Annotated in this window: 54 protein-coding genes and 1 pseudogene (1 of these 55 running past the window's edge); 28 read left to right on the forward strand and 27 right to left on the reverse strand. The window is 72.7% G+C overall.

Translation table 11 applies throughout. From position 1 onward, the window contains the following. From ABEA10_RS44635 to ABEA10_RS44655, 5 genes and pseudogenes are all read left to right on the forward strand, one after another. A pseudogene (locus ABEA10_RS44635) lies at positions 1 to 558 on the forward strand (succinate--CoA ligase subunit alpha); the annotation flags it as partial. 107 nt (positions 559 to 665) lie between these two features. Beyond that, positions 666 to 1,475, forward strand: a complete 810-nt coding sequence (locus ABEA10_RS44640) for a hydroxypyruvate isomerase family protein (protein WP_345474912.1) — start codon at positions 666 to 668, stop codon at positions 1,473 to 1,475. Next, positions 1,472 to 2,356, forward strand: a complete 885-nt coding sequence (locus tag ABEA10_RS44645) for a 2-hydroxy-3-oxopropionate reductase (protein ID WP_425551041.1) — start codon at positions 1,472 to 1,474, stop codon at positions 2,354 to 2,356. The genes ABEA10_RS44640 and ABEA10_RS44645 overlap by 4 nt, the downstream gene beginning before the upstream one ends. 14 nt (positions 2,357 to 2,370) lie before the next feature. Beyond that, complete coding sequence (gene gcl / locus ABEA10_RS44650; protein WP_425551042.1) at positions 2,371 to 4,071, forward strand: glyoxylate carboligase; 1,701 nt, start codon at positions 2,371 to 2,373, stop codon at positions 4,069 to 4,071. A 25-nt stretch (positions 4,072 to 4,096) separates the two neighbouring features. Continuing rightward, positions 4,097 to 5,635, forward strand: coding sequence for an aldehyde dehydrogenase family protein (locus ABEA10_RS44655; RefSeq protein ID WP_345474749.1), 1,539 nt, complete (start codon positions 4,097 to 4,099; stop codon positions 5,633 to 5,635). A gap of 97 nt (positions 5,636 to 5,732) precedes the next feature. Here ABEA10_RS44655 and ABEA10_RS44660 read toward each other — a convergent pair whose 3' ends face one another. The 10 genes from ABEA10_RS44660 to ABEA10_RS44705 form a co-directional block, all read right to left on the reverse strand. Next, on the reverse strand, positions 5,733 to 6,284 hold the full coding sequence (locus ABEA10_RS44660; RefSeq protein ID WP_345474751.1) for a hypothetical protein: 552 nt from the start codon (positions 6,282 to 6,284) through the stop codon (positions 5,733 to 5,735). A 93-nt stretch (positions 6,285 to 6,377) separates the two neighbouring features. After that, positions 6,378 to 8,192, reverse strand: a complete 1,815-nt coding sequence (locus ABEA10_RS44665; RefSeq protein ID WP_345474753.1) for a CHASE3 domain-containing protein — start codon at positions 8,190 to 8,192, stop codon at positions 6,378 to 6,380. A 185-nt stretch (positions 8,193 to 8,377) separates the two neighbouring features. Beyond that, positions 8,378 to 8,656 carry a DUF6295 family protein gene (locus tag ABEA10_RS44670; protein WP_329234297.1) on the reverse strand — a complete coding sequence of 93 codons (279 nt, stop codon included), beginning with the start codon at positions 8,654 to 8,656 and terminating at the stop codon, positions 8,378 to 8,380. A gap of 10 nt (positions 8,657 to 8,666) precedes the next feature. Further along, positions 8,667 to 9,404, reverse strand: a complete 738-nt coding sequence (locus ABEA10_RS44675) for a dienelactone hydrolase family protein (protein ID WP_345474756.1) — start codon at positions 9,402 to 9,404, stop codon at positions 8,667 to 8,669. Continuing rightward, on the reverse strand, positions 9,401 to 11,074 hold the full coding sequence (locus ABEA10_RS44680) for an MFS transporter (RefSeq protein ID WP_345474757.1): 1,674 nt from the start codon (positions 11,072 to 11,074) through the stop codon (positions 9,401 to 9,403). The genes ABEA10_RS44675 and ABEA10_RS44680 overlap by 4 nt, the downstream gene beginning before the upstream one ends. Continuing rightward, positions 11,071 to 11,508, reverse strand: coding sequence for a MarR family winged helix-turn-helix transcriptional regulator (locus ABEA10_RS44685; RefSeq protein WP_329234306.1), 438 nt, complete (start codon positions 11,506 to 11,508; stop codon positions 11,071 to 11,073). The genes ABEA10_RS44680 and ABEA10_RS44685 overlap by 4 nt, the downstream gene beginning before the upstream one ends. A gap of 25 nt (positions 11,509 to 11,533) precedes the next feature. After that, positions 11,534 to 12,673, reverse strand: a complete 1,140-nt coding sequence (locus tag ABEA10_RS44690; RefSeq protein ID WP_345474758.1) for an EAL domain-containing protein — start codon at positions 12,671 to 12,673, stop codon at positions 11,534 to 11,536. 203 nt (positions 12,674 to 12,876) lie between these two features. Next, entirely contained in the window at positions 12,877 to 13,272 is a 396-nt protein-coding gene (locus tag ABEA10_RS44695) for an ABC transporter permease (protein ID WP_329234312.1), read from the reverse strand. A gap of 102 nt (positions 13,273 to 13,374) precedes the next feature. Next, positions 13,375 to 14,505, reverse strand: coding sequence for a DUF2330 domain-containing protein (locus ABEA10_RS44700; RefSeq protein WP_345474761.1), 1,131 nt, complete (start codon positions 14,503 to 14,505; stop codon positions 13,375 to 13,377). Between the two features lie 98 nt (positions 14,506 to 14,603). After that, on the reverse strand, positions 14,604 to 15,407 hold the full coding sequence (locus ABEA10_RS44705) for a universal stress protein (RefSeq protein ID WP_345474763.1): 804 nt from the start codon (positions 15,405 to 15,407) through the stop codon (positions 14,604 to 14,606). 236 nt (positions 15,408 to 15,643) lie between these two features. Between ABEA10_RS44705 and ABEA10_RS44710 the strand changes: the two genes are divergently transcribed. The 8 genes from ABEA10_RS44710 (at position 15,644) to ABEA10_RS44745 (ending at position 23,323) form a co-directional block, all read left to right on the forward strand. Then, a complete protein-coding gene (locus tag ABEA10_RS44710) occupies positions 15,644 to 17,242 on the forward strand; it encodes an ABC-F family ATP-binding cassette domain-containing protein (protein WP_345474765.1) in 1,599 nt (532 codons plus the stop codon). Positions 17,243 to 17,368: 126 nt separating this feature from the next. Continuing rightward, a complete protein-coding gene (locus ABEA10_RS44715; RefSeq protein WP_141961196.1) occupies positions 17,369 to 17,581 on the forward strand; it encodes a helix-turn-helix domain-containing protein in 213 nt (70 codons plus the stop codon). Between the two features lie 162 nt (positions 17,582 to 17,743). Further along, positions 17,744 to 18,526, forward strand: coding sequence for an enoyl-CoA hydratase/isomerase family protein (locus ABEA10_RS44720; RefSeq protein WP_345474767.1), 783 nt, complete (start codon positions 17,744 to 17,746; stop codon positions 18,524 to 18,526). Positions 18,527 to 18,661: 135 nt separating this feature from the next. After that, positions 18,662 to 19,795, forward strand: a complete 1,134-nt coding sequence (locus ABEA10_RS44725; protein WP_345474769.1) for a glutathione-independent formaldehyde dehydrogenase — start codon at positions 18,662 to 18,664, stop codon at positions 19,793 to 19,795. A 13-nt stretch (positions 19,796 to 19,808) separates the two neighbouring features. Continuing rightward, positions 19,809 to 20,177 (forward strand): response regulator, encoded by a 369-nt coding sequence (locus tag ABEA10_RS44730; protein WP_345474771.1) that lies wholly within the window; start codon positions 19,809 to 19,811, stop codon positions 20,175 to 20,177. Between the two features lie 179 nt (positions 20,178 to 20,356). Next, positions 20,357 to 22,336: an ABC transporter ATP-binding protein gene (locus tag ABEA10_RS44735; protein ID WP_345474913.1), complete on the forward strand. Its 1,980-nt coding sequence runs from the start codon at positions 20,357 to 20,359 to the stop codon at positions 22,334 to 22,336. A 60-nt stretch (positions 22,337 to 22,396) separates the two neighbouring features. Continuing rightward, a complete protein-coding gene (locus ABEA10_RS44740; RefSeq protein WP_345474773.1) occupies positions 22,397 to 22,861 on the forward strand; it encodes a hypothetical protein in 465 nt (154 codons plus the stop codon). A gap of 42 nt (positions 22,862 to 22,903) precedes the next feature. Continuing rightward, positions 22,904 to 23,323: a hypothetical protein gene (locus ABEA10_RS44745; RefSeq protein ID WP_345474775.1), complete on the forward strand. Its 420-nt coding sequence runs from the start codon at positions 22,904 to 22,906 to the stop codon at positions 23,321 to 23,323. Positions 23,324 to 23,571: 248 nt separating this feature from the next. Here the strand turns inward: ABEA10_RS44745 and ABEA10_RS44750 are convergent, their stop codons facing one another. Continuing rightward, a complete protein-coding gene (locus ABEA10_RS44750; protein ID WP_329234339.1) occupies positions 23,572 to 24,507 on the reverse strand; it encodes a sulfotransferase family protein in 936 nt (311 codons plus the stop codon). 40 nt (positions 24,508 to 24,547) lie between these two features. After that, positions 24,548 to 24,931: a RidA family protein gene (locus ABEA10_RS44755; protein ID WP_329234343.1), complete on the reverse strand. Its 384-nt coding sequence runs from the start codon at positions 24,929 to 24,931 to the stop codon at positions 24,548 to 24,550. A gap of 357 nt (positions 24,932 to 25,288) precedes the next feature. Between ABEA10_RS44755 and ABEA10_RS44760 the strand changes: the two genes are divergently transcribed. Further along, on the forward strand, positions 25,289 to 26,152 hold the full coding sequence (locus ABEA10_RS44760; protein ID WP_345474779.1) for a thermonuclease family protein: 864 nt from the start codon (positions 25,289 to 25,291) through the stop codon (positions 26,150 to 26,152). A gap of 61 nt (positions 26,153 to 26,213) precedes the next feature. Continuing rightward, a complete protein-coding gene (locus tag ABEA10_RS44765; protein WP_345474781.1) occupies positions 26,214 to 26,471 on the forward strand; it encodes a hypothetical protein in 258 nt (85 codons plus the stop codon). A 96-nt stretch (positions 26,472 to 26,567) separates the two neighbouring features. On the opposite strand, the gene ABEA10_RS44770 is transcribed toward ABEA10_RS44765, so the two are convergent. From ABEA10_RS44770 to ABEA10_RS44780, 3 genes are all read right to left on the reverse strand, one after another. After that, complete coding sequence (locus ABEA10_RS44770; RefSeq protein WP_345474783.1) at positions 26,568 to 27,206, reverse strand: hypothetical protein; 639 nt, start codon at positions 27,204 to 27,206, stop codon at positions 26,568 to 26,570. Positions 27,207 to 27,287: 81 nt separating this feature from the next. Continuing rightward, positions 27,288 to 27,956: a response regulator transcription factor gene (locus ABEA10_RS44775; protein WP_345474785.1), complete on the reverse strand. Its 669-nt coding sequence runs from the start codon at positions 27,954 to 27,956 to the stop codon at positions 27,288 to 27,290. Then, positions 27,928 to 29,316, reverse strand: a complete 1,389-nt coding sequence (locus tag ABEA10_RS44780; RefSeq protein ID WP_345474787.1) for a sensor histidine kinase — start codon at positions 29,314 to 29,316, stop codon at positions 27,928 to 27,930. Before ABEA10_RS44780 ends, ABEA10_RS44775 begins: the two co-directional genes overlap by 29 nt. Positions 29,317 to 29,465: 149 nt before the next feature. Between ABEA10_RS44780 and ABEA10_RS44785 the strand changes: the two genes are divergently transcribed. From ABEA10_RS44785 to trxA, 5 genes are all read left to right on the forward strand, one after another. Further along, positions 29,466 to 30,698, forward strand: a complete 1,233-nt coding sequence (locus tag ABEA10_RS44785) for an amino acid deaminase (RefSeq protein ID WP_345474914.1) — start codon at positions 29,466 to 29,468, stop codon at positions 30,696 to 30,698. A 78-nt stretch (positions 30,699 to 30,776) separates the two neighbouring features. Next, positions 30,777 to 31,517: an SIR2 family NAD-dependent protein deacylase gene (locus tag ABEA10_RS44790; protein WP_345474789.1), complete on the forward strand. Its 741-nt coding sequence runs from the start codon at positions 30,777 to 30,779 to the stop codon at positions 31,515 to 31,517. A gap of 91 nt (positions 31,518 to 31,608) precedes the next feature. Then, on the forward strand, positions 31,609 to 32,553 hold the full coding sequence (locus tag ABEA10_RS44795; protein ID WP_345474791.1) for a S66 peptidase family protein: 945 nt from the start codon (positions 31,609 to 31,611) through the stop codon (positions 32,551 to 32,553). Beyond that, positions 32,550 to 33,410 (forward strand): hypothetical protein, encoded by an 861-nt coding sequence (locus ABEA10_RS44800; RefSeq protein WP_345474793.1) that lies wholly within the window; start codon positions 32,550 to 32,552, stop codon positions 33,408 to 33,410. Before ABEA10_RS44795 ends, ABEA10_RS44800 begins: the two co-directional genes overlap by 4 nt. Before the next feature lie 78 nt (positions 33,411 to 33,488). Next, positions 33,489 to 33,803: a thioredoxin gene (gene trxA, locus ABEA10_RS44805; RefSeq protein ID WP_329234373.1), complete on the forward strand. Its 315-nt coding sequence runs from the start codon at positions 33,489 to 33,491 to the stop codon at positions 33,801 to 33,803. A 90-nt stretch (positions 33,804 to 33,893) separates the two neighbouring features. On the opposite strand, the gene ABEA10_RS44810 is transcribed toward trxA, so the two are convergent. Continuing rightward, entirely contained in the window at positions 33,894 to 35,702 is a 1,809-nt protein-coding gene (locus ABEA10_RS44810; protein ID WP_345474796.1) for a glycoside hydrolase family 15 protein, read from the reverse strand. A 193-nt stretch (positions 35,703 to 35,895) separates the two neighbouring features. On the opposite strand from ABEA10_RS44810, the gene ABEA10_RS44815 reads away from it, so the two are divergent. Beyond that, positions 35,896 to 37,383 carry an MFS transporter gene (locus ABEA10_RS44815; protein ID WP_345474797.1) on the forward strand — a complete coding sequence of 496 codons (1,488 nt, stop codon included), beginning with the start codon at positions 35,896 to 35,898 and terminating at the stop codon, positions 37,381 to 37,383. 69 nt (positions 37,384 to 37,452) lie between these two features. Here ABEA10_RS44815 and yczE read toward each other — a convergent pair whose 3' ends face one another. Further along, positions 37,453 to 38,043 carry a membrane protein YczE gene (yczE, locus tag ABEA10_RS44820; protein ID WP_345474799.1) on the reverse strand — a complete coding sequence of 197 codons (591 nt, stop codon included), beginning with the start codon at positions 38,041 to 38,043 and terminating at the stop codon, positions 37,453 to 37,455. An 87-nt stretch (positions 38,044 to 38,130) separates the two neighbouring features. Between yczE and yczR the strand changes: the two genes are divergently transcribed. Then, a complete protein-coding gene (gene yczR, locus ABEA10_RS44825; RefSeq protein WP_345474801.1) occupies positions 38,131 to 39,549 on the forward strand; it encodes a MocR-like transcription factor YczR in 1,419 nt (472 codons plus the stop codon). A 13-nt stretch (positions 39,550 to 39,562) separates the two neighbouring features. Here the strand turns inward: yczR and ABEA10_RS44830 are convergent, their stop codons facing one another. Continuing rightward, entirely contained in the window at positions 39,563 to 40,693 is a 1,131-nt protein-coding gene (locus ABEA10_RS44830) for a M20/M25/M40 family metallo-hydrolase (protein ID WP_345474803.1), read from the reverse strand. 67 nt (positions 40,694 to 40,760) lie between these two features. On the opposite strand from ABEA10_RS44830, the gene ABEA10_RS44835 reads away from it, so the two are divergent. Both ABEA10_RS44835 and menC read left to right on the forward strand, forming a co-directional pair. Further along, on the forward strand, positions 40,761 to 41,534 hold the full coding sequence (locus tag ABEA10_RS44835; protein WP_345474805.1) for a hypothetical protein: 774 nt from the start codon (positions 40,761 to 40,763) through the stop codon (positions 41,532 to 41,534). Beyond that, positions 41,535 to 42,641, forward strand: a complete 1,107-nt coding sequence (gene menC / locus ABEA10_RS44840) for an o-succinylbenzoate synthase (RefSeq protein ID WP_345474807.1) — start codon at positions 41,535 to 41,537, stop codon at positions 42,639 to 42,641. 48 nt (positions 42,642 to 42,689) lie between these two features. Here the strand turns inward: menC and ABEA10_RS44845 are convergent, their stop codons facing one another. The 4 genes from ABEA10_RS44845 to ABEA10_RS44860 form a co-directional block, all read right to left on the reverse strand. Beyond that, complete coding sequence (locus tag ABEA10_RS44845) at positions 42,690 to 43,154, reverse strand: tannase/feruloyl esterase family alpha/beta hydrolase (protein ID WP_345474809.1); 465 nt, start codon at positions 43,152 to 43,154, stop codon at positions 42,690 to 42,692. Next, the gene (locus ABEA10_RS44850; protein ID WP_345474811.1) at positions 43,130 to 43,348 is read right to left on the reverse strand and encodes a tannase/feruloyl esterase family alpha/beta hydrolase; all 219 of its coding nucleotides are present in this window, start codon (positions 43,346 to 43,348) and stop codon (positions 43,130 to 43,132) included. The genes ABEA10_RS44845 and ABEA10_RS44850 overlap by 25 nt, the downstream gene beginning before the upstream one ends. Beyond that, the gene (locus ABEA10_RS44855) at positions 43,335 to 43,916 is read right to left on the reverse strand and encodes a tannase/feruloyl esterase family alpha/beta hydrolase (RefSeq protein ID WP_345474813.1); all 582 of its coding nucleotides are present in this window, start codon (positions 43,914 to 43,916) and stop codon (positions 43,335 to 43,337) included. The genes ABEA10_RS44850 and ABEA10_RS44855 overlap by 14 nt, the downstream gene beginning before the upstream one ends. A gap of 278 nt (positions 43,917 to 44,194) precedes the next feature. Further along, a complete protein-coding gene (locus tag ABEA10_RS44860) occupies positions 44,195 to 45,097 on the reverse strand; it encodes an aldo/keto reductase (protein WP_345474815.1) in 903 nt (300 codons plus the stop codon). Positions 45,098 to 45,184: 87 nt separating this feature from the next. Here ABEA10_RS44860 and ABEA10_RS44865 point away from each other — a divergent pair, with 87 nt between their 5' ends. After that, positions 45,185 to 45,898, forward strand: coding sequence for a TetR/AcrR family transcriptional regulator (locus ABEA10_RS44865; protein WP_345474817.1), 714 nt, complete (start codon positions 45,185 to 45,187; stop codon positions 45,896 to 45,898). An 89-nt stretch (positions 45,899 to 45,987) separates the two neighbouring features. On the opposite strand, the gene ABEA10_RS44870 is transcribed toward ABEA10_RS44865, so the two are convergent. Both ABEA10_RS44870 and fdhD read right to left on the reverse strand, forming a co-directional pair. Further along, positions 45,988 to 47,025, reverse strand: coding sequence for an alpha/beta fold hydrolase (locus ABEA10_RS44870; RefSeq protein WP_345474818.1), 1,038 nt, complete (start codon positions 47,023 to 47,025; stop codon positions 45,988 to 45,990). A gap of 75 nt (positions 47,026 to 47,100) precedes the next feature. Then, positions 47,101 to 47,916, reverse strand: a complete 816-nt coding sequence (fdhD, locus tag ABEA10_RS44875) for a formate dehydrogenase accessory sulfurtransferase FdhD (RefSeq protein WP_345474819.1) — start codon at positions 47,914 to 47,916, stop codon at positions 47,101 to 47,103. Positions 47,917 to 47,997: 81 nt separating this feature from the next. Between fdhD and fdh the strand changes: the two genes are divergently transcribed. Genes fdh through nrfD form a run of 3 tightly spaced genes read left to right on the forward strand, consistent with a single transcriptional unit; the run spans position 47,998 to position 52,989 of the window. Further along, positions 47,998 to 51,210, forward strand: coding sequence for a formate dehydrogenase (gene fdh, locus ABEA10_RS44880; RefSeq protein WP_345474915.1), 3,213 nt, complete (start codon positions 47,998 to 48,000; stop codon positions 51,208 to 51,210). A 1-nt stretch (position 51,211) separates the two neighbouring features. Continuing rightward, positions 51,212 to 52,051, forward strand: coding sequence for a 4Fe-4S dicluster domain-containing protein (locus ABEA10_RS44885; RefSeq protein WP_345474820.1), 840 nt, complete (start codon positions 51,212 to 51,214; stop codon positions 52,049 to 52,051). Next, complete coding sequence (gene nrfD / locus ABEA10_RS44890) at positions 52,051 to 52,989, forward strand: NrfD/PsrC family molybdoenzyme membrane anchor subunit (protein WP_345474821.1); 939 nt, start codon at positions 52,051 to 52,053, stop codon at positions 52,987 to 52,989. The genes ABEA10_RS44885 and nrfD overlap by 1 nt, the downstream gene beginning before the upstream one ends. On the opposite strand, the gene ABEA10_RS44895 is transcribed toward nrfD, so the two are convergent. The 3 genes from ABEA10_RS44895 to selD all read right to left on the reverse strand — a co-directional run. Then, entirely contained in the window at positions 52,976 to 53,755 is a 780-nt protein-coding gene (locus ABEA10_RS44895) for an LppU/SCO3897 family protein (protein WP_345474822.1), read from the reverse strand. The two genes, nrfD and ABEA10_RS44895, sit on opposite strands and share 14 nt — an antisense overlap. A gap of 185 nt (positions 53,756 to 53,940) precedes the next feature. Next, on the reverse strand, positions 53,941 to 55,428 hold the full coding sequence (locus ABEA10_RS44900; RefSeq protein ID WP_345474823.1) for a peptide MFS transporter: 1,488 nt from the start codon (positions 55,426 to 55,428) through the stop codon (positions 53,941 to 53,943). 62 nt (positions 55,429 to 55,490) lie between these two features. Continuing rightward, positions 55,491 to 56,429, reverse strand: partial view of a selenide, water dikinase SelD gene (gene selD / locus ABEA10_RS44905; RefSeq protein WP_329234417.1) — the 3' portion only. The gene runs 48 nt beyond the window's last position; only the last 939 of its 987 coding nucleotides appear in the window; the start codon falls outside the window, past its right edge — the gene reads right to left on this strand; its stop codon occupies positions 55,491 to 55,493.

Raw genomic sequence — 56,429 nt, forward strand, 5'->3', positions numbered from 1 at the left:
CATGCGGTGGCCAAGGGCAACAAGACCCGGATCATCGGCCCGAACTGCCCGGGTGTGGCTTCGCCGGGCAAGTCCAACGCGGGGATCATTCCGGCGGACATCACCACGCCGGGCCGGATCGGGCTGGTGTCGAAGTCGGGGACTTTGACGTATCAGATGATGTACGAGCTGCGGGACATCGGGTTCTCCACCTGTATCGGGATCGGTGGTGACCCGGTGATCGGCACCACCCACATCGATGCGCTGGAGGCGTTCCAGGCCGATCCGGAGACCGATGCGATCGTGATGATCGGGGAGATCGGCGGGGACGCCGAGGAGCGCGCGGCGGCTTACATCGAGGCGAACGTGACCAAGCCGGTGGTCGGGTATGTCGCCGGGTTCACCGCGCCGGAGGGCAAGACCATGGGTCACGCCGGTGCGATCGTGTCGGGTTCGTCCGGCACCGCCGAGGCCAAGAAGGAAGCGCTGGAGAAGGTCGGTGTCCGGGTCGGTAAGACCCCCAGCGAAACCGCCCGCCTCATGCGCGAGTGCCTCGCCTCGGCCGGCGCGACCAGCTGACCACCGCCGGACCCCACGAGCCGGTCACCGCGGCGTCCGTCGCGGCGGAGGAGATCCGCCGCTTTCGCCGGGCGTCCGTGGCGACCGCGAGCCTCGCGAGGAGCGACATGCGTTTCGACGTCAACCTGTCCATCCTGTTCACCGAACTACCGCTGCTCGAACGGCCGGCGGCGGCACGGGCCGCCGGGTTCGGCGCGGTCGAGCTGTGGTGGCCGTTCCCCGGCCCCGAACCCGCCGACCGCGAGGTCGACGCCCTGCTCCGCGCCCTCGGCGACGCGGGCGTCCACCTCGCCGGGCTGAACTTCGACGCCGGTGACATGGCCGCCGGCGAACGCGGCCTGCTGTCCCGCCCGGACGGCTCCGCCCGGTTCCGCGCGAACATCGACGTGGCCGTCGGGATCGCCGAGGCGACCGGCTGCCGGGTGCTCAACGCCCTGTACGGCAACCGCGTCCCCGGCCTGGACCCGCACGCGCAGGACGACCTGGCCGCCACCAACCTCGGCCTGGCGGCGGAGGCGGCCCGGCGATGCGACGCCACCGTCGTCGTCGAGGCGCTGAACTCATCTGAGAACCCCGGCTATCCGCTGACCTCCACGGACGCCGCACTGTCGGTGATCGACCGCGTCCGCGAGCAGGCGGGCACCGGGAACGTCGCGTTCCTGGCCGACCTCTACCACCTCGCCCGGATGGGCGAGGACCCGATCGCCGTCATCGAACGCCACGCCGCCTACTTCGGGCACGTCCAGATCGCGGACGTGCCGGGGCGCGGCCGGCCCGGCACGGGGGACCTGCCGTTCGGCGACGTGTTCGCCGCGCTCGACGCGTCCGGCTATGCGGGCTTCGTCGGGCTGGAGTACCGGCCCGCCGGGCCGAGCGCGGACAGCTTCGGATGGCTCCCCACCAAGGAGAACGCGTGAAGAACATCGGTTTCATCGGACTCGGCGTCATGGGCGGCCCGATGGCGGCCAACCTGGCGCGGGCCGGTCACTCCGTCGTCGGCCACGACCTGGGCGCCGAGCGCGTCGAGCGGCTGGTGGCGGCGGGCGGACGCGGCGCGGCCGACCTGGCCGACGCCGTGGCCGGCGCGGACGTCGTCATCACCATGCTCCCCGACTCGCCGGACGTCGAGGCCGTCGCGCTCGGCCCGGACGGCGTCCTGCGGCAGGCCCGGCGGGGCACGCTCTACATCGACATGAGCACGGTGCGGCCGGAGACGGCCCGCCGGCTCGCGCGGGCGGGCGCCGCCGCCGGCGTACGGGTGCTGGACGCGCCGGTCAGCGGCGGCGAGCCGGGAGCCGTCGAGGGACGGCTGTCCATCATGGTGGGCGGAGAGAAGGCGGACTTCGCCGCCGCGGCGCCCCTGTTCGAGGTGCTCGGCACCACCGTCGCCCACGTCGGGCCCGCGGGCGCGGGCCAGACCGTCAAGGCCGCCAACCAGCTCGTGGTCGGCGGAGTGTACGCGCTGGTCGCCGAGGCGCTCGTGCTGCTGGAGGCCTCCGGCGTCGACGGCCGGACCGGCCTGGACGTGCTCGCCGGCGGGCTGGCGGGCAGCCGCGTCCTCGACCTCAAACGCGCGTCGATGGTGAACCGGGAGTTCACCCCCGGCTTCCGCATCGACCTGCACCACAAGGACATGGGCATCGCCCTCGCGGCCGCCCGCGAGGCGGACGTGGCCCTGCCGATGACCGGGCTGGTCGCCCAGCTCATCGCCGCCGCCCGCTCCCAGGGCCACGGCTCACTCGACCACTCGGCCCTGCTCAAGGTGGTCGAGAACATCTCCGGGAAGGACCGGGCGTGAACAGAATCCCCTGTATGGAGGCGGCCGTCCGCGTCCTGGAGTCCGAGGGCGTCGACACGGTCTTCGGCATCCCGGGAGCGGCGATCCTGCCGTTCTACGCGGCCCTGCGCACCAGCCGGATCCGCCACGTCACCGTGCGGCACGAGGAGGGCGGCACGCACGCCGCCGACGGGTGGGCCCGCGTCACCGGCAACGTGGGCGTCTGCGTCGGCACGTCCGGCCCGGCGGGTACCAACATGATCACCGGCCTGTACACCGCGCTCGCCGACTCGGTGCCGATCGTCTGCGTCACCGGCCAGGCGCCGCGGGCCAAGCTGCACCAGGAGGCGTTCCAGGCGGTCGACATCGTCGAGGTCGCGCGGCCGGTGTGCAAGTGGGCGGTGCAGCTCAAGGAGCCGGCCCAGGCGCCGTGGGTGTTCCGGGAGGCGTTCCGCGTGGCGCGCTCGGGCCGCCCGGGGCCCGTCCTGATCGACCTGCCCCTCGACGTCCAGCGCGGTGAATGCCGGTACGACCCGGCCCTCGACGGCCCGCTGCCGGTCGAGGCCCCCGCGCCACGGCCCGAGCCGGTGCGCGCGGCGGTGGAGATGCTCCTGGGCGCCGAGCGGCCGCTCATCCTCGCCGGCGGCGGCGTCGTCGTCGCCGGGGCGGACGCCGAGCTGCGGGCGCTGGCCGAGTACCTCCAGATCCCGGTGCAGGTCACGCTGATGGGCAAGGGCGCCTTCCCCGAGGACCATCCGCTGTTCGCCGGGATGGCCGGCATCCAGACCCAGACCCGGTGGGGCAACGCGGCGTTCCTGGAGTCGGACACGGTGCTGGCGGTCGGGGCGCGGTTCGGCGACCGGCACACCGGCGACCTGGAGACGTACCGGCGCGGCCGTCGGTTCATCCACGTCGACATCGAGCCGACGCAGATCGGCAAGGTGTTCGAGCCGGACCTCGGCGTCGTCGCGCACGCCCGGCCCGCGCTCGCGGCGCTGCTGGACCACGCGCGCGCGGCGGGTGGCGCCCGGCAGCCGGGGGAGTGGGCGGGCCGGGTCGCCGAGCTGCGCGCCGCCCTGCCCCGGCGCGACGACTTCGACGACGTCCCGATCAAGCCGCCGCGCGTCTTCCGGGAGATCAACGACTTCTTCGGCCCGGACACCACGTTCGTCACCGCGATCGGGCTGTACCAGATCTGGTCGGGCCAGTTCCAGCGCACGTACCTGCCGCGCCGCTACCTCGTGTGCGGGCAGGCCGGGCCGCTCGGCTGGGAGGTGCCGGCCGCGATGGGCGTCAAGTGCGCGCACCCGGACCGCACGGTCGTGGCCGTCGCGGGCGACTACTCCTTCCAGTTCCTGATGGAGGAGATCGCGGTCGCGGCGCAGTACCGGATTCCCTTCGTCGTCGTCATGATCAACAACGAGTACCTCGGGCTGATCCGTCAGGCGGAGCTCCCGTACGACATGAACTACGCCGTCGACCTCCACTACGGCGAGGGCGGCGTCGACCACGTCAAGCTCATGGACGCGTTCGGCTGCCCGGCACGGCGGGTCGAGCGCCCGGACGACATCCGCGGGGCGCTGGCGTGGGCGACCGAGGAGAGCGAACGCGCCCGCCTGCCGGTGCTCGTGGAGGTCATGGTCGAACGCGAGGCGAACGCGGCGATGGGCGCGTCGCTGGACGCGATCACGGAGTACGAGCCCGTCCCCGAACCGGCGTTTTTTGTCGGCCAGTGATCGCATACAGTATGCGGAGGACAGGATGACGCTGAGCATCAAGCCGGGTACGCGGTGGGCCGACGCGTACGGGCGCTGCCAGGCGGCCGCCCCCGAGGCGTTCGACGACGACCGGGTTCGTAACCACTGGGGCCGCCGGTGGCGCCGTGACGGCGATCCGGGGCCCGCCACGTCGCCGGTGGACGGCACGCCCATCGCCGGGCCGCCGCTGCTGCCGGCCGCGGGCGCCACGGCCGCCGTACGGGCCGCGCTCGACCGGCACCGGGAGTGGCGGCACACGCCGCTCGCGGAGCGCCGGGCCCGGGTCGGCGCGACCCTCGACGCACTGGCCGCGCACCGCGACCTGCTCGCGCTGCTCCTGGTGTGGGAGATCGGCAAGCCGTGGCGGCTCGCCACCGCCGACGTCGACCGCGCCATCGACGGCGTCCGCTGGTACGTCGGGGAGATCGACCGGATGATCGCCGGCCGCCGCCCGCTCGCGGGGCCGGTCAGCAACATCGCGAGCTGGAACTACCCGATGAGCGTGCTCATGCACGCCATGCTCGTGCAGGTGCTGTCGGGCAACGCCGCGATCGCCAAGACGCCCACCGACGGCGGCCTCGCCTGCCTCACCCTCGCGTGCGCCCTGGCGGCGGGGGAGGGATTGCCGGTCACCCTCGTCAGCGGGGCCGGCCGTGAGCTGTCGGCGGCCCTGGTCCGCGCGCCGGAGATCGGCTGCGTCTCCTTCGTCGGCGGTCGCGACACCGGCGCGCACGTGGCCGCGGCCGTCGCCGACCTAGGCAAGCGTCACGTCCTCGAACAGGAGGGGCTCAACTGCTGGGGCGTGTGGGAGTACTCCGACTGGCCGCGGCTGGCCGGGCAGATCCGTAAGACGTTCGACTACGCCAAGCAGCGCTGCACGGCGTACCCGCGGTTCGTGGTGCAGCGCTCCCTGTTCGACCGGTTCCTCGCGGCGTACCTGCCGGCCGTCGGCCAGGTGCGCTTCGGCCATCCGCTGGCCGTGGAGGATCCGGGCGACCCGCTGCCCGAGCTGGACTTCGGGCCGCTCATCAACGACGCCAAGGCCAAGGAGCTGGCCGGCCAGGTCGACGAGGCGATCGCGCGCGGCGGGGTGCCGCTCCACCGCGGTTCGGTGGCGGACGGCCGGTTCCTGCCGGGCCAGGACACCTCGGCCTACTTCGCACCGGTGACGATCCTGGGGCCGCCGCCCTCCTCGCCGCTGCACCACGCCGAGCCGTTCGGCCCGGTCGACACGATCGTGCTGGTCGACACCGAGGCGGAGCTGCTGGCCGCGATGAACGCCTCCAACGGCGCGCTCGTCGCGAGCCTCTCCTGCGACGACGAGGCGACGGCGCGGCGCATCGCCGGCGAGGTCCGCGCCTTCAAGGTCGGCATCGGCGAGCCGCGTTCGCGCGGCGACCGCGACGAGCTGTTCGGCGGGCTGGGCGCCTCGTGGCACGGGGCTTTCGTGGGCGGCGAGCTGCTCGTCCGCGCGGTCACCGAGGGCGCCGCGGACGAGCGCCTGCCCGGCAACTTCCTCACCTACACGCTCCAGCCCGGATAGGAGGGGGACGACGGGTGGTCCGGCCACGGCCGGACCACCGTCTCCGGGGCGCGTCCCGGCGTCGCGGGCGGCGGGACAGGCGGGCGCGAGACGCGTGCTAGGCGAGACCGGACCGGCGTCGCCACCAGTCGGGGCGACGAGAGCCGGCGAGCCACTGGTCGGTGTCGCGCAGCACCGTGGTGAGCGCGTCCAGCGCGGCCGCCGGGGTGCCGGAGCGCCACCGGGTCTCCACGATCGTGTGCCGGTCGTGGGGGCTGTCGCAGCGGCAGGCGACCGTCAGCGATGCCTCGATACGGCAGTGGCCGGGGAAGTAGTCGGCGTTCTCCATCCGGACCGCGATCTCCAGCCAGTCGTCGCCGGTCTCCTCGTACGTGTGGGAGTCGTAGATGCTGTGTGCGGGCGGGTGCCACATCCACTGGCCCGGCCGCGGTCCGCCGCCCGGACCCGGATCGGGCCGGGGCGCGGGGTGTCGCGTGTGCCACTGGCCGACGAGGGTGAGGAAGCGCGCGCGGATCTCCGGATCGTCCCACGCGGCCCCGAAGATCTCCCGGAGCGGCAGCGCCCGCGGCCATATCCACACCGCAAGGGAGTGTTCCTCGGGTGGGTTCCGCACCGTGTCATCATCCCGCGCGACGCGCTCGGTGCGCATCGCTGCGAATGCAACGAAATCACGACATTCCCGGCCGTTTGCGGCCGTCGGCGTCCGGAGCCCTCGCGGTGCGGCAGGCGGCCGGCCGGTCCGTCAGGCGGACGCGGGACCGGCCGGAGGCGAGTCGGCGGGGATGGTCACGCGCACCGACGTCCCGCCGCCGGCCGGGCTGTCGATCGTGAACTCGCCGCCCAGCGCCTCGGCGCGGTCGCGCAGGTGGGCGAGGGCCGAGCCCGGATACGGATGGGCTCCGCCGACGCCGTCGTCGTCGATCCGCAGCCGTACCTCGTCCTCCAGATCGAGCCGGACCCGCACGACGGAGGCGTGCGCGTGCAGCACCGCGTTGGTCAGCGCCTCCGCCACCACGTAGTACACGGTCATCGCGCTGTTCCACGACGGTGGCTGCCGGCCGTGCGCCTCCAGGTCCACGGGCAGGGGCGTGCGCCGGGCGAGCGCGCGCAACGACGGCTCCAGGCCCCGCCTGAGCAGGAACGCCGGATGCAACTGCCGCGCGACGTCCTGCAGGCCCTCGATGACCTCCCTCAGATCGCGCGCCGCGGTGGACACCTGCTCCCTCAGCTCCTCCATTCCCGGCGGCACGGTCCTCTCAACGGCGCTCAACTCCAGGCCGACGGCGACCAGCCGTTGCTGGGTGCTCTCGTGCAGGTGGCGTTCGATCCGGCGGCGGGCCGCGTCGGCGGCCTCGATCAGACGCACCCGGGAGGCGGCCAGCTCCGCGCGGTGCGCGGCGTTCTCCAGCCCGACGCCGGCCAGCGCGGCGAACTGCCGCATGGTCTGCTCCGCCCGCGCCGTCCGGCGCAGGGGCGAGCGGGAGAGCACGGCGGCCATGCCCCAGAGCCGCTCGCCGGTCAGGATCGGGCAGCCGGCGAACCGGCGGATCTCGTTCGCCGCCAGCCAGTCGCCGAGGGCGCCGGCCGCCGCCCGGTCACCGTGCAGGCGCGCCGGGCGACCGGTCCGCCGGACCGCGGCGGTGACGTGGTCGTCCTCCACGGGCCAGCGGCCCTCCGCCGGGGGCATGACCGGGGGCGCGCCGGGCGCGCTCCAGTGCCCGGTCACCCGCACCGTGCCGTCGGGTTCGTACCGGCAGATCATCGTGTGTTCGGCACGCAGGACCCGCCCCATCTGACGGGCGGTCTCGGCGGCGATCTCCTCCGGCGGCGCCTTTCCGGCCGCGAGCGCGGCGAGCCGCCGCAGCCCCTCGCGCTCGCCGGAGGTCCGGCGAAGCCGGTCCAGGTCCAGCCATTCGAGGCCCACGCGCGTGCCGGGCCGGCGTCGCCTGACGAGGCCGGAGGCCAGGAAGACGAGCAGGAGGCAGCCCGAGACGCCGGCGGCGGTCGCGGTCATGCGGCGTACGGCCGGCACGGCGTCCCGCTCCCGCGCCCGGACCAGCCGCTGCTGGACGTCGGCGAAGTGGTCGAACTTCCGCCGGATCGTCTCGATGCGCCGCCGCCCCTCCGCGTGCGTGACAAGGGTCCGGGCGCTGTGGCGGTCACGCCGCGCCATGGTCATGAGGGGTTCCGCGTGCTCGCGGAGGTAGGCCGTCGCGGCACGGACGATCTCCCGCGCCCGCCGGTCCTGCTCCGAGCCGTTCTCGGCGGCGAGCCGTTGCAGCGCCGCGGCCTGCCGGGGGAGGGCGGCGCGGGCGGCCTGCCACGGGCGCAGCGAGCGCGTGTTCCCGGTGGCGAGGTACCTCAGCTGGCTCTGCTCCAGATCGGCCATCAGCCGTTCGAGCCGGTTCGCCGCGAGGAGCACCGCCGCCGAGTCGCGGTTCGCCGGCCCGGCGCCCACGATGAAGCCGGCCAGGCCGCCGAGCATGATCGCCAGGAGCAGCACGGTGAGGCAGGCGCGGCCGGACGGCGCGCCTCGCGTGCGTCCCGCGATTCGCATCCGGCGCTCCCCCGCACTCACTTCCCCTCTGCCGGCGGAGCGGCGGACGGGTGCGCGAGCCGGCGTACGACGCCGGGTGGATACCCCCGTCCGGGTGCGATTACGGCAACGCGCGGGCCAGCGCCGGGTCAGAGACGTCCGGGGCCCCGCTCCACCACTCCGCGAGCGGGGCCCCGGACGGTCCCTCAGGGACGGGTGCCCGCGGCGGCGAGGCCGGGCGGGGCGGCGGCGATCGCCTCGTGGATCGCGTCGGCGAGCGCGAGAGCCGCCTCCTCGGTCAGCTCCACCGCGACCCGGGCGGACGGTCCCCGCGCCGGGTCGGCGAAGTCGATGTTGACCGAGTGGTCCTGTTGCAGGTGGACGGGGTGGTCGACGTAGACGGCGGCCTCTTTGAGGCTGATCCAGCCCATCTTGGCCTTACCGCTGCCGCTGATCTTGATCTTGTGGGTCTGGTAGGTGCACATGGGTTCCGCCTCAGAGGTAGCGGCCGAAGAAGTCGAAGATCTTGCCCCAGCCGTCCACGGCGGCCTCGACCCGGTACGACGGGCGGTCGACCGCGAAGAACGCGTGCCCGGCGTTCTCGTAGGTGTGGAACTCGTGCTCCTTGCCGAGCCGGTCCAGCTCCTCGGACAGCTTCGCGGTCTCCGCGGGGGAGGGGAACTTGTCCTCGGCGCCGAACAGGCCGAGCAGCGGGCAGGACAGCTGCGGCGCCAGGCCCAGGATCGGCTTCATGGTCGGAGGCATGCCGGCCGGCGGGTCGCCCACGACGAACGCGCCGTAGCAGTCCACCGCGGCGTCGATCTGGAGCGAGCACGCGGACAGGAAGGTCTGCCGGCCGCCGGAGCAGTGGCCGATGACCCCGATCTTGCCGTTCGCGCCCTCCAGGGAGTTGAGGTACCGCGCGGCGCCGTCGACGTCGCCGACGAGCCGCTCGTCCGGCACGCCGCCGGCCGCGCGCACGGTCGCCGCGGCGTCGTCCGGGTCCGCCCCCGGCGCCTCACGTGAGTACAGGTTCGGGCACAGCGCGGCGTAGCCGTGCGCGGCGAACCTGCGCACCATCTCCTTGGTCGCCGCGTCGTAGCCGGGCATGTGGTGGATGACGACGACGCCGCCCCGTGGCTCGTCGCCCAGCGGCCGGGCGAGGTACGCCTCGATCTCGTCGTCGTCGTGCCCCTTGATGGTGACGGTCTCGGCCCTGAGCGCGTCGCTCATGCTTTCTCCTCAATGTGGACATATCGGGTGCCGCGCAGGGCGGAACCCAGCGCGGCGATGGCCGCCATGACGGCGGCGGCGGTGAACACGAGCACCAGGCCGTGGTGGAACGGCCCGGAGACCAGTTCGGGAAAGAACGTCTTGCCGGTGAGCGTCGCCCGGTCGCCGGCCGGGAGCGTGTCCAGCAGGCCGTTCGACCCGAGCAGGTGACCGATCGGGTTGTTGCCCAAGAACGCAGCGAACAGCGTACTGACCGGCGGCAGTGTGGCCACGCGTGTGGCGTCGGCCGCGGGCACCGACTGGGCCTGCAGCCCGGCCGACAGCGTGTGCGGCAGCGAGCTCGCCAGGCCCGCGATCATCAGGGAGAAGAACACCCCGATCGACAGCGCGGTCCCGGAGTTCTGGAACGTCGACCGCATTCCGGAGGCCACGCCGCGCTGGCCGGGCGGAACGCTGCTCATGATGGCCGAGGTGTTCGGCGCCGAGAACATGCCCTGCCCCACGCCGCTGGCGAACAGCAGGGCCGCGAACGCCCAGTACGGGAAGTCGACCGGCAGGGACAGCAGCCCGACGAAGGCCGCGCAGACCACCGCGAGGCCGCCGGTGGAGAACAGCCGGGCGCCGAACCGGTCCGACAGGTAGCCCGAGACCGGGCCCGCCACGAGGAAACCGGCGGTCAGCGGAAGCATGTAGATGCCCGCCCACAGCGGCGTGCGCTCGTAGTCATAGCCGTGCAGCGGCAGCCAGATCCCCTGCAGCCAGATGATCAGCATGAACTGCATGCCGCCCCGCGCGACCGCGGTGAGCAGCGCCGCGAGGTTGCCGGCCGCGAACGCCCGGATCCGGAACAGCCCCAGGCGCAGCATCGGCTCGGCGACGCGCGTCTCCACGGCGCAGAACGCCGCCAGGAGGAGCACGCCGCCGCCCATCCCGCCGAGCACCCAGGGGTTGGTCCAGCCGGTGGCGTGACCGCGGTACGGCTGGATCCCGTACGTGATCGAGGCGAGCAGGACCAGCGCGCCGCTCACGAAGGTGAGGTTGCCGAGCCAGTCGATGCGTGCCGCGCTCGGCGAGCCGACCTCGCGCAGGCTGTGGTAGGACCAGATGGTGCCGAAGACGCCGATCGGCACGCTGACCCAGAACACCGCGCGCCAGTCGACCTCGGCGAGCAACCCGCCGGCCAGCAGGCCGAGGAACTGCCCGGCCAGCGCGGTGATCTGGTTGATGCCGAGCGCCATGCCGCGCTGTTCGAGCGGGAACGCGTCGGTGAGGATGGCCGCGGAGTTGGCCGTCAGCATCGCCCCGCCGATGCCCTGGACGACGCGCCACCCGATCAGCCACAGCGCCCCCGACCCGCCGTGGAAGGGGTCGACCGACAGCGCCAGCGAGGCCACCGCGAAGACCATGAAGCCGAGGTTGTAGAGCCGGACGCGGCCGAACATGTCGCCGAGCCGCCCGAGCGCCACCACGAGCACGGCCGCGACGAGCAGGTACCCGAGGATCATCCACAGCAGGTAGCCGATGTTGGAGGGGGAGAGCGGGTCCAGCCCGATGCCCCGGAAGATCGCCGGCATCGAGATGATCACGATGGAGCCGTCCACCGAGGCCATGAGCACGCCGAGCGTGGTGTTGGACAGGGCCGTCCACTTGTACCGGTCGCCGTGCGTCACAGGCTGTCCGCCAGCCGTTCGAGCAGCGGGATGACCTCGATCAGGCGGTGTCGCTCCTCGGGGCTGAACCCGTCCGTGAGCGCCCGGCTCAGGCGGCGCACGCTCGCCGAACGCCGGTCGAGCAGGATCTGGCGGCCCTCTTCGGTGATCGACATCGACACGCGGCGCCCGTCGTCCGGGTCGGGCATCCGCGCCACGAGGCCGCGCTGTTCGAGCGCCGCCAGCGTGGTCCCCATCGCCTGCGGCCGTACGCGTTCGCCGCCGGCCAGCGCGCCGGGCGTCGCGGGGCCGTCCCGGTCGAGGCGCGACAGCGCCGACACCTCCGACAGCGTCAGCTCACCGGGCTCGTGCGCCTGCCGCAGCCGCCGTACGATCCGGCCGAGCGCCACACGGAGATCGGAGGCCGTGCGCTCCTCGCCTGCCTCATCCACCACAATTCGTAAACTAAGACTTATAAAGCTAGATGTACAAATCCGCGAGGCTGCGGATGAGGTCGCCGACCCGGGCGATGCCCAGGCAGCGGCCGACCTCGTCCACGACCACGAGGTCGTCGTACACCCGCGAGGCGTCGTCGCCGGCGGCGCGCAGCGCGGCGACCGCCGGTACGGTGCGCGGCACCGGCCGGGGCGGATCGGCCAGGCGCGCGGCGGCCTTGTGCGCGTGCAGGGCATGGCCGTACGCCCCGGCGAGTTTGAGCAGGAACCGCGTCCGGTCGATGGTGTACCGCGGCCGCTGCGCCGGATCCACCAGGACCACGCTGGTCGTCGTGGGCTCGGCGTTGAAGGCGGAGAAGACCTCGTCCGCGGTCACGGTGTCGGGCATGACGGCCGCGGGCAGCATGAACTCCGTCACCCGCGGGCCGAGCCGGTCGGTCTCGCGCGGTCCCGGCCGCACCGCGACGGGCATGCCCGGCCGCCAGTCCGGTGCGGCGAGCAGCGGCCCCTGGGCCAGCCGGACCCCGAGCCCGCGCAGCCTGACGAGCTGTTCGTCGTCGACGACGCCGGGGGCGAGCACGTGACCGCCCGTGCGCCGGCCCAGCGAGACCAGGGCGTCGACCAGGGCCGCGCGCCAGGGGTCCGCCGGCGCGCGCCGGGTCAGTTCCGGGTCGAGCGTGAGTACGGACGGCGCGACCTCGGCGACGAAACGCACCGGCAGGTCGGCCGCGTGCTCGATCGCGATCAGATAACCCGTGGCCCGGAGCCGGCCGAGCCGCGCGGCGGCCTCCTGCGGGGGCATGCCGCCGAACAGGCCGCTCACCGAGATGACCATGCCGCCCGGCCGGCGCCCGACGCTCATGAACGTCCGGTGCAGGCGGTCCATGCCGCGGTCGTCGGCGAGTGTGGAGGCGCGCAGGGCCACGTGGAGCGGCAGGAGGGTCTCGCGCCGAGCCGTGGCGCGGGCCGCGAGGATCGCCCGGTCGACGTCGGACTCGCCGTCGGTGACCCGGCCGGCGGGCGCGCTCACCGCGACGACGGCGCCGGTCTCCAGGTCGACGACGGGAAGGAGGGCGACGTGTGGCGGCGGCGCGGCCCGGCCGCCGTCGTCGCGTCGCGCGAAAGTGCCCTGCGGGCCGCCCGGATAGGAGGCGTACTCGGTCACGGGCCCTCCCACGCCGGCCCCGCGGTCACGATGCCGTGCCTTCTGTCTCCCCCGCTTCGCCCGGTCACGTGGTGATTCTGCGTGACTTTATGGGTGATTTGTCGGTGTTGGCGGACTGTTCACCGATAATTCGGGTGCCCGCCGCCGACGTCCCGATCACTTGCCGGAGGCCGGGAGCCGGTGACCGTGAGACCGGCAGGACGTCAGTACCAGCTGATGCTGAGGATGGCGATGAGGTAGGTGATGCAGGCGATGGCCGCCAGGCCCGCCAGCACCCAGATCTCCGCGCCGCGCAGCGCCTGCACGATGAGCGCCGCCACGATCACCGCCACCAGCACGTCGCAGGTCGCCGCCGCGGCACGCGTGTGGCCGCCGCTCCGGCCGCCGGCCGCGCCGAACGTGTCGTGTGATCCACTGGACGACTCGCCGCCCCTCGCCCCGAGGAGCAGGGCGTACGCCAGCAGGACGGCGGCGGCCACCAGCCCGGTCTCGGTCTGCCCGCGCAGCGCCACGGTTGCCCCGACCGCCACACCCGCGGCCACGGCGAGGAACGGCGCGATCCAGCGGTGCGCGCGCCGTCGTTCGGGAGCGATCCACATGCCCTGAGTCCTCCCACCTGGCCGGGAACCCCAAACCGGCCGGACGGCCAACCGTGATCATCATTTGGGTTCCGTAAAGGGCAAAGGGGAAGACCCGGCACCTCAGCGCCGCGGGACGGCGGGAGGGCTCCCCGGCCGGTTCTCGCCGATGGTCCCGTCCGTGCCGGGAGACGCCGCCGCGGCTCCGCGCCGTGCGCGCGCCGCGCGCCGGGCCGAGACCACGGCCGCCGCGGCCCCGGCGACGATGACGAGAAGGACGCCGACGATGAACCACAGGTACGCGGGGACGCCGAGGAACGTGACGAGACCGCCGTCGACGTTCTCCACCTCCCGGTACGGGGTGTCGGCCGTGTAGCCGAGCCGGAGGTCGTCGGTGAAGTCGGCCGGCGGGATGCCGTGCCGCACCACCTCGGTCAGGAACGCGCCGTCACCGACCATCGAGCGCAGTCCCGGTGAGGCGACCATCGAGGGCGTGACCCGGCCCGCGTACGTCGTGAGCATGCTGAGCCCCGAGACCGAGACGCGGTGCGGCGCGAGGACGTACAGGTGCACCGACTGCGGTGACGCGGCCAGCCGCGACAGCCGGATCGGATAGACCGGTGCGTCGGCGGCGAAGGTCACGCGCAGCGGGTCCAGCGCGCCGGTGAGGCGGCCCTGCCGCGGCGCGAGCTTGATCGCGGTGTAGGTCCAGTGGCGCGCGACGTACGGCTTCAGCGCCTCGGCCAGGCGCCCGGGAAGACGGTAGCCGTGCGCGGTCAGCCACGAGGCCAGCGCGCGCGAGTCGCCGGCGGACAGCGTGGTCACCTCGAACGGGCCGAGCCGCTGACGGCCGAGCACCCCGACCCCGTCACCCGTTCTCGGCGCCGCGGCCCCGACCGTCCTGTCGCCGCCGAGGCGCGGCAGCCACCGCCGGTGCCGTACGACGGCCGGCTCGGTCAGCCGGTCGAGCTGGTCGAACCAGTCGCTCTCACCGAGCGTCACCCGGGCCCGCGCGGGCGTCGGCATCAGCCACGCGGCGTCCCGCGCCTGCGAGCGCACCGACAGCCGCATGACGATCTCCTCCTGCCCGCCGTCGTAGCGGACGATGGACGTCTCGTCCGCCACGTCGACCCCGGATCGCGTGGAGGTGATGAGCGCGCCGCAGCCACAGGCCCACGACGGGCGCATGAGCGCGAGACCGGCGGCGGCGACGGCAAGCACGAGGGCGAGACGAGCGAGATGCCTGATGCGCATGCCCCTGAGACGCCCGCGCGCGTCCCGCCGTTGCGCGACGTGGATCACGGTTCGGACTCGGCCGGCCGTCGCTCTCACCTGGCGGGCGGCGGCACGTGTCAGGTGCGCCCCCGGGGCAGGACCGCCACCGGGCACGGCGCCGCTCGCGCCACCTTGAACGCGATCTCGCCGAGGAACACCCGGTGCACCGGGGCGTCCTCGCTGCTGGCGCAGACCAGCAGGTCGCCCTCGCTCCAGTCCAGGTCCGCCACGGCCGCGGCCACGTCGTCGCCCGCGCCGACGGCGGCCTGAACCTGCCCGGGGTCCACGCCGGAACTCTCGGCGGCCGTCCTGATCGCCAGCGCCAGGTCGTCGCGCAGCGGGTTCTCGTCCGCGCCGCCGAGCGCCAGCGTGACCAGCCGCAGCGGCACCCCGAGCCGCGCCGCGGCCGACGCGGCCACGGCGACCGCCTCGTCGCACTGCGGCCGGCGGACGTACGCCACGCTGATCCGCTCCGGCCCGCCGGACGGCGTGTGCCCCTCGGGCGTGAGCAGCACCGTCTGGGTCGCGGCGTGCAGCAGGTGGTCGGCGGTGCCGCCCAGGTTGATCCGCCCGTGCGCCCCGCCCGGCGGCGAGCCGATCACGATGAGGTCGGCGCCGGACCGGCTCGCCAGCACCGACAGCCCCCGGCTGGCGCTGCGGCTCTCGTGCGTCACGAGGTCGGCCGGGAACTCCCCGAGGAGGGCGGCGGCGTGATCGAGCGCCGCCAGCGCCTCGACCGCCGAGGCCGCGCGCTCCGGCGAGTGCACCGCGGCCACCGTGAGCCGCGCACCGGTCACCTCCGCGATGCTCCGCGCGAGCGCCAGAGCCTCACGGCCACCCGCGTCATCGACGTACCCCGCCAGCACGTGCTCCCGGATCACGACTCGAACATTCCCCCGCAAGCCGGGATGACGCAGGCCGCGGTGGCCTCGTACGGCCGATGTGCGCCGCGCGGCCCGGCCGGTGTTCGTGACCGGTCGCCGTCTCCCGTAGACTGACGCCATGCTTGCGAGCTGATCAGGCGCTCCCAGGGCGCGGCCGGGCCGCACAGGGCCACCGGCGGCGCCCTTTTCGACGTCCGCAGTCGCCCAGCCCGCCCCCCAGGAGCGTTCTCACCGTGATCACTGCCCAAGGCATCGAACTGCGAGCCGGCGCCCGTCTGCTGCTCGAAGGCGCCTCGTTCCGCGTCAATCCCGGCGACCGGGTCGGCCTCGTGGGCCGCAACGGCGCCGGCAAGACCACCCTCACGCGCGTGCTCGCCGGTGAGGGGCTGCCCGCGTCGGGCCAGGTGACCCGTTCGGGCACGGTCGGCTACCTGCCGCAGGACCCGCGCACCGGCGACCTCGACGTCCTCGCCCGCGAGCGCATCCTGTCCGCGCGCGGCCTGGACGAGGTGATCAGGCAGATGCGGGAGGCCGAGGAGCGCATGGCGACCGCCGAGGGCGCCGAGCGCGACAAGGCCGTCCGCCGCTACGGCCGGCTGGAGGAGCGGCTGCACGTCCTCGGCGGCTACGCCGCCGACGCCGAGGCCGCCTCGATCGCCTCCAGCCTCAACCTGCCCGACCGGGTGCTCGGCCAGCCGCTGCGCACCCTGTCCGGCGGCCAGCGGCGCCGCGTCGAGCTGGCCCGCATTCTGTTCTCCGGCGCCGACACGCTGCTCCTCGACGAGCCGACGAACCACCTCGACGCCGACTCCATCGGCTGGCTGCGCGACTTCCTCAAGAGCCACCAGGGCGGCCTCATCGTGATCAGCCACGACGTCGGCCTGCTCGACGTGGTCGTCAACAAGGTCTTCCACCTCGACGCGAACCGCAACGTGATCGACATCTACAACGTGGGCTGGAAGAAGTACCTCGCCCAGCGGGAGACCGACGAGCGGCGCCGCAGGCGCGAGCGCGCCAACGCCGAGCGCCAGGCGAGCACCCTGCAGTCCCAGGCCGACAAGATGCGCGCCAAGGCCACGAAGGCCAAGGCCGCCCAGCAGATGGAGCGGCGGGCGCAGCGCCTGCTCGCGGGCGTGGAGGAGGAGCGCCGGGCCGACAAAGTCGCCAGGATTCGCTTCCCCGCACCCGCTCCGTGTGGCAAAACGCCGCTCATGGCGCGAGCTTTGTCGAAATCGTACGGTTCGTTGGAAGTCTTCACGGATGTCGACCTGGCCGTTGATCGAGGCAGCCGCGTGGTGGTCCTCGGCCTGAACGGAGCGGGCAAAACGACGCTTCTGCGCCTGCTCGCCGGCGTCGAGAAGGCAGACACCGGCGAGCGGATCGACGGGCACGGCCTGCGGCTCGGCTACTACGCCCAGGAGCACGAGACGCTCGACCTCGGCCGTACGGTCCTGGAGAACATGCGCTCGGCAGCACCCGACCTGCCGGAGGTCGAGGTCCGCAAGATCCTGGGCTCGTTCCTGTTCGCCGGGGACGACGTCGACAAGCCCGCGCGCGTGCTGTCCGGCGGGGAGAAGACGCGCCTCGCCCTCGCGACGCTCGTGGTCTCCAGCGCCAACGTCCTGCTCCTCGACGAGCCCACCAACAACCTCGATCCGGCGAGCCGGGAGGAGATCCTCGGGGCCCTCCGCTCGTACGCCGGCGCCATCGTTCTCGTGACTCATGATGAGGGTGCGGTGGAGGCGCTCCAACCGGAAAGAGTGATCTTGCTTCCCGATGGTGTGGAAGATATTTGGAGTGACGAATTTTCCGATCTCGTGGCACTTGCCTGACCTGCGACGCAACCTGTACGCAAGGAAGCAGATCTTTTCTGGCGTAGTGGGTAGCCGATCGCGCGTGAATGTCTGATCATGGCGGGGGATAACGCAGCGGTCACCACATCACTACGGGAGGTACTCGTGGCCGAGACCCTAAAGAAGGGCACCCGCGTGACCGGTGCCGAGAGAGACAAGTTGGCAGAGCAGCTGAAGAAACGCTACGACTCCGGTGAGAGCATCCGCGCCCTGGCCGCCGCGACCGGCCGGTCGTACGGCTTCATTCACCGGATCCTCACCGAGTCGGGCGTGAACCTGCGCGGTCGGGGTGGAGCGACCCGCGGAAAGAAGTCCTGAGAAGCCGTCGCGCAGCCCTGACGGCTTCACAGCGGTCTCTGACGCCTGCTCCCCTCTGCTCCGTGCGCCGCACCGTCTGACGCTCGTCGTGCCCGACCCGTTAAGGTCGGGCACGACGGCGCGGACCGGTCCGCCCCCGAGGCGGACCACGAAAGGACGGTCATGGCGGACGGCCCTATCACTGATGCCGAATTCCAGCAGGCGGGGCTGCGTCTCGCCGTCGACGGAGCCGTGGCCACGATCACTTTGGCCCGGCCCGAGCGGCGTAACGCGCTGACGTTCAGCACGTGGCGGACGCTGGCCCGGATCGGAGACACGCTCCCGGACGGCGTGCGGGTCGTCGTCGTACGGGGGGAGGGCCCGGCGTTCTCGGCCGGCATCGACCTGCGACTGTTCACCGCGGAGGGCGTCCCGGGGGAGGACGCCCTCGCTCCGCGTGACGAGGAGTTCATCCGTGGGCTGCAGGCCGGTTACCTGTGGCTGCGCCGGCCCGACATCGTCTCCATCGCGGCGGTGCAGGGGCACGCCATCGGGGGCGGCTTCCAGCTCGCCCTGGCCTGCGACCTGCGGGTCGTCGCCGACGACGTCAAGTTCGCGATGAAGGAGCCGGCGCTCGGCATCGTGCCCGACCTGACCGGCACCAAGCCGCTCGTCGACATCGTCGGCGTGCCGCGGGCCATGGAGCTCTGCCTGACCACGCGCACCGTGTTCGCCGACGAGGCCGCCCGGCTCGGGCTCGCCGAGTTGGTGGTGCCCGTCGCCGACCTCGGCAAGGCGGTGGACGATCTCGTCGCGGCGATCCTGGCCGTACGACCCTCGACGGCCGCGGCGACCAAGCGCCTGCTGCGCGCCGCTCCGGGCAACACGCTGGAGGAGCAGTCCGCGGCCGAGCGCCGCGAGCAGGTCGCCCTCCTGAACGAGCACATCCGCGAGCAGTCTCCCTGATCTCTTCCGCCACCGGCGCGAGCAGTCTCCCTGATCCCTTCCCCTACCTGCGGCGTTGTGAGCCGCCGGTGCCATAGTGGCGAGTAGCGGGTGCGGGTCGTCCGCGTGCGAACGGCGTCCGCGAAAGGGGGCTCGATGAAAGCGGTGGTTTATCACGGCCCGAAAGACGTCCGGGTGGAGCAGGTGCCCGATCCGGTGATCGAGGCGCCGACGGACGTGCTGCTCAAGGTCACGACGACGAACATCTGCGGCTCCGACCTCCACATGTACGAGGGCCGGACGAGCATCGAACCCGGCCGCGTGCTGGGGCACGAGAACCTCGGCGAGGTGATCGAGGTCGGCGCGGCCGTCGAGCGCGTACGCGTGGGGGACCGGGTGTGCGTGCCCTTCAACGTCAGCTGCGGTTACTGCAAGAACTGCGAGCGTGGGCTGACGGCCTTCTGCCTGACGGCGAATCCGCCCTACGCGGGGGCGGCCTTCGGGTTCGCCGGCATGGGTCCGTACAACGGCGGTCAGGCGGAGTATCTGCGCGTCCCGTACGGCGACTTCATGTGCCTCCGGCTCCCGCGGGAGAGGCCCGAGAAGGAGACCGACTACGTGATGTGCACGGACATCTTCCCGACGGGCTACCACGCGACCGAGCTCGCGGGCCTCCGGCCGGGGGAGTCCGTGGTCGTCTACGGCGCCGGGCCGGTCGGGCTCATGGCGGCCTACTCCGCGATCATCAAGGGCGCCGGCCGCGTGATGGTGGTCGACCTGCATCCGGACCGGCTACGGCTCGCCGAGGAGATCGGGGCGATCCCCATCGACTACAGCGAGGCGTCAGCGGTCGAACAGGTGCTCGACCTGACGGGTGGCGAGGGCGCCGACCGCGGCTGCGAGTGCGTCGGCTTCCAGGCCCACGACATCGCCTGCGTCGAGCGCCCGAACATCACCTTGAACAACCTGATCGCCTCGGTGCGGCCCACCGGCACGATCGCGGTCGTCGGCGTCTTCGTGCGCGAGGACCCGCACGCGCCGGACCGCCTCAGCCGGCGCGGGGAGGTCGTCTTCAACTTCGGGGAGCTCTGGTTCAAGGGCCAGGCGGTGGCGACGGGCCAGTGCAACGTCAAGGCCTACAACCGCTACCTGCGCGACCTGATCGCCGAGGGCAAGGCCAGGCCGTCCTTCGTGGTGTCCCACGAACTCCCGCTCGACGAGGCGCCAAAGGGCTACCAGCAGTTCGACGTCCGGAAGAGCGGCTGGACCAAGGTCGTCCTGCATCCGTGAATGCGAGCCAGGTATGGACGTCCGTTGTCTGATCGTCGACGACAACGAGCGCTTCCTCCAAGTCGCGTGCGATCTGCTCAAGCGTGACGGAATCGCCGTCGTCGGCGTCGCCACCTGCTCGGCCGATGCCTTCCGGCAGGCCGAGCGGCTCCGTCCCGATGTCGCGCTCGTCGACATCATGCTCGGCGACGAACACGGCTTCGACCTCGCGAACGCGCTCGCGCAGGCTCCCCGACCGCCCCGCGTGATCCTCATCTCCACCTACGTGGAAACGGACTTCGCGGAACTGATCGCGGCCAGCCCGGCGATCGGCTTCCTGTCCAAGACCCGCCTGTCCGGCAGCGCCATCCGCAACCTGCTGACGAACGCCGACAGTCCCTGAACTCCCCTCCGGACGACCTAGGTCGCAGGGTCGGTTCCAGATCGGCTGGGGGGCGGATGACGGCGCCCGCTAACGTGACGCAGGCTGGTCGTGTCGACGGGAATCAGCCGTCGGCGCGACGTGTTGTCGACCATGCTTACATGATTACGTCCTAACCTCCGGGAGGAATCACCGTGGGAATGCCGGACAACGGCTGGATGGTGATGATGTCGTTCCGCCGCGACAACTCGGTGGTCAAGGAGCGCCTGAAGGCGGGCACGGTGCGCCGCATCGCCGGCTACGCGCGCCCGTACATCCGCGAGCTCACCCTGTTCCTGGCACTGAACGCGGTCGCCGCCGTCGTCGTCGTGGCGAACCCGCTGCTGCTCAAGGCGATCATCGACCGCGGCATCGTGCAGCACCGCACCGGTCTGGTCGCCGGGCTCGCGATCGCCGTCGGGGTGCTGGCGCTCGTCGACGCCGTGATCGGCCTGGCGCAGCGGTGGTACTCCGCGCGCATCGGTGAAGGGCTCATCTACGACCTGCGGACCCAGGTCTTCGACCACGTCCAGCGCATGCCGGTGGCGTTCTTCATGCGCGCCCAGACCGGCTCGCTGGTCAGCCGGCTCAACAGCGACGTCATCGGCGCCCAGCGCGCCCTCACCACGACGTTGTCCTCGGTGGTCTCCAACGTGATCAGCCTGATCCTCGTGCTGGTCACGATGTTCGTGCTGTCCTGGCAGGTCACGCTCATCGCCCTGGTCCTGTTGCCGATCTTCATCTTCCCGGCCAAGTGGGTCGGGCGGCGGCTGCAGAAGATCAGCAGGGAGCAGATGCAGCTCGACGCCGAGATGGGCTCGCTGATGACCGAGCGGTTCAACGTCGCGGGCGCGATGCTCGCCAAGCTGTACGGCCGTCCCGAGGAGGAGTCGGCGATGTTCGCCGGGCGGGCGGCGCGGGTGCGCGACATCGGCGTCGTCTCGGGCATGTACGGCCGGGTGTTCTTCACCGCGCTGACGCTCGTGGCGTCGCTGGCCACCGCCATGGTGTACGGCGTCGGCGGGTCGCTGGTGGTGAACGGCGGCTTCCAGCTCGGCACCCTCGTCGCCCTGGCCACGCTGCTGACCCGCATGTACGGCCCACTCACCGCGCTGTCGAACGTGCACGTCGACGTGATGACCGCCCTGGTCAGCTTCGACCGGGTCTTCGAGGTGCTCGACCTGCCGCCCATGGTGGCCGAGAAGCCGGACGCGACGTCGTTGCCCGCGTCTGTCACCCGGCCAACCCACCCCGACCTTCCTCCCGGCGTCACCCGACCAACCCACCCCGGCCTACCTCCCGGCAAAGACGCCCCGGCCGTGGAGTTCGACGACGTGACCTTCCGCTACCCGGCGGCGTCGGAGGTATCGCTGGCCTCGCTGGAGTCGATCGCGCACACCGACACCGCGCCGAGCCGTGAGGTGCTGCACGGGGTGGACTTCCGTGTCGAGCCGGGTGGCCTGACCGCGCTCGTCGGCCCCTCGGGCGCCGGCAAGACGACCATCACCCAGCTCGTGTCCCGGCTCTACGACGTCACCGACGGCGCGGTCCGCATCGGCGGTCAGGACGTCCGCGACGTCACGCTCGATTCGCTGCGCGACGCCATCGGCGTCGTCACCCAGGACGCGCACCTGTTCCACGACTCGATCCGCGCCAACCTCGTGTACGCGCGGCCGGACGCGACCGATGAGGAACTGGTCGAGGCGCTGCGGGCGGCACAGATCTGGGACCTGGTCGCGGAGATGCCGGACGGCCTGGACACCGTGGTCGGCGACCGGGGCTACCGGCTGTCCGGCGGTGAGAAGCAGCGCCTGGCGATCGCCCGGCTGCTGCTCAAGGCGCCCTCGGTCGTGGTGCTGGACGAGGCGACCGCGCACCTGGACTCCGAGTCCGAGGCGGCGGTGCAGCGGGCGCTCAAGACCGCGCTCGCGGGCCGTACGTCGATCGTCATCGCCCACCGGCTGTCGACGATCCGCGAGGCCGACCAGATCCTGGTGATCGACGACGGCCGGGTGGTCGAGCGGGGCCGCCACGACGAGCTGCTCGACCGCGGCGGACTGTACGCCGAGCTGTACCACACCCAGTTCGCCCGGCAGGAGCGCACCGGCGACGCCGTCACCGCCGCGGCGCCCCAGGCCTGAGTGACCGCGCCGGAGAAGCGGGAGGAGTGAGGCGTACGGGGCAGGGGTAGACCCAGCGGTGTGAGCACTGCGTACATCGCCCCGGCACGCTGGGTGATGGCCGCCGTCTCGCTGGCGTGCGGTCTGCTCCTCATCGGAGCGCCGGCCGGCGCGGACCCGGTGTACGCGGGCCGCTCCAAGGTGTTCGGCCTCGTGCGGGCGGGGGCGAGCCCGGACCGCGTCCTGTTCGCGCCGGCCCGCATGGTGCGGCGCGGGGGACCCGAGACGGTGCGTCCGGTATCGGTCGGGCACTACGCGCCGTTGACGATCGCACCGGGAGCGGTGATCCGCGCGTCGGCGCCGATCGTCGAGCACGGCGTCACCGACTACGTGCGCGGCGTCCGGCTGACCCCGGCGCAGCTGGGCGACGACCTGCGGCGGTTGAGCCGGCGGCTTCACCCGCTGCCGGACCGCGCCCACATGTTCGAGCTCTGGTTCGACGGCCAGGGCCGGATCGAGCGCATGCAGCACTACTTCAGCCCCTGAGCCCCGAACCGGAGCGGGGGCGCGTCGACATCGGGGGACCAGATGAATCGTCCGCTCGTCCTGACGTGCGTCGCCCTGAGCGCGGTCATGCCGCTCACCGGGTGTGGAGGGAGCAAGAAGGCCGCCACGGTCGCGCACAGCGCGAGCCCCAAGGCGCGGCACCATGCGCCGGCCGCGACGCGCGCGCCGTCCGCCTCGGCGACCGTCGCCGGCACCGTACGGGTCGGCGGCTTCTGCAAGGCGACCGACACGGTGGGCCGGACCGCGAACGGCGGCTGGGCCCGCTGTCTCAAGAAGCCCGGCGACAAGCGGGCCCGCTGGTACTCCCAGGCCCCGGCCACCGGGGCGCGCGCCGGTGAGTTCTGCTCGCGGGCCGGGGCGACCGCCACGTCCTCCACGGGCAAGAAGCTGACGTGCACCAAGAAGTCCGGCGAGACCCGGCCGCGCTGGCGAACGAAGTGACCCGGGCGGCGCCGGGCGGACCGATCCGCCCGGCGCCGCCCGGCCGGGTGACGGCGCCCGCCCGGCGTACTTAACGCAGGCGCATCCTCAAGTCCACACTTCTGTCGCACGTCCGGTCCACTCTGGGAGGCGGCAGGCGATTCTCTTCACCGCGGAGTGAGTGCGATGAGCAGGACGAAACGCGGGGTACGGCGGTTCGCCGCGCTCCTCGTCGGTTGCGGCGCGGCCGGTCTGGTGATCGGCTGGAGCTACGAACGGGTGCCGGCCGTCGGCCATTCGCGTCCGCTCGGCCGGTAGCCGAGCCGGCGGAGCTCCGTCCCGGCGATCTTCTCCACCTGGGTGACCTGCTTGGGCGTGAGGTGGTCCTGCCACATGCCGATGTCATCGTCGCCGACGCCGTGCAGCGCGCTCTTGGCGATCCGCTGTCCGAGGTAGTCGGAGATGTCGCCCAGGACCTCGCGGGTGCGGGTGACCAGGTCCTCGTAGCGGACGGTGAACAGCTGCTCGTCGGGCGTCTGGGCGCGCAGCCGGGCGCTGAGCCGGATCGACCCGCGCCAGCGGAGCGCGCACTTGACCGCCACGCCCGCGCGCGGCCAGCGCGCCCGCTCGGTGGCGTCCTCGACGCCGAGGAAGGCGTTGGGGAACACCTCGTCCAGGTTGGCGAAACCGGGACGGAACCAGGCGAGGCAGCGCTCGTCGGAGATCATCCCGGCGACGACGTCACGGCCGTCGCGGATCACCTGGATCAGCTGCGCGTCGGGGAAGGCGTCCAGGATGACGTCGGTGCTGTAGATCAGGTCGGGCGTCGCGTCGGCGAACCGCTGGATGCCGCGCGGGTCGGCGCAGACGCCGTCCGGGCCGAGGCGCCCCAGGTCGCGGCACTGCGCCGGGCACTCACCGCACCCGTCCGTGGTGACCTGCCAGCTCTGCGCGTACGCGTCGCGCATCACCCGGGCCGCGCCCGCTCCCCGCTCGCTCGCGATCGAGGGGCGGCGGGCGAACGCGTAGACCGTGCGCACCACGTTGGGGCGGCCCATCGTCAGGTGGAAGGCCGCGGAGTGCCGGATCGCGCGGGCCACCAGGTCGGTGCCCGAGTGGGGCGCGCCGAGCAGGAAGACCGGACGCCGGACCTTGGTGCCGTTCACCACCAGGATGTGTGGAGACGTGGAGCGTGGGGGTGTCACCAGCGTGTCACCTCGGGCGGGGCCGCTTCGCCGGCGCTCGTCAGCCGACGACCGCGAGCGCGTCGATCTCGACGAGCAGGCCCTCGGCCAGCCCGACGAACACCGTCGTACGCGCGGGATAGGGCTCGCGGACGTATTCCTCGTACACCGCGTTCATCGCCGCGAAGTCCTCCCGGCGCGTCAGGTAGACCCGCAGCATCACGACGTCGTCGAAGCCGGAGCCGGCCTCCTCCAGCACCGCCCGGACGTTCTCCAGCGCCTGGCGGGTCTGCTCGCCCGCGGTCTCGCCGACGACGAGCCCGGTGGCGGGGTCGACCGGGACCTGGCCGGCGACCTGGAGGATGCCGCCCTTGCGGACGCCCTGGCTGTAGGCCGCGGCGGGCCGGGGGGCCTTCGCGGTGTGAAAAGCGATCTTGTCACTCATGCGAATTACTCATCTCTTGGCGCCGGCCATAGGGTCCGGCACCGTCGGCTCCTAGAGGATGGTACTGACTTCGCCACCTTTCTGGTCACGCCGGGCCGACGCGCGGGCGCGCCGTCCGCGAGCGCCCGCGGCGCACCGTCTCCGTCCTTTCCGCGCCGCCGGCGCGACGGTCGTGACCACGGCGCCGACTCTACCCGGACAGACCTTTGCCAGGCTCTGACCTGCGGATATCGGCGCGGGTACACGATCACGCCCGCTCCGGCTGGTTGACTGCGGCGATCACAGACGCCGGCGCGGGCCGCCGGCGCCGGGGGCACGTGCGCGACGGTGAACGCCGCCGTGCGGAGGGGGGCCACGATGCCGCTACGCCTGATCAAGGGTTCCTACCGGATCCTGCACAGCCAGCCCGACGGCGACTCGATCCACTTCTACCCCGACGACGCGGAGGCGTTCGTCAAACTGCGCATGAACGCGCACCTCAGCGCGGCCGGCGGCGTGCAACTGCGGCTCGACGCCATCGACGCGCTCGAGACGCACTACACGCCGCACGGTCATGGGGGCTTCACCCGGCACCAGCCGCTGCCGCTCGCGCACGCGGCCGCCGACCGGCTGCTGGCCCTGCTGGGCTTCGGCGACGTCAAGCGCGACCGGGAGACCGTCACCAGCGCCACGCCGGACGAGACGCCGGGTCACATCCTGACCCGGTTCGCCGACAAGTACGGGCGGCCGGTGGCGTTCGCGTACGCGGGCGGGAGCGAGGAGACCGACCTCGCGCAGGTGCGGGTCACCGCGGACACGCTGCGCGAGAGCGTGAACCACCGGCTGCTGTCCGAGGGGCTGGTGTACCCGACGTTCTACAGCAGGCTGTATCCCGACCTGCGCGCCGAACTGACCACCGCCACCCAGGCCGCGCGCGCCGAGGGCCACGGCGTGTGGAGCGGCGACGCCACCACGAGCGGCGCGACCGTGACCGGCCTGGCCGACCTGGACGACCACATCGTGATCCTGCCGAAGCTGTTCCGGCGGCTCGCCGACTACCTGGCCCTGGGCGCCGGCGACGTGTCCCTCGACCGGTTCACCGCCTTCCTCGCCGCACGGAACGACCGGCTGTTCGTGATCTCCGAGGCGCACGCGACCGGCCTGGACACCGTCACCGCCGTGTCCGGCCAGAAGGTCCGGCTCACCCACCCGCCCGAGGACCTGGTGTTCATCGAGGCGTGACCTCGACCGCTCGCCGGGACGCTGCCAAGATGGCGGGATCACCGTCGTTCTGCTGCATTCGATGTACGGACTGCGGCCCGCGGTGCTCGACGCCGCGGCCCGCATCCGTGCCGCCACCGGGCACGAGGTGGTGGCCCCCGACCGGTACGACGGCCGCACGGCGGACGACGCCGAGAGCGGTATCAGGATCAAGGATGAGATCGGCGGCGACGAGCCGGCCCGGCGTGCCGCCGCCGCTGCCGCGCCGTACGCGCGCGAGGACACCGTGTACGCGGGCGGAGCTGTTCCGTTACCCGGGCGCGGGCCACCTGTTCACTGACCCGGACCTGGCCGACCACCATGAGTCGCCGGCACGGGCGGCTTGGGAGCGCGCCCTCGCCTTCCTCCGGGGACTGTGACCGTGGCGCCACGCCGGCTACACCGAGCCCGGCTGCGTGCGGTTCAGGTCCGGCGCGGGCGTCGCCGGGCGGTCCCGCGAGAGCAGGCCCATCCTTCCGGTGGCGAGCAGGACGCCGAGAGAGGCGAAGGAGATGAGAAGGATCAGATCGGCCAGGTGCGCGAAGGCGACCTCGCGCGGGATGCGGCTGATCGGGAACGCGATCGCGCCGGCGGAGATGAGCAGGCCGGTCGCGACGGGCACCGCCCTGATCAGGGCGAGGACGAGGCCCAGCACGAACAGGCTGACGGGGAAGAACAGGCCCGCGATCCAGAAGCCGAAGAACGCGGCCGGCGGATGCTCGTTCAGCAGCTGTACGGCCTCGGCGTGGGAGACGTGGAAGAGCTCCTCGTTCATGCCTTGCACGGCGAATGACACGCCGCCGACGCATCCGTAGATCGCCGCCGGCAGGCCGATCGCCGCGTAGCGCGGGACACGCGGTTCGATCAGACGGAAGACGGCGACGATCCCGGTGATCCAGCACACGGTGGCGATGACGATCAGCACACCGGTGGTGAGGCCCTGCCGGTGGCCGTCCCAGAAGAAAGTGGACAGTGCCTGTACCGCGGGGGCGATGATGAGAGACGCGCCCGCGATCATTCTCGTTGACGTTCGCATGCTCAGAACGCTAGAAATCGCCGCGGCCGATGACATCGGCCGCGAGTCGGGACCCGCCCACTGCGTTCGCAGTAGCGGGCCTCATCCTGGGGGCAACCCGACCAGACCCCACTGGTAGGCGAAGACGACGAGTTGTGCACGGTCACGCGCGCCGAGCTTGGCCATCGCCCGGTTGACGTGTGTCTTGGCGGTCAGCGGGCGCATCCCCAGCCAGTCGCCGATCTCCTCGTTCGTCAGGCCTTGCGCCACCAGCGGGACGACCTCGCGCTCCCGGTCGGTCAGTGTCTCCAGCCGTTCCGGAGGAACCCGTACACGCCCGGCCCGGCGCACGAACGTCGAGATCAACCTGCGGGTGACCCGCGGTGCGAGCAGCGCGTCCCCGGCGGTCACCGTACGCACCGCATGGCGCAGCGCGTCGGGCTCGAGGTCCTTCAACAGGAAGCCGCTCGCGCCCGCGTGCAGCGCCTCGAAGATGTACTGGTCGAGGTCGAACGTCGTCAGTACCACGACCTTGGTAGCGGCAAGACTCTCATCGGCGAGAATCGTCCACGTGGCGGCCAGACCATCGGTTCCCGGCATCCGCACGTCCATCAGGACGACGTCGGGACGGTGGGCGCGGGCCAGCGTGATCGCCTCGTCGCCGTCGGCCGCCTCGCCGACGACCTCGATGTCGTCCGTGCGTTCGAGAAGCCTTCGGATCCCGGCCCGGACGAGCGTCTGGTCATCGGCCAGCAGGACGCGGATGCTCATGTTCTCCTCCCAGAGGAAGCCAGGCGCGTACCCGGAAACCCCGCTCACCCGTACCAGGGTCTTCGTAGGGCCCGGCGGTCAGGTCGCCGTCGAGCACGGCCACCCGTTCGGCCATTCCGCGAAGCCCGAACCCCGCCGGCTCGCGATCCGCGCATGAGGGGACGGCCGGGGGAGTGGCGCCGTCGTCGCGCACCTCGACGGCAAGGCCCTCGGGACGGTATCGAAGAACGATCTCCACCGAGCGAGGATCGGCATGGCGGACGGCGTTCGCCAGCGCTTCCTGCACGATCCGGTAGGCCGTCACGTCGACGAGGCGTGGCAGCCCCCGGGGCTCGCCCTCGACGTGGATCTCGACACGCGGACCGTGCCCGCCGTACGCCCGCGCCAGCTCGCCGAGGTGACGGACGCCGAGGGTCGCCGGCGCCTCCGGGTCCTGGACGGTGGTGCCGTCCCGTAGCACGCCGACGGCCGCCCGTAGTTCTGCCAGTACCTCGCGGGTGGCCTGGCGCACCACCCCCAGCGCTTCGTCCGCCTGCGTCAGGTCCTCCGTGAGCAGCTCCGCGGCCAGGTTCGCGTGCAGGCTGATCACGGTGAGGGTGTGGGCGGACACGTCGTGCAGGTCCCGGGCGATTCGGGCCCGTTCCTCGGCGACGCGCTTCGCGGCGATGTGGTCGCGCTGGGCCGCGAGCAATGCGAGCCGCGCCTCGTACTCGTCCCGCCGGCCGCGACGGCTCCGCACGGCGTCGCCGAGGAGCAGCATGGAGACGAACACCACGGTCGTTCCGTCCAGCACCGCGTCGAATACTCCTGCGCGGCCGTGCTGGGTCCGGCCCAGCACATCGGAGACGATCAGCGACCCGGCGATGGAAAGGGCGAACCACCGGCGCGGCGCGATCGCCGCCGAGTACAGCGCGATCCACAGCGCAACGGCGGGCGCTCCGCCCGGATAGTCATCGATGTGGTAAATCGTCCACAGCAGGCCGGTGACCGCGAGCGTGACCGAGGGCCACCTTCGCCGCATCGCCAGCGCCAGCACCATCGCCAGTCCGATGCCGTACGCCCCCAGGTCGGGAGCACGGTCACCGGCGGCCAGCGTCCCCGTGCCGATCCGGTAAACGGTGGCCGCGGCGGCCACGAGGCAAAGAGCGGTTTCTCTCGCCCACACCGGGACTGCGGCATACCAGCGTCGCGGACGGGCGAGGAACGCCTCAGCCCGCGACGTGGCCGCGGCGTACCGGACGCCCGGCCGGCCGATGAGACCGTTCGCCGGTCGCCGCACCACGGCGTGCCGCCGCCCCGGGCCGGCACCCGCTTCCGGCGGACGGCCGGGGAAGGACGCTCCGCCTTTGCCCGCGCTCATCCTCTGATCTTCGACCGCTCGGCGCTCCGGGCCAAGCGGCTGAGAGCGACCCGGGACGGCGGTGAACGCCCCGGCAGGGCATAGCGTGGGGTGGCGCCGCCCGCGAGATCACCGGAGGCGGCACATCGGGTGAAGGGCGGTGGACCGTGATGGATGCCGGCGCGCTGCGACGGCTGGGTGAGGAACGGATCGACTGGCGGTTCAAGGGAATGCCGGCGGACGCCGCCGGGATGACCGTGGCGGAGCTCGCCGCCGAGCGCCGGAACCTCTTCGACGGCGGTTTCCACCCGCCGCTCGTCGTCCTCGACGCCGCCGCGCTGGAGCACAATCTGACGACCATGCGCGACTGGTGCGAACGGCGCGGCGTGCTGCTCGCGCCGCACGGCAAGACCACGATGGCCCCGCAGCTGTTCGCGCGCCAGCTCGAGCACGGGGCCTGGGGGATCACCGTCGCCAACTTCGCCCAGCTTCGCGTGGCACGGGCCTTCGGCGTCCGCCGGGTCATCGTCGCCAACCAGCTCGTCGACCCGGCCGGGCTGCGGTGGGTCGCCGGCGAGCTCGCGCGCGACCCGGAGTTCGCGCTGTTCTGCTTCGCCGACTCCGTGCGCGGCGTGGAGATCATGGCGGCGGCGCTGCGCGGCGCGCCGCGCCCGGTGGACGTGCTGGTCGAGCTCGGCGCGCCGGACGGGCGTGCCGGCGTGCGTGACGTCGCCACGGCCGAGGCCGTGGCCCGCGCGGTCCGGGGCGCGGATGGGCTGCGGCTCGCCGGCGTGGCCGGGTACGAGGGCGCGATCGCGCACGGTGCCACGCCGGAGAGCCTCGCGACCGTCGATCGGTACCTGCGGGACCTGCGCGATCTGGCGGGCCGGCTCGACCTGCCCGAGGACGCCATCCTCAGCGCGGGCGGCAGCGCCTTCTTCGACCAGGTCGCGGACGTGTTCGACGGCGCCCGCACCGTGCTGCGCAGCGGCGCCTACATCACCCACGACGACGGCTTCTACCGCGACATCTCACCGCTCGGCCGGGCCGGGGACACGCCGTTCCGGCCGGCCCTGCACGCGTGGGCGCAGGTGACCTCCCGTCCCGAGCCCGACCTCGCGCTGCTCACCCTCGGCCGCCGCGACGTCTCCTTCGACCAGGGCCTGCCCGAGCCGCACACCGTACGCCACGCCGACGGCTCCCGCTCGCCGGCGACCGGGAGCCGGGTGACGGCGCTCAACGACCAGCACGCGTTCCTCCGGCTCGCCCCCGGCACCACGGCCGAGGTGGGCGACTGGGTCGACTGCGGTCCGTCCCATCCGTGCACGGTGTTCGACAAGTGGCAGCTGCTCGCGGTCGTGGACGGCGACACGGTGATCGATCTGGTCCGCACCTGGTTCTAGGGCGCATCGCGGGAAGGTTCCGCGTGGCGTGGCCCCGGGCCGGGTGTCCGGTACCGGTCACGGCATAGGCTCTGGATCATGATCGGCGAATGGCTCCGGAACGCGAGCGCGGTGACCGTGCTCACCGGGGCGGGCATCAGCACCGACAGCGGCATCCCGGACTTCCGAGGTCCGCAGGGCGTGTGGACCAAGGATCCGCAGGCGGCCGCGATGTCCACCATCGACGTGTACGTCGCCGACCCCGCCGTACGCCGGCGCGCCTGGCGGTCACGGCGCGACCACCCGGCCTGGGGCGCCGAGCCGAACGCCGGGCACCGCGCGCTCGTGGACCTGGAGCGGGCCGGGCGGCTCCGGGCGATCGTCACCCAGAACATCGACGGGCTGCACCAGAAGGCCGGGTCGGATCCGGACCTGGTCATCGAGGTGCACGGCACGATGCTGGAGGCCGAGTGCCTCATGTGCGGGAGACGCACGCCGATGCCGGAGGTCCTCGCCCGCATCGACCAGGGCGAGGAGGACCCGCCGTGCCCGGAGTGCGGCGGCATCCAGAAGTCCGCGACGATCTCGTTCGGGCAGCCGCTGAAGCCGGAGGTCTTCGCCGCCGCGGAGCGGGCGGCGCGCGAGTGCGACGTCTTTCTCGCGGTCGGTTCCTCGCTCGGCGTGCAGCCCGCGGCCGGGCTCTGCGTGGAGGCGGTCGAGAGCGGCGCGCGGCTCGTCATCGTCAATGCGCAGGAAACGCCGTACGACCGTCTCGCCGACGCCATCGTACGCGAGCCGATCGGCACCGTCCTCCCGACACTCCTGTCAGAGACCTGTTGACGACGAATTGCAAGCGTGTGGTTTATGACCTCTTCCGCTTCGGGGTCCACTGGTGTCATGCTCTGACCGACCACATAACAAGGAGACTTACATGGGCGACCTCGGGGGCGGACCACCCTCACTTCGAGCGGGGGACAGGGTCGCCGTGGTCGCTCCGAGCTATCCCGCGGAGCCGGAGCGGCTCGAGCGCGGCTGCGCGGTGCTGCGCTCCCTCGGTCTCGAGGTGATCGTCGGCAAGCACGCCTTCGACCGTGCCCCGTCGGGTTTGACCTACCTCGCCGGATCCGACGACGATCGCGCCGCCGACCTGCAGGAGGCCTGGTGCGACCCGGCGATCTCGGCGGTGTTCTGCGCGCGTGGCGGCTACGGCGCCGCGCGGGTGCTCGACCACCTCGACTGGGACACGATGGCCCGCGCGACGCCCAAGATCCTGCACGGGTCCAGCGACATCACCGCCCTGCACGTCGCGTTCGGCCGCCGCCTCGGCGTGCCGACCTCGTTCGGGCCGATGGTCGTCTCCACCCTGGCCGACGAAGAGCCGGACACGATCGCGCACCTGCGCGAGGCGCTGTTCGGCGCGGGCGTCACGGTGCGCGGTTCGCACGCCCCGCGCGGCGGCCGGGCGCGCGGCACGCTGACGGGCGGCAACCTGGCGCTGCTCACGTCGCTGCTCGGCACCCCGCACGCCCCGGAGCCGGCCACGGGCCGCATCGCGTTCCTGGAAGACGTCAACGAGGCGCCGTACCGCGTCGATCGCATGCTGACCCAGCTCCTTCAGGCGGGCTGGCTCGAGGGCGTCGCCGGCATCGTGCTCGGCACCTGGATCGGCTGCGGCGACCTCGACGCGGTCTTCGCCGACCGCCTCGTGCCGCTCGGCGTGCCGATCCTGGCGGGCATCCCGGTCGGCCACGGTCCCGGGCAGCACACGATCCGGCTCGGTGCCGAGGTGGAGCTCGACGCGGACGCGCGGGTGCTCGGTCCGGGCACGGGCGGCGGCGCGGCGCGGCTCTCCCACTCTGGCGAGGAGACACCGTGACCACCTTCGAGAGGCGCGACCGCCGGCCCACCGCGGCCGACGGTTCCGACCCCGCGCTCGACTCGCTCGTGGTGCTGGTCGCCGAGAGCCACGGCTACGGCTGCCGTGCGGTTCCCGGCGACGTGATGCTCCTCGACGGCCCGCAGCGTCTGCACATCGGCATGCGCAACCTGCGTCAGCTCGCCCGGCAGGTGCCGCGCGACGACTGGCCCGCGCTGGTCGCCGACCACGTCGGCACGATCATCACCGCCATCGAAGAACCCCTGGACCTCAGCGACTTCGCGCTCGTGCGCGGGCTGCTGCGCTCGCGGATCTATCCGGCCGAGGCCCGCACCGCCCGGCTGATCTCCCGTCCGTTCGCGCCCGGGCTGATCGAGGCGATCGTCGCCGACACGCCGACGACCGTGCGCACGGTCGTCACCGATGACGTGGTCGGCTGGCCGGTGACCGCCGACCAGCTGTTCGCGGTCGGCCGCGACGGCGTCCGCGCCGACGGCCCGCTCGAGTGCGACGTCATCGACGACACCGGCATCCGCGTGCTGGAGGGCTCGACGTTCTACGCCGCGACGCACCTGGTGTGGCTGGAGTCCTACCTCGACCCCGGCCCCTACGGCGCGCTCGCCGTCGCCCCCACCCGCAGCACGATCGCCGCGTGCACGATCCGCAAGGACACCGCGTTGGTCAGCGCCGAGCGCCTGCGCGCCTTCGCCGATGACGCCCACGAGGACGGGCCCGGATCGCTGACGCCGGACCTGTTCTGGTGGCGCCGCGGCACCCTCACGCTGCTGGAGCGGGCGGACACCGGGCGCGCCCAGCTGCCACAGGACTTCCTGCGGTTCGTCGCCTCCCTTCCCTGATCCGCCGCCGCGGGCTTGACCTTGACGCCGGTGTCACGGCTTAGCGTCGGGGCAGCCGAACGGATCAGGGGAGAAACGATGATCGAATTGACGACCGACGACTTCGACGCGCAGGTGCTCCACGGCGACCGGCCGGTGCTGGTCGACTTCTGGGCCGAGTGGTGCCCGCCGTGCCGGATGATCGCGCCGATCCTCGAACAGGTGGAGGCGGAGTACGGCGACCGTCTCACCGTCGCCAAGATCAACGGCGACGACCACCCGGAGATCGCGCGCAGGTACGGGGTGCTCGGCTTTCCCACGCTGAACCTCTACCGCGACGGCGAGGTCGTCCACCAGATCGTGGGCGCCCGGTCCAAGCGGGCCCTGCTCGCCGACCTGGCTCCCCACCTCTGAGGCCGGCCACCGGCACGGGCCGTCGCGAGCGACGGCCCGTCCGGGGCGCCGGAAGCCGTCCCCGGCCGGCGGGGCCTGGTCGAACGGCCGCTACGGCCGGGCGGCGGCGTGGCGTGCGCCGCGCATGCCGTCGTGGCCTTCGAGGTCGTAGGCGGTCAGCACCAGGGGCACGTGGCTGAACGCCTGCGGGAAGTTGCCGACCTGGCGCTTCAGCCGCGGGTCGTACTCCTCGGCGAGCAGGCCGACGTCGTTGCGCAGGTCCAGCAGCCGCTCGAACAGGTCCCGCGCCTCCTTGCCCCGGCCGATCTGCTGCAGCGCCCCGGCCAGCCAGAAGCTGCACGCGAGGAAGGCTCCCTCGCGGCCGGGCAGGCCGTCGACGCCGTGCTCCTCCTCGCCGGTGGCGTACCGCTCGACGAACCCGTCGGTGGTCAGCTCCCGCTGCACCGCCTCGACCGTGCCGATGACCCGGGGGTCGTCCGGGGGCAGGAAGCCGACGCGGGGGATGAGCAGCAGCGCCGCGTCCAGCTCACGTGAGCCGTACGACTGGGTGAAGGTGTTGCGCTCGGCGTCGAAGCCCTTCGCGCAGACCTCACGGTGGATCTCGTCGCGCAGCGCGCGCCACTTCTCGACCGGGCCGCGCCGGTCGAAGTTCTCCACCATGCGGACGGCGCGGTCCACCGCGACCCAGGTCATGACCTTGGAGTGCACGAAGTGCCGACGCGGCCCGCGGACCTCCCACAGGCCCTCGTCCGGGTCGCTCCAGTGCCGCTCGACGAAGCCCATCATCGAGCTCTGCAGCGACCAGGCGTGCCGTTCCTGCTGGATGCCGCTGTTGATGGCGAGGTACAGCGAGTCGGCGACCTCGCCGTACACGTCGAGCTGGAGCTGCTTGGCCGCGGAGTTGCCGACGCGGACCGGCCGGGAGTTCTCATAGCCCGCCAGCCAGCCCAGCTCGTACTCCTCCAGCCGCCGTTCGCCGGCCACGCCGTACATGATCTGCAGGTCCTCGGGGCTGCCGGCGACCGCGCGCATCAGCCACGACCGCCAGGCCTTGGCCTCGTCGCGGTAACCGCTGCGCAGCAGTGCCTCCAGCGTCATCGTGGCGTCGCGCAGCCAGCAGAAGCGGTAGTCCCAGTTGCGCACGCCGCCGACCGCCTCGGGCAGGGAGGTGGTGGCCGCCGCGACGATGCCGCCGGTCGGGTCGTACGTCAGCGCCTTGAGCGTGGCGAGCGAGCGGACGACGGCGTCGCGGTAGCGGCCGGAGTAGGTGCACTGCGCGGACCACTCGGTCCAGAACCGCTCGGTGCCGGCGAGCGCCTCGTACGGGTCGACGTCGCGCGGGGCCGGCAGGTGCGAGGGATGCCAGGTGAACACGAACGGCAGCGAGTCGCCCTCGCAGACGACGAACGTCGCGCGGTGGGCGAAGTCGCGCCCCTCCAGCTCGATCGGGCTGCGCAGCCACACCGAGTCGGGGCCGGCGATGCCGGCGAGGTGGTCGCCGGTCCGCCGCATCCACGGGATGGCCTGGCCGTAGTCGAACCGGATCCGCAGGTCCAGGCGCATCGGCACCCGCCCGGAGACGCCCTCGACGATGCGCACGACGTCCGCCGCTTCGCCGCGCTCGGGCATGAAGTCGACGACGCGGACGGTGCCCTCCGGGGTCTCCCACTCGGTCTCGAGGATGAGCGTGTCGCCCCGGTAGCGCCGCCGGGTCGACTTACCCCCGGCGACCGGCGCGATCTGCCAGCGGCCGTTCTCCGGGTCGCCGAGCAGGCCGGCGAAGCAGGCGGGGGAGTCGAGCCGCGGAAGACACAGCCAGTCGATGGACCCGTCGAGTCCGACGAGAGCGCAGCTGAACAGATCACCGATGAGCGCATAGTCCTCGATGGGCGCAGACAATGCGATTCCCCCTTGTCGTGGCTGATTTCGGCCCAGTGCGTACGGTAACGCGGCTCCGCGCCCCGTACCCGGCGAATCTGCCGACCTGACCGGCTGTTTACCTATGCCGATGACGGTAAGTAATCCCTCGGTCGCCGCTTTGGTGGATCGGCCTGGTCGCAAGCCGGAGCGACACCGGATCGGGGGCGGCGGAATGAGCAGTACCGACGAGACCGTACGAAGCCTGGTGCCCGCCCGGATCGACCGGCTGCCCTGGTCGCGGTTCCACACCCGGATGATCGCCGCGCTCGGCGTCGCCTGGGTCCTGGACGGGCTCGAGGTGCAGATCGCCAGCATCGTCGGGCCGGTGCTGCAACGCGCGGACACGCTTCACCTCGGCTCCGGCCAGGTCGGCTTCGCCGGGACGGTCTTCCTGCTCGGCGAGGTGCTGGGCGCGCTGGTCTTCGGCCGGATCTCCGACCGGCTGGGCCGGCGCCGGCTGTTCATCGTCACGCTCGGGCTCTACCTGGCCGCCAACGCCCTCACCGCGCTGTCGTTCGGCTACCCGATCTTCCTCGTCTTCCGGTTCGCGGCGGGGGCGGGGATCGGCGGGGAGTACGCCGCGATCCACTCGGCGATCGACGAGCTGATCCCCGCGCGGTACCGGGGCCGCGTCGACCTCGCCGTCAGCGGCACCTACTGGTTCGGCGCGATCCTCGCCTCGCTCGGCGAGTACGTGCTGCTCGACCCCCGCCTGCTGCCGCCGGACATCGGCTGGCGCGTCGGGTTCCTCATCGGACCGCTCATCGGCATCGCCATCTGGAGCCTGCGCCGTACGCTGCCGGAGAGCCCGCGCTGGCAGCTCGTCCACGGCCGCGCCCGCGAGGCGGAGCGGACGGTGGCGCGGATCGAACGCGAGGTCGAGGCGTCCGGGGCCCGGCTGCCCGCGGTCGACGAGAGCCGGTACATCGAGGTACGGGCGCGCGAGCCGGTGTCGTTCACGCTGGTGGCGCGGACGCTGTTCCGTGAGTACCCCAAGCGCTCGGTGCTCGGCGCGGTCCTGATGATCAGCCAGTCCCTCCTGTACAACGCGATCTTCTTCACGTACGGGCTGGTGCTCAAGCACTTCTACGGCGTTGCCGACCACGACGTGCCCAAGTACTTCTTCCCCTTCGCCGTGGGCAACCTGCTCGGCCCGCTGCTCCTCGGCCGGCTGTTCGACACGATCGGCCGCCGGCAGATGATCGCGGGCACGTACCTCTTCTCGGGCGCGCTCATGGCCGTCAGCGGTTACCTGTTCGAGCGCGGCCTGCTGACGGCCGTCACGCAGACCGTGCTGTGGTCGGTGATCTTCTTCGTCGCGTCGGCCGCGGCCAGCTCGGGCTATCTGACGGTCAGCGAGGTCTTCCCGATGGAGCTGCGCGCCCAGGCGATCGCCCTGTTCTTCGCGATCGCCCAGGTGTTCGGCTCGTTCGGCCCGACGATCGTCGGCTCACTGATCGGGGACCAGGCGCACCCCGACCGGAGCCGCCTGTTCGTCGCCTACCTGGTCGCCTCCGGCGTCATGGGCGCCGCCGGGCTGGTGGCGGCGTTCTGGGGCGTACGGGCCGAGCGCACCTCGCTGGAGGAGGTCGCCGCGCCCCTGTCGTCGGTGCGCCGCCCGCGGGACCATCTCGACGGCAGGCTCGGTCCCGGCGCCTGAGAGGCTGTTGGGGACCCTCGCGCGCAACAGGGCATGGGGCTCCCCAAGAGCCTCTGAGCCCGCAGCGGGTCAGGCCGCCGCCGGGGAACGCTCGACCGTCAGCAGCGGCAGGAAGACGTGGGCGAGCGGGCCGATCGTCACGGCGTACAGCAGCGTGCCGACGCCGACGGTGCCGCCGAGCGCCCAGCCGAACAGCAGCACGGTCACCTCGATGCCGGTGCGCACGATCCGTACGGAGTGGCCGCGCGCCGCGAGGCCGGTCATCAGCCCGTCGCGCGGGCCGGGACCGAAACCCGCGCCGATGTAGCAGCCCGTCGCGAAGCCGCCGAAGAGGATGCCCGCGACCAGGTATCCCGAGCGCAGCGGAAGGCCGTGCGGGTCGGGCAGCAGCCAGAGGAACAGGTCGGTGAACACGCCGATGAGGATGACGTTGCTGATCGTGCCGAGCCCGGGGCGCTGCCGGAGCGGGATCCACAGCAGCATGACCAGGGCGCCCGCGATGATGATCCAGGTGCCGATCGACAGGCCGGTCTGGCGTGCGAGGCCCTGGTGGAGCGTGTCCCAGGGGTCGTTGCCCAGCCGGGAGGCGACCTGCAGGGCGATGCCGAGGCCGTACAGGGCCAATCCGACGTACAGCTGGGCCAATCGGCGTATGAGCACGGACCCTTTCCTTCCTTCACGGTGTTCCCGGCAATTACCGCAGAAGAGTGGCTTGAAAGATAAGGGCCAATCGTGAAAAGTGGCCCTATGTCGACCAGGTCCATCAACGCCGCCAACCTCGCCCGTCTCCTCGGCGGACCGCCCGCGAGACGGCCGTACTACGCCGCGATCGCCGCCACGCTGCGCGGCCTCGTGCTCGACGGCCGCCTGCCCCTGCGCACGCGGCTGCCCGCCGAGCGCGACCTGGCCGCCGTCCTCGGCGTGAGCCGCACGACGGTCACCTCGGCCTACGACGCGCTGCGCGCGGACGGGTACGTCGAGAGCCGCCAGGGCGCCGGGAGCTGGACCACCCTGCCGGCGGGCACCCCGCTGTCGGCCCGCCACGCGCTCGCCGAGGACCGCACCCTCATCGACCTCGCCTGCGTGGCGCCCGCCGTGCCGCCCGGCTTCGACGAGTGCGTCGCCGCCGCCGTCGCGGAACTGCCGCGCCACACCGGCGGCCCCGGCTACGAGCCGCTGGGCCTGGCCGTCCTGCGCCGGGCGATCGCCGCGCGGTACACCGCCCGCGGGGTGCCGACCCTGCCCGAGCAGATCCTCGTGACGACCGGCGGGCAGCACGCCCTGTGGCTGGTGCTGCAGACCCTCGTACGCCCCGGCGACCCCGTCCTCGTCGAGTCGCCGACGTACCCGCACGCGCTCGACGCGCTCCGCCTGGCCCGCGCCCGGCTCGTGCCCGTGGGCGTCAACGCGGGCTGGGACCTGGAGCTCATCGCCGGCGGCATGCGGCAGGGCGCGGCCCGGCTCGCGTACCTGATCCCCGACTTCCAGAACCCCACCGGCCGCCTCATGGGCGACGACGACCGTGCGGCGCTCGTGGCCACCGCCCGCGCCACCGGCACGTACGTGGTGAGCGACGAGATCTTCACCGAGCTCGCCATCGACGACGTGCCACGCCCGCGGCCGCTCGCCGCGCACGACACCGACGGCCGCGTCATCAGCGTCGGCTCGGTGTCCAAGCTGGTGTGGGGCGGCCTGCGGATCGGCTGGATCCGGGCCGGGCAGGCACTCGTGCGCCGGCTCGCCGAAGCCCGCGACGCGGTCGACCTGGCCAGCCCGGTGCTCGAACAGCTGATCGTGTCCGAACTGCTCGGCCGCGTCGAGCCGATCATCGCCGCCCGCCGCGTGAGCCTGCGGGAACGGCGCGAGGCCCTCATCGCCGCACTGCGCGACGAACTGCCCGGCTGGGAGTTCACCGTCCCGCCGGGCGGCCTGTCGCTGTGGGTCCGGCTGCCCGGCGTCTCCAGCACGGCCCTGGCCGCCGCGGCGGCGCCCCACGGCCTGCACATCGTCCCGGGCACCGCCTTCGGCGTGGACGGAGTGCTGGATGACCACCTGCGCGTGCCGTACGTCCTGCCGCCGGAGGAGCTGCGTGAGGCCGTCGCCCGCCTGGCCGCCGCCCAGAACGGCGCGGCCACCGCCCAGCCGCCCCGGCCCGCGTACGTCTAGAGGCGCCGTCCGGTCACCAGGGCGCGGCGATGATGGCGGCGAGCAGGGCGGCGCGCTCGGCGAGCGCGGGTACCTCGATCGACTCGTCCTCCGCGTGGGCGCCCCGGCCGCGTGGGCCGAAGCCGTCGAGCGTGGGCAGGCCGAGCGAGCCCGGCAGGTTGGTGTCGCCCGCGCCCGCCGCCGGGCGGCCGGTGATCCGCTGGCCCAGTGCCGCGCCGATGCGTGCGACGCTCTCCAGCAGCGGGTTCTCCTCCCGCTCGGGCCAGGTCGGGCGGCTCGACAGCACCGTGGCCTGCACGACGGCGCCCGGGCGGCGCGGCTCGGCCCCGGTCAGCGCGTCGAGCACCCGGCGCTCGGCCTCGGCGGAGGCGAACCGCAGCCCGATCTCGGCCGAGGCGCTTCCGGCGACGACGTTGGCCCGGCTGCCGCCCTCGATCCGCCCGACGTTGAACAGCGTCGTGCCGTCGTCGGGCACCGCCGCGCGCGCCGCCGCCACCTGGTCCAGCAGCTCGTCGATGGCGGAGATCCCTCTGCCGGGGTCGAGCGCCGCGTGCGCCTCGCGCCCGTGGACGCTCAGCAGGACGCGGGTGCTCCCGCGGCGCGCGCTCTTCAGCGCGCCGTCCGGGTGCGGCGACTCCAGGCCGAGCACGGCCACCGCGCCGTCGAGGTGGCGTTCCACCGCCGCCCGGCCGCTCGGGCTGCCGACCTCCTCGTCGGCGACCGTGACCAGGCGCACCCGCCGCGCCGGCGCCGCGCCGGCCTCCGCCAGCGCGCGCATCGCCATCTCGACCGCGACCAGGCCGCTCTTCATGTCCAGGGTGCCCGGACCGGCGATGGTGGTCCCGTCGTCGGTGTAGGGCATGGTCGCCAGGCGGCCGACCGGCCAGACCGTGTCGTAGTGGCCGACCAGCAGCAGATGCGGGCCGTCCGCGGGGCCGAAGTCGGTGACGAGATGGCCGTCGTCGCGGGAGACACGCCCGCCCGCCTCCCGCTGCCCGGCCTCGATCAGGTCGGCGCAGCGGGCGAGCGCCTCGGCGTCACCGGACGGTGACTCGGCGAGCGCGTACGCGCGCAGCCGTGCCCGGCCGAAGGGGAGCAGATCGTCCGCCGCGGCGATCAGGCGTCGTGCCAGGTCGTGGTCCATGGATTTGATACTAAACTTGCCGTGAAATCGCCGTATTGATCGTCATTTGCCGCCAGAAGAGAAGATTTTGCCACTCTCTCCGCCGATCACCGTACGACCTCTCACCACGGCCGCCGAGATGCGCGCGGGCGTGGAGGTCTACCGCACCGCGTTCGCGCTGTCCGCCACCGACCCGGCGGTCAGCCCGCGGCTGCTCGCCGCGCTCTCGCGCAACGCCGGCTCGGTGATCGGCGCCTTCGCCGGGGACGAGCTCGTCGGCTTCACCTACGGCTTCCTGGGCTCGGACTCCACGACCGTTTACCACTACTCGCAGGTCGCGGCGGTGCTGCCCGGCTGGCAGGGCCGGGGCGTCGGCCGCACGCTCAAGTTCAGCCAGCGCGAGTACGTCCTGTCCACCGGTGTGACCGTCATGCGCTGGGCCTTCGACCCGGTGCGCACGCACAACGCCCACTTCAACTTCGACGTGCTGGGCGCCACCGGCCGCTGGTTCACCCGCGACCTGTACGGCGTCGAGGACTCCGGCCGCGACCCCGGCATGCGCACCGACCGGCTGATCGTCGAGTGGGACCTGCTGACGGACACCGCACGCGACCTGCCGCGCCCGCCGCACGTCGGCTGGGCCGAGGTCCGCCGGGAACCGGACGGTGACGTGCTGGTCGGCATGCCGCGCGACTGGGACGGCCTGGTCTCCAGTGACCGGCGCGCGGCGCACCACCTGCGGGACGACGTCGCCGACGCGCTGACCCGGCTGACGGGGGAGGGCCTGCGGGCGATCTCCTGCCGGGTCTGCGACGGCCACACGGCCGTCTACCGTTTCCGCCCGAGCCGCGAGGAGGGCTGAGTGCCGCGCGTGACCACGGTCGAGGCGTTCCGGCTGAGCCTGCCGCTCGTCCACGCCTTCCAGACCAGTTCCCACCGCAAGACCCATCTCGAGCACATCCTCGTCCGCGTCGCCGACGCGGACGGCGCCGTCGGCTGGGGCGAGATCGCCTCGCCCAGCGACCCGTACTACTGCTCCGAGACCGTCGACATCTGCCGGCTGACGCTCCAGCGCTACCTCGCGCCCGCGCTGCGCGGCGCGGACTGGGACCACCCGGTCCAGGTCGGCGCGCTCTGGAAGCGGATCCGCGGCCACCACTTCGCCAAGGCCGGCCTCGACATCGCCTGCTGGGACCTGTGGTCGCGGGCGGCCGGCACGCCGCTCGCCCGCGCGCTCGGCGGCGACCGCCGGGCCATCGAGGCCGGTGTGAGCCTGGGCATCGAACCGACCATCGACGACCTGCTCGTCCAGGTGGGCCGGTACGTCGCCGAGGGGTACCGGCGGATCAAACTCAAGATCGCTCCGGGCTGGGACGTCGAGCCGGTGCGCGCCGTCCGCGAGGCCCATCCCGGCCTGCCGCTGCACGTGGACGCCAACGGCGCCTACTGCGAGGACCAGAAGGACGTCTTCCGGGCGCTCGACGGCTTCGGCCTGACCATGATCGAACAGCCGTACGCGCCGGGCGCCCTCGCCGCGCACGCGCGCCTTCAGGCGCGCCTGGAGACGCCGGTCTGCCTGGACGAGTCCGTGGACGACCTGGACCAGCTCGACACGGCCCTGGAGATCGGCGCGGGACGCGTCCTGAACATCAAGGTCTCACGGATGGGCGGCCTGACCGCCGCGAGCACGGCGCACGACCGCGCCGTGGAGGCAGGCTGGCGCGTCTGGTGCGGCGGCATGCACGAGTTCGGCGTGGGCCGCGCGGCGAACGTGGCGATCGCGTCGCTGCCCGGCTTCACCCTGCCCAGTGACGTGTCGGGGTCGGACAAGTACTACGCGCACGACGTGGTGGACCCCCCGATCCGCGCGGCGGAGGGCTTGGTGCCGGTGCCGGAGACGCCCGGCCTGGGCCATGAGGTCGACGAGTCGCTCGTCCGCCGCCTCGCTTCGGAGACCGTGAGCATCTGACCCCCGGAACCCCTCGCCCCGACCGGGCGAGGGGCTCCCGGCGGGCTCTCAACCGTTCTCGCGGGCGGTGAGCCAGGTCCGCGACGGCCTGCAGACGAGCCGCGTGCCGTTCGCCGCGTACCGGGTCTGGTAGTCGCCGGAGTACAGCCGCTCACCGAGCCAGTGGTAGCCGACGGGCGGCTCCTGCCGCGGCGTGGCGGGCCGGAAGTTCGCCGCGTCGTCGACGCTGCCCGTGCCGTCGTAGCGCGCGACCGTGGGGTAGGGATACACCGGCCGGGTGCGCGTGACCGTGCCGTTCGCGACCTTCGAGGCGACGATCGTCCCGGGCTGCCGGCCGCTCTCCACCCACGCCATCACGGGGGTGAGGACGTAGCCGTGCCAGAGCAGGAGCCTCCCGCCGGAGCGCTCGAAACGGCCGAGGTCCGGGTCCATCGCGGACAGGTAGCTGGAGGACCGCACGGTCTTCCAGAACGACGCCACCGTGAACTTCAGGTCGGAGAGGGGGACAGGCACGTCGCCGGGTCCTGCCCGGCCCGGCACAGCAGGGTCCCGGGGTCGAAGTCGCAGCGTCGCGGATCGCCGATCAGGCCGTCCTTCAGGCCGTCGAGCCCGTCGCAGGCGGCCAGAACGGCGCGGTGGATCAGCGGCAGCCTCCCGGCCAGAAGGATGTAGCGCCGTCCTCGTCCAGGTTGGTCAGGACGTTCCACGCGTGGTGGAAGGTGTTCTGGACGACCATGTCGTTGGCGGGCGCGCCGGCGGCGATGCCGTCGAAGTCGCCGGGTATCGCTGGGCCTCCATCAGCGCCTCGCGGCCGCCGTCGGAGCAGCCGTCGAAGTAGGAGTAGGCGGGCGAGTGGCCGTGGAACCGGGCGATGACGGCCTTGGCGGCCTGGGCCGTCACGTGCTCGCTGCGGTAGGCGAAGTCGATCTGCGCCTGCGGGTCGTACGCCGCCCAGGACCCGTCGTTCTGGCCCTGGTGTCCCATGTCGGTGGTCGCACTGGCGATCGTGCCGTCCGCGATCGGCGCGCAGGTCGACGCCTCCGTGTAGCCGATGTTCGCCGAGCCGCACTCGCCGCCGCACCCGGTCTGCACGTAGCGCTGCGTCCAGCCGTTCACGGGCAGGCGTATGACGAGCGTGTCGGCCGGGGCGATGGACCCGCGGACGTCGCAGTACGGCGCGGGGGCGCCGGCCGTCGTGACCGTCGCGGATTTGATCGTCACCGCCGCGTCGGTGACGTGGCCGAGGTCCAGGCCGACCAGGGCGGCGCAGTCCATCACCGGATTCAGCGGGGGCAGGTCGGCCAGGCCGTTCGCGGTGACCGGACGGCCCGTGGGCCGCGCGCCGGCCGCGGCGGTCCGGCCGGCACCAGGGCCACCACGAGGGCCAGGACGGCGAGCACGGCCGTCGGCCGGAACCGGACGCCCACCCCCCTCACGAGCGAGCGCGCGCCCGGTCTCCGCCCCGGCGAAGGACCGTTCACGGTCGACGAGCCGTTCGTCCGCCGCCTCGCCTCAGAGTCCCTGAGCATCCGATCCGGCCGGCCAGCGGTTGCTCAGCGGTGGCTCTCCGCCGCGGACCTGAGCGCGTCGAGCGTGGACCGGTGCGGCCGGTCGAGGACGGCCTTCGACTCGTCGACGAGGCCGGTCAGGCGGGCCACCTCGGCGTCGGTCAGGTTCTGCGCGACCTCGGCCGCGGCGGTGTTGGCGCGCAGGTGATCGGGGTTCGCCGTGCCGGGGATGACGACCATGGCGGGGGAGCGGCGCAGCAGCCAGGCCAGCGCGACCTGGGCCGGCGTCGCGCCGAGGCGCTCCGCGGGGGCGGTCAGCTCGTCGTGGCCGGTGAGCCGCCCGGAGGCCAGCGGGAAGTAGGGCACGAACATGATGCCCTGCGCCTCGCAGTCGGCGAGCACCTGGACGCCGCTGCGGTCGAGCAGGTTGAAGCGGTTCTGCACGGCCGCGATCGGCGTCATCTTCTGGGCGCGGGCCAGCATCTCCGGCGACGCGCCGGACAGGCCGATACGGCGGATGAGTCCCTGGTCTCGCAGCTCGACGAGCACGCCGAGCGAATCCTCCAGCGGTACGTCGCTCGGCGGCGCCGGACCGTCGCCGCCGAGCCGCAGGTACGTCAGCTCGCTCGCCTCCGTGCCCAGGTCGACCAGCGCCTCGTGGACCTGCCGGCGGACCGTGTCCGGGTGGTCGGTGATGATCCACGACCCGTCGGGGCCGCGCCCGGCGCCGACCTTGTTGCCGACGATCACCCCTTCCGGGAACGGCCGCAGCGCCTCCCCGATCAGCCGGTTCACCGTACGCGGCCCGTACGCGTTCGCGGTGTCGAAGAACGTGACCCCCAGCTCGACCGCCAGGCGCAGCACCCGCCGCGCCGCGTCGGGGTCGTCCGGTGGCCCCCATACGTTCGGCCCGGCGAGTTGCATGGCGCCGTATCCGAGACGATTCACTGGCTTCTCCTCGATGTATCACTGCTACGCCAGTTCGCGTAGCGCTGTCCGTTCCAGTGATACGCCGAATGCCGTAACATCGCAACCGTGGACGACGCGAAGATCCGTACCCGGCGGCAGATCCTCGAGGTGGCGGCCGACATCCTGGAACGGGAGGGCGCCCAGGCGGTCTCCACCCGTTCGGTCGCCGCGGCGGCCGGCATCCGCGCCGCCTCGCTCTACCAGTTCTTCGGCGACAAGGACGGCCTCCTGTCGGCACTGGCGATCCACGGCTTCGACATGTACCTGGCCGAGAAGCGCGGGCTGGCGCACAGCGGTGATCCGGTCGACGCCATGCGCCGCGGCTGGGACATGCACGTCGACTTCGGCCTGCGCCATCCCGCCTTCTACCTGCTGATGTTCGGCACCGACCGCGCCGGCCGCCGAGCGCCCGCCGCCGACGAGGCAGGCGACCTCCTGCTGAAATACCTCGACCGCGTCGCCGCCGCCGGCCGTCTCCGGGTCCCGCCCGCCCTCGCCGCCCGCCTCTGCCTGGCCGCCGTCACCGGCGTCACCCTGACGCTGGTCGGCGCCCCGGCCGAGGACCGCGACCCGGAGATCTCCGCGCGAATGCGCGACGCCCTCATCGACTCCCTCACCACCGGCCCGCCCACCGACCCGCCCCCCGCCACGGACACCGGCCTCGCGCCCCGGGCCCTCGCCCTCGACGCCGCCCTCACCGCAGCGGACCAGGCCACCCTCCCGCTCCGCCCGACCGAAACCGCCCTCCTGCGCGACTGGCTCGACCGGCTCGCCCGCTGACCCGGACGGTTCCCGCGACCTGTCCGGCGCGGCCGCGACACCGCGCCACCCCCGATGCGGCGCATGCGCCGTCATCGCGACCGCGGCGTCTAGCGCGACGCGCCCGTGCCGGCCTGGGCGATGTGCTCGGCGATGAGCCGGGCGATCTCGCCGGGCTGGGTCAGCGGCACCCAGTGCGGGGCGCGGACCGGGCGCACCTGGAGCCGGTCGGCGAACGGCCGGGCGGCCTCGGCGGCCAGCGCCGGTGTCACGAACGCGTCCCCCGTCGCGACCACGATCTGGGTCGGCACGGTCGTACGGCGCTCGCCGACGGCGCGGCGGCGGGCGAGCATGTTGGCGCGGTAGAGGTTCACCCCGGCGGCGGCGTCCTCGGCGAGCGTCGGTGCCGGGTGCGTGCGGACGGCCACGCCCTCGGTGCGCTCGAGCAGGCCCGCCCAGCGGCGGGCGAGCACGTGCCGCCAGACGAGCTCGGGCACGACGGGGGTCTGGAACGCGGCGATGTACCACGAGTGCGCGAGCTGCCGCGCGACCGCCCGTACGCCGGAGGGCCGGCGCAGGCCCGCGCGCATCCACCGCGCGGCGTGGTCGAGGCACGGGCCGGAGATCGAGGTGAACGAGGCGAACCGCTCCGGCATCGCGCAGACCGCCTCCCAGGACTGGATCGCCCCCCAGTCGTGACCGGCCAGATGCACGGGCGCGGTCGGGCTCACCGCGTCGAGCACCGCCCGCATGTCCGCGACGAGGTGCTCGAACCGGTACGCGTCACGCCGCCGGGGCCGTGACGAGGCGCCCGCACCGCGTACGTCGTAGGTGATGACGCGGAACCGTGCCGCCAGCCGCTCGGCGACCCCGTCCCAGACCGCGTGGGTGTCCGGAAAGCCGTGCACGAGCAGGACCGCAGGACCCCGGCCACGTTCATGAACGGCCAGGTCGACGCCGTCCCCCTGAACCCGCCGCGAAGTCACCACAGCCTGTACATCGGCGCCGTTCCCGTTGTCGCGTCCGCTCCTTACTCGCTCCGCGGGCGGCTCGTCCCTCACCGCCCACTCCGCTCGCTCGGTCGCTTCCGCTCGTGCCGACTGGTCGCGTCCGCTCCTCACTCGCTCCGCGGGCGGCTCGTCCCTCACCGCCCACTCCGCTCGCTCGGTCGCTTCCGCTCATTGGACACGGCGTGCAATATATGCCGGGCCGACCCCACCGGGTCAAGCATCGGATTTGATCCGGCCGGCGTCGGTGTAGACGTTCATCGACGTGCCGCGCAGGAAGCCGACGAGTGTCATCCCCGCCTCTTCGGCCAGGTCGGCCGCGAGCGAGGAGGGCGCCGACACGGCGGCCAGCGCGGGGAGGCCCGCGAGCAGCGCCTTCTGCGTCAGCTCGAACGAGGCGCGCCCGCTGACGAGCAGGACGTGCCCGGTCAGGGGCACCCGCTTGTCCTTCAGCGCCCAGCCGACCACCTTGTCGACGGCGTTGTGCCGCCCGACGTCCTCGCGCATCGCCAGCAGCGTGCCTTCGGCGTCGAACAGCCCGGCCGCGTGCAGCCCGCCCGTGCGGTCGAAGACCCGCTGGGCGTCGCGGAGCGTCCCGGGCAGCCGCGCCAGCGTCTCCGGGTCCAGCCGGACCGGGTCCGCGCGCACGTCGTACCGCGATCGCTGCCGGATCGAGTCGATGCTCGTTTTGCCGCACACCCCGCACGCGCTGGTCATGAGGAACGACCGGTCGACCGAGACCTCGGGCGGCTCGACGCCCTCGGCGAGCGTGACGTCGATGACGTTCATCGTGTCGGTGTCGGCGCAGTAGCGCATCGCCCGGATGTCGTCGCCGGACCGCACCACGCCCTCGCCGTGCAGGAACCCGGCGACCAGGTCGAAGTCGTCGCCGGGGGTCCGCATGGTCACCGACAGCGGGCGCCCGGCCAGCCGGATCTCCAGTGGCTCCTCGACCACCAGCGTGTCGGGACGCCCGCGGGCGCCCCGCTCGTCGATGTGCGCGACCCGCCGCCGTACCGTCACTCGGCCCATGCGCCCGACGCTACTCCTTTGAGCGGCGAAGACGCCGCCGCGTAAGGGGGCGGTGGCAAGATCACCGCCAAAGGATGTTCAATAGGGCGCGTGGGCATCGAGTATTGGCCGGTACTCCGCCAGCTCACCGGTTCCGACCGGCTGGGGCGCGGGAAGGCCGCGCGGTCGAAGGGCACCGACGCACTCCGGGCGCGGACGGACCAGGCCGATCGGGTCGTCGAGTCCGTGTGTCCCTACTGCGCGGTCGGATGCGGGCAGAAGGTCTACGTCAAGGACGAGAAGGTCATCCAGATCGAGGGTGACCCGAACTCCCCGATCTCGCGCGGGCGGCTCTGCCCCAAGGGGTCGGCCAGCAAGCAGCTCGTCACCTCCCCGGGCCGGCAGACCACGGTCCTCTACCGGCGTCCCCACGGCACCGAGTGGGAGCCGCTCGACCTCGACACGGCGATGGACATGATCGCCGACCGGGTGATCGACGCGCGGCGGCGCGGCTGGGAGGACACCTGCGACGGCAAGCCCGTCCGCCGCACGATGGGCATCGCCAGCCTCGGTGGGGCCACGCTCGACAACGAGGAGAACTACCTCATCAAGAAGCTCTGGAGTGCGCTCGGCGCGATTCAGATCGAGAACCAGGCCCGTATTTGACACTCCGCCACCGTCCCCGGTCTGGGGACCAGTTTCGGACGCGGCGGCGCCACCACGTTCCAGCAGGACCTGGTCAACGCCGACTGCATCGTCATCCAGGGCTCGAACATGGCCGAGTGCCATCCGGTCGGGTTCCAGTGGGTGATGGAGGCCAAGGCGCGCGGCGCGAAGGTCTTCCACGTCGACCCGCGGTTCACCCGCACCAGCGCGGTTGCCCACCGGCATGTGCCCATCCGGGCCGGCAGTGACATCGTGCTGCTCGGCGCGCTGGTCAACCATGTGCTGAGCGGCGGCCACGACTTCCGTGAGTACGTCCTGCACTACACCAACGCCGCGTCGATCGTGAGCGAGGACTTCCGCGACACCGAGGACCTCGACGGCCTGTTCTCCGGCTACGACGCCGAGACGCGGGAGTACGACCCGACGAGCTGGGCGTACCAGAACGGCGACGCCCAGGCCGCGGCCGGACAGTGGGAGGAGGCGCGGACCGAGGAGCCGGGCACCCGCTCGCACGAGCACGGGCCCGGCGCGACGTTCGAGGCGACGCCGTCGCAGACCGGGCACGCGCCGCGGCGCGACGAGACGCTCCAGCACCCGCGCTGCGTCTACCAGATCCTCAAGCGGCACTTCGCGCGGTACACGCCCGAGCTGGTGGAGGAGATGTGCGGCATCGGCCCGGAGCGGTTCGCCGAGCTCGCCGACGCGATCGTGGCGAACTCCGGCCGCGACCGGACCACCGCGTTCGTCTACAGCGTGGGCTGGACCCAGCACACGGTCGGCGCCCAGTACATCCGCACGGCCGCGATCCTGCAGCTGCTGCTGGGCAACATCGGCCGGCCGGGCGGCGGCATCCTCGCGCTGCGCGGACACGCGAGCATCCAGGGCTCCACCGACATCCCGACGCTGTTCAACCTGCTGCCGGGCTACCTGCCGATGCCGTACGCCCACGAGCACGAGAACCTCGACGCCTACCTCGAACGCGCGGCCGGCGACACGGGCTTTTGGGGCAACAAGCGCGCCTACATGGTGAGCCTGCTCAAGGCCTGGTGGGGCGACGCGGCGACCGCGGACAACGACTTCTGCTTCGACTACCTGCCGCGCCTGACCGGCGACCACGGCTCGTACCACACGGTGCTGGACCAGATCGCCGGAAAGGTCAAGGGCTACTTCCTGATGGGGGAGAACCCCGCCGTCGGGTCGGCGGGCGGGCGGCTCCAGCGGCAGGGTCTCGCCGCGATCGAGTGGCTCGTGGTCCGCGACCTGAACCTCATCGAGAGCGCCGAGTTCTGGAAGAACTCCCCGGAGATCGCCGCCGGCGAGACCGGTCCCGAGCGGATCGGCACCGAGGTGTTCTTCCTGCCCGCCGCCGCGCACACCGAGAAGGACGGCACGTTCACCAACACCCAGCGGCTGCTCCAGTGGCACCACAAGGCGCTGGACCCGCCGGGAGACGCGCGCAGCGACCTGTGGTTCATCTACCACCTCGGCCGGCGCGTACGCGAGCGGCTGGCCGGCTCAACGGACCCGAATGACCGGCCGATCCAGGATCTGACCTGGGACTATCCGGTCGATGGCCCGTACGGCGACCCCTCCGCGGACGCCGTGCTGCGCGAGATCAACGGCTGCGACGGCGACGGAAGGCCGCTCTCCGGCTTCACCGCGCTGAAGGACGACGGCTCCACCTCCTCCGGCTGCTGGATCTACGCCGGCTGCTACGCCGAGGGCGTCAACCAGACCGCGCGCCGCAGGCCGGGACGGGACCAGTCCTGGGTGGCGCCCGAGTGGGGCTGGGCCTGGCCGGCGAACCGCCGCATCCTGTACAACCGCGCCTCCGCCGACCCGGAGGGCCGTCCGTGGAGCGAGCGCAAGGCCTACGTCTGGTGGGACGGCGAGCAGTGGACCGGGCACGACGTGCCGGACTTCGAGAAGACCAAGCCGCCGTCGTACGAGCCTCCGGAGGGCGCGACGGCGCAGGACGCCATCGCCGGCACCGACCCGTTCATCATGCAGACCGACGGCAAGGCCTGGCTGTTCGTGCCCAAGGGACTCGTCGACGGGCCGCTGCCGGCGCACTACGAGCCGCAGGAGTCGCCGGCCGTCAACCCGCTCTACGCCCAGCAGGAGAACCCGACCCGGCAGCTCTACCCGCGGCGTGACAACCGCTACCACCCGGCTGGCAACACGGTGTACCCGTACGCCTTCACCACGTACCGGCTGACCGAGCACCACACGGCGGGCGGCATGAGCCGGTTCCTGCCGTACCTGTCCGAGCTGCAGCCGGAGATGTTCTGCGAGGTCTCCCCGGCGCTGGCGGCCGAGCGCGGGCTGACCAACGGCGGCTGGGCCACCATCGTGACCGCGCGGACGGCGATCGAGGCGCGGGTGCTGGTCACCGGCCGGATGGCGCCGCTGCGGATCCAGGGCCGCACCGTCCACCAGGTCGGCCTGCCCTACCACTGGGGCTCCTCCGGCGTCGTGCGGGGCGACTCGGCCAACGACCTGCTGTCCATCGTGCTGGACACGAACAGCCACATCCAGGAGAGCAAGGCCGCGACCTGCGACATCCGCCCCGGCCGCCGTCCCCGGGGCGCCGCGCTCGGCGACCTCGTACGCCGCTACCGCCGCCAGGCGGGAATTCCGGAGGACTGAGATGAGCAACAGCCTGTACGGGCCGCTGCACGACGTCGCGGAGGACGCCGGGTACGCCGACCCGCCGGCGCGGGCCGGATTCTTCACCGACACGTCCGTGTGCATCGGGTGCAAGGCGTGCGAGGTCGCGTGCAAGGAGTGGAACGCCGTCCCCGACGATGGGTTCGCGCTCACCGGGATGTCCTACGACAACACCGGCGGGCTCGGTGCGAGCACGTGGCGGCACGTGGCGTTCATCGAGCAGTCCCGGCCCCGCGAGGTCGGCGACGGCGACGGCGGCACCCGCTGGCTCATGGCCTCGGACGTGTGCAAGCACTGCACGCACGCGGCCTGCCTCGATGTGTGCCCGACCGGCGCGCTGTTCCGCACGGAGTTCGCCACGGTCGTCGTGCAGCAGGACGTCTGCAACGGCTGCGCCTACTGCGTGTCGGCCTGCCCGTACGGCGTGATCGACCGGCGTGAGGGCGACGGCCGCGCCTGGAAGTGCACGATGTGCTACGACCGGATCGCCGACGGCATGGAGCCCGCGTGCGCCAAGGCCTGCCCGACCGACTCGATCCAGTACGGGCCACTGGACGAGCTGCGCGAACGCGCCCGCGCGCGCCTCGACGAGCTGCACGAGCAGGGCGTCGCGGAGGCGCGTCTGTACGGCGAGGACGAGAACGACGGCGTCGGCGGTGACGGTGCGTTCTTCCTGCTGCTGGACGAGCCGGAGACCTACGGCCTGCCGCCGGACCCGGTGGTGACCACCCGCGACCTGCCGGCGATGTGGAAGTGGGCCGGGGGAGCCGCGGCGGCCCTGGCCGGCGCCGTCGCCGTGTCCTTTCTCGGGAGGCGCTGATGCCCAAACGCGGTGGCGAGCGGGCGATGGTCCCGCGCGTGGAGTTCGGGTCCTACTACGGGCGGCCGGTGCTGAAACGGCCGCGCTGGCAGGCGCCCCACCTGCCCGGCTACCTCTACTTCGGCGGGCTGTCGGGAGCGGCGGCGGCGATGGCGGCCATGGCGGACGCGACCGGGCGCGGGCGGCTCTCGCTCACCGGCCGGGTCACCGCCGCGACGGCCGCGGCCGCGGGTTCGGCGCTGCTCGTCGCCGAGCTGGGCCGGCCGGAGCGGTTCCTGAACATGCTGCGGGTCTTCAAGCCGACCTCGCCGATGAGCGTCGGATCGTGGGTGCTGGCCACGCACGGAGCCCTCACCGGGCTGTCGGCCGCCTCCGGGGTTACCGGTGCCGCGCCGTGGCTCGGCCGGGCCGCCGGCGCGGGCGCCGCGCTGACCGGTCCCGTCCTGGCCACCTACACCGGTGTGCTGATGGCCGACACGGCCGTGCCGGCCTGGCACGAGGGCTACCGTCACCTGCCGCTGCTGTTCGCGGGCAGCGCGCTCGCCAGCGCGGGCGCGGTCGGGATGGCGGCCGTCCCGCGCGGGCAGGCCGGCCCGGCCCGGCGGATGGCCCTGCTGGGCGCGGGTCTGGAGCTCGCCGCGGCCGGCACGCTGGAGAAGGGCGCGGGCATGCGCGAGCAGGCCGAGCTCATCTCCGAGCCGTACCGCACCGGCCGCGCGGGCGCGCTGCTGCGCCTTGGACGCGGGCTCACGGCGGCGGGCGCGGCCGGGGCGTTCGCCGCCGGCCGCAGCCGTACCGTCGCGGTGGTGTCCGGGCTCGCCCTCACCGGGGGCGCGCTGTGCACGAGGTTCGGCGTCTTCTACGCCGGGCTCGCCTCGGCGGAGGACCCCAAGTACACCGTCGTGCCCCAGCGGGCGCGCCGCGCTACTGGCGCTTGAGGCAGAGCACGTAGCTGAGGAAGGTGTACTTCTTGCTCTTGGCCCAGAACGCCGTGGTGTAGCCCGAGACGCTCTTGCACTTGTTCTTGTCCGACGTGCCGGAGAACCGCTTGAGCACCTTGTACGGCGCCGAGTCGCAGTCGGTCTTGAACATCTTCAGGTCCGGCGCCTTGCCGGCGATGCGCACGCAGTCGCCGGCCTGGACGAACATCGACTCGTCCGTCGAGGGCGAACCCGACGGCGTGTCGGAGTCGGACGGCGACGGGAAGGTGCTCGGCACGTCGTTCGGCGGCGTGTAGCTCGGCTCCGCGGTCGGCTGCGTGCTCGCCGCTATCGGGTGGACGGGCTTCTTGCCGTCGTCGCCGCTGAGCGCCCAGACGATCGCCCCGCCGCCGCCCAGCAGCACCAGCACCGCGACGATCGCGACCACGATGATCGGCCCGGAGTTGCTCTTGCCGGGCGGTCCGGGAAGCGGAGGCGGACCCCAGCCACCGGGCCCCATCGGGTCCTGCGGCCCGAAACCGCCGGAGCCGGGCTGGCCCCAGGGCGGCGGACCGCCGGGAGGCTGCTGGGCGCCGTACGGAGGTTGCTGGCCGCCGGGAGGCTGCTGCCCGCCGTAGGGAGGCTGGCCGTACGGGGGCTGTTGCCCGTACGGGGGCTGCTGTCCCGGTTGCCCGCCCGGGTAGGGCGGAGGCTGCTGGGGAGGATAGCCGCCAGGCCCCTGTCCCCGCGGCTGCTGGCCGTAGCCATCGGGTTGCTCATGCACGAACGGCCGCCCCTTCTTTCCCCGCAAAACGTGTCCTCTTACCCAACTAGGACTCGCCCCGCTGCGCAAATCATTCCTTTACCTTCGACGCCGATGTTCGCCGTCCGGATCCCGGCGAATCGCCGCGATGTCCTATTTCGGTCACGTGGCGCCGGAGAAATCACGCGCGGGGGTATCGGCGCGGGTCAGCCGCGTGCGGGATGCTCGGCCATCAGTGCCCGCAGCGGCCGGATCGCGGCGGCGAGGGCGGCTCCGGTCACGAGCGCGAGAATCGCCAGGGCCAGAAAATAGGCCGGCTCGGACAGGACCGTGCCGGCGAGCCGGGTCAGCTGCCCGCCGATGGCGTCGCCCACGGCGATGGCGAGGTACCACAGCCCGATCATCTGGCCGGCGAACGCCCGGGGCGCGAGCTTGGTCGTCACCGACAGCCCGACCGGGCTCAGGCACAGCTCGCCGGTGGTCTGGACGAGGTACGTGGCGACGAGCCACAGCGCGGAGATCCGGGCGCCGCGGGTGGCCTCGGCCGCGGCGAACATCATGATCAAGTACGAGACGCCGACGAGGATCATCGCGGCGGTGAACTTCAGGGGAGTGCTCAGCCGGTCGCCCGCCCGCAGCCACAGGGCGGCGAACACCGGGGCGAGCGCGATCACCATGATCGGGTTGACCGCCTGCAGCCAGCTCGACGGCATCTCCCAGCCGGCCACGGAAAGGTCGGTCTTCTTCTGCGCGAACGTCGACAGCTCCGTGGCCGCCTGGTCATAGACCAGCCAGAACACCGACGCCGCGGCGAACAGCCAGATGTAGGCGCGCAGCCGGACGCGCTCCTCCCGGGTGATCTCGTGGCTGCCGAAGAACATGAACGCGAAGTAGGCCGCGGCGACGCCGAGCGGGACCACGGCGACCGCCCAGGTCACGTTGTCGAGGGTGAGCGTGCCGGTGGCCGCGCCGAGGACGGCGACCGCGACGACGGCGGCGGAGCCGGCGAGAACCGCCGTGCGCAGGTGGCGTCGCTCCCGGTCGTCGAGCCGGCGGGACGGCTGTCCCCCGGGCAGGTGCCGCCGGCCGAGGACGTACTGGACCAGGCCCAGGGCCATGCCGACCGCGGCGATGCCGAAACCGAGGTGCCAGGACACCTTCTGCCCGAGCGTGCCCACGACGAGCGGTGCGAGGAACGCGCCGACGTTGATGCCCATGTAGAAGATGGAGAATCCGGCGTCCCTGCGGGCGTCCTCGCCCTCCCCGTACAGGTGGCCGACGAGCGTGGCGATGTTCGCCTTGAGCAGCCCCGTACCGGCGATGATCAGGGTGAGGCCGAGGTAGACGAACCCCGCGCCGCCGGGGACCGCCATCGCGAGGTGCCCCAGCATGATGATCAGACCGCCGTACAGGACGGACGCGCGCGGCCCGAGCACCCGGTCGGCGACCCAGCCGCCGGGCAGCGTGACCAGGTAGACCATGGCCGAGTACACGCCGACCAGCGCCTTGGCCGTGCCGCCCGCGAGCCCGAGGCCGTGCTGGGCGGCGGGGGCGGCGAGGAACAGCACGAGGATGCTGCGCATGCCGTAGAAGCTGAAGCGCTCCCACATCTCGGTCAGGAACAGGGTCGCGAGGCCCCGTGGATGTCCCAGGAAGCGGCGTTCGCGGCATGCGTCGGTCGCCGATGTGGCCATGCGGTCTCCCCCGAATCTCCGCAGCGGCCATGAGAGTGTGCCTGCTTCGTACCCTCGGCGATCTATCCGCGAACGATCAGGGTGTGCCTTTCCCGCCCGATGAGCTCGCCGACGACCGGGGCGCCCGGGATCTCACCGGCGACGAGGAGACCTCCGGAGGTCTGCGCGTCGGCCAGCAGCAGCCGGTCCTCCTCCGCGACCGAGCCGAAGTCGGTGTGGGGGCTCACCCAGGACAGGTTGCGTCGCGTGCCGCCGGAGACGAAGCCGTCCCGTACGGCCTCGCGCGCGCCGTCGAGGTAGTCGACGGCGGAGGAGTCGACCACCGCGGTGACCCCGCTCGCCCGCGCCATCTTGTACAGGTGGCCGAGGAGGCCGAAGCCGGTGACGTCGGTGGCGCAGGGGTGGCCGCGATCGAGCGCGACCCGGGAGGCACCCGCGTTGAGGGTCGTCATCGCCGCCACGGCCTGGGGGAAGACCTCGCCGGTCGCCTTGTGCCGCGTGTTGAGCACGCCGATGCCCAGCGGCTTGGTCAGGCAGAGCGGCATGCCGGGGCGCCCGGCGTCGAGGCGGAGCAGCCGCGCCGGGTCGGCGAGCCCGGTCACCGCCATGCCGTACTTCGGCTCCGGGTCGTCGACGCTGTGCCCGCCCGCGACGTGGCAGCGCGCCTCGCGTGCGACGTCGAGCCCGCCGCGCAGCACCTCGCGGGCGAGCTCCATCGGCAGCGTGTCGCGCGGCCAGCCCAGGAGGTTCACGCCGACCAGCGGACGGCCGCCGACGGCGTACACGTCGGACAGGGCGTTGGCCGCGGCGATCCGCCCCCAGTCGTACGGGTCGTCGACGACGGGCGTGAAGAAGTCGGCCGTGGCGACCACGGCGTTGCCCTCCTCGATCCGCACGACGGCCGCGTCGTCGCCGTCGTCGAGGCCGATGACCAGGTCGTCCGGGGGTGCGGTGTCGATGAGCCCGGCCACGACCGACTCGAGCTCACCCGGCGGGATCTT

It is taken from the genome of Actinoallomurus oryzae, assembly GCF_039541955.1.
Taxonomy (GTDB): domain Bacteria; phylum Actinomycetota; class Actinomycetes; order Streptosporangiales; family Streptosporangiaceae; genus Actinoallomurus; species Actinoallomurus oryzae.

What these genes read in the sequence shown, in the direction of transcription:
- ABEA10_RS44775 (WP_345474785.1), bottom strand. Translation starts at nt 27,956, where the DNA reads ATGAGCATCCGCGTCCTGCTGGCCGATGACCAGACGCTCGTCCGGGCC.
- ABEA10_RS44735 (WP_345474913.1), top strand. Translation starts at nt 20,357, where the DNA reads ATGCCGGACAACGGCTGGATGGTGATGATGTCGTTCCGCCGCGACAAC.
- trxA (WP_329234373.1), top strand. Translation starts at nt 33,489, where the DNA reads ATGATCGAATTGACGACCGACGACTTCGACGCGCAGGTGCTCCACGGC.
- ABEA10_RS44765 (WP_345474781.1), top strand. Translation starts at nt 26,214, where the DNA reads ATGTACGGACTGCGGCCCGCGGTGCTCGACGCCGCGGCCCGCATCCGT.
- ABEA10_RS44795 (WP_345474791.1), top strand. Translation starts at nt 31,609, where the DNA reads ATGGGCGACCTCGGGGGCGGACCACCCTCACTTCGAGCGGGGGACAGG.
- ABEA10_RS44770 (WP_345474783.1), bottom strand. Translation starts at nt 27,206, where the DNA reads ATGCGAACGTCAACGAGAATGATCGCGGGCGCGTCTCTCATCATCGCC.
- ABEA10_RS44755 (WP_329234343.1), bottom strand. Translation starts at nt 24,931, where the DNA reads ATGAGTGACAAGATCGCTTTTCACACCGCGAAGGCCCCCCGGCCCGCC.
- ABEA10_RS44855 (WP_345474813.1), bottom strand. Translation starts at nt 43,916, where the DNA reads ATGGACTGCGCCGCCCTGGTCGGCCTGGACCTCGGCCACGTCACCGAC.
- yczR (WP_345474801.1), top strand. Translation starts at nt 38,131, where the DNA reads ATGTCGACCAGGTCCATCAACGCCGCCAACCTCGCCCGTCTCCTCGGC.
- ABEA10_RS44900 (WP_345474823.1), bottom strand. Translation starts at nt 55,428, where the DNA reads ATGGCCACATCGGCGACCGACGCATGCCGCGAACGCCGCTTCCTGGGA.
- ABEA10_RS44660 (WP_345474751.1), bottom strand. Translation starts at nt 6,284, where the DNA reads ATGCGCACCGAGCGCGTCGCGCGGGATGATGACACGGTGCGGAACCCA.
- fdhD (WP_345474819.1), bottom strand. Translation starts at nt 47,916, where the DNA reads ATGGGCCGAGTGACGGTACGGCGGCGGGTCGCGCACATCGACGAGCGG.
- nrfD (WP_345474821.1), top strand. Translation starts at nt 52,051, where the DNA reads ATGCCCAAACGCGGTGGCGAGCGGGCGATGGTCCCGCGCGTGGAGTTC.
- ABEA10_RS44665 (WP_345474753.1), bottom strand. Translation starts at nt 8,192, where the DNA reads ATGCGAATCGCGGGACGCACGCGAGGCGCGCCGTCCGGCCGCGCCTGC.
- ABEA10_RS44695 (WP_329234312.1), bottom strand. Translation starts at nt 13,272, where the DNA reads ATGTGGATCGCTCCCGAACGACGGCGCGCGCACCGCTGGATCGCGCCG.
- ABEA10_RS44745 (WP_345474775.1), top strand. Translation starts at nt 22,904, where the DNA reads ATGAATCGTCCGCTCGTCCTGACGTGCGTCGCCCTGAGCGCGGTCATG.
- ABEA10_RS44655 (WP_345474749.1), top strand. Translation starts at nt 4,097, where the DNA reads ATGACGCTGAGCATCAAGCCGGGTACGCGGTGGGCCGACGCGTACGGG.
- ABEA10_RS44700 (WP_345474761.1), bottom strand. Translation starts at nt 14,505, where the DNA reads ATGCGCATCAGGCATCTCGCTCGTCTCGCCCTCGTGCTTGCCGTCGCC.
- ABEA10_RS44760 (WP_345474779.1), top strand. Translation starts at nt 25,289, where the DNA reads ATGCCGCTACGCCTGATCAAGGGTTCCTACCGGATCCTGCACAGCCAG.
- ABEA10_RS44725 (WP_345474769.1), top strand. Translation starts at nt 18,662, where the DNA reads ATGAAAGCGGTGGTTTATCACGGCCCGAAAGACGTCCGGGTGGAGCAG.
- ABEA10_RS44785 (WP_345474914.1), top strand. Translation starts at nt 29,466, where the DNA reads ATGGATGCCGGCGCGCTGCGACGGCTGGGTGAGGAACGGATCGACTGG.
- ABEA10_RS44830 (WP_345474803.1), bottom strand. Translation starts at nt 40,693, where the DNA reads ATGGACCACGACCTGGCACGACGCCTGATCGCCGCGGCGGACGATCTG.
- ABEA10_RS44815 (WP_345474797.1), top strand. Translation starts at nt 35,896, where the DNA reads ATGAGCAGTACCGACGAGACCGTACGAAGCCTGGTGCCCGCCCGGATC.
- gcl (WP_425551042.1), top strand. Translation starts at nt 2,371, where the DNA reads ATGGAGGCGGCCGTCCGCGTCCTGGAGTCCGAGGGCGTCGACACGGTC.
- ABEA10_RS44780 (WP_345474787.1), bottom strand. Translation starts at nt 29,316, where the DNA reads ATGAGCGCGGGCAAAGGCGGAGCGTCCTTCCCCGGCCGTCCGCCGGAA.
- ABEA10_RS44720 (WP_345474767.1), top strand. Translation starts at nt 17,744, where the DNA reads ATGGCGGACGGCCCTATCACTGATGCCGAATTCCAGCAGGCGGGGCTG.
- ABEA10_RS44730 (WP_345474771.1), top strand. Translation starts at nt 19,809, where the DNA reads ATGGACGTCCGTTGTCTGATCGTCGACGACAACGAGCGCTTCCTCCAA.
- ABEA10_RS44885 (WP_345474820.1), top strand. Translation starts at nt 51,212, where the DNA reads ATGAGCAACAGCCTGTACGGGCCGCTGCACGACGTCGCGGAGGACGCC.
- ABEA10_RS44675 (WP_345474756.1), bottom strand. Translation starts at nt 9,404, where the DNA reads ATGAGCGACGCGCTCAGGGCCGAGACCGTCACCATCAAGGGGCACGAC.
- ABEA10_RS44640 (WP_345474912.1), top strand. Translation starts at nt 666, where the DNA reads ATGCGTTTCGACGTCAACCTGTCCATCCTGTTCACCGAACTACCGCTG.
- ABEA10_RS44670 (WP_329234297.1), bottom strand. Translation starts at nt 8,656, where the DNA reads ATGTGCACCTACCAGACCCACAAGATCAAGATCAGCGGCAGCGGTAAG.
- ABEA10_RS44790 (WP_345474789.1), top strand. Translation starts at nt 30,777, where the DNA reads ATGATCGGCGAATGGCTCCGGAACGCGAGCGCGGTGACCGTGCTCACC.